General features: G+C 72.6%; 52 protein-coding genes and 1 pseudogene. 21 read left to right on the top strand and 32 right to left on the bottom strand.

The window, feature by feature from the left end; genetic code table 11:
• Positions 1-392: 392 nt before the first annotated feature.
• Complete coding sequence (locus ACIQOW_RS38225; protein ID WP_401092437.1) at positions 393-854, top strand: hypothetical protein; 462 nt, start codon at positions 393-395, stop codon at positions 852-854.
• On the opposite strand, the gene ACIQOW_RS38220 is transcribed toward ACIQOW_RS38225, so the two are convergent.
• From ACIQOW_RS38220 to ACIQOW_RS38200, 5 genes are all read right to left on the bottom strand, one after another.
• Positions 855-1,478: a hypothetical protein gene (locus ACIQOW_RS38220; RefSeq protein WP_401092436.1), complete on the bottom strand. Its 624-nt coding sequence runs from the start codon at positions 1,476-1,478 to the stop codon at positions 855-857. It lies immediately after the preceding gene.
• Positions 1,479-1,569: 91 nt separating this feature from the next.
• A complete protein-coding gene (locus ACIQOW_RS38215; protein ID WP_401092435.1) occupies positions 1,570-2,187 on the bottom strand; it encodes a hypothetical protein in 618 nt (205 codons plus the stop codon).
• A gap of 149 nt (positions 2,188-2,336) precedes the next feature.
• Complete coding sequence (locus ACIQOW_RS38210) at positions 2,337-2,816, bottom strand: hypothetical protein (RefSeq protein WP_401092434.1); 480 nt, start codon at positions 2,814-2,816, stop codon at positions 2,337-2,339.
• On the bottom strand, positions 2,786-3,307 hold the full coding sequence (locus ACIQOW_RS38205; protein ID WP_401092433.1) for a hypothetical protein: 522 nt from the start codon (positions 3,305-3,307) through the stop codon (positions 2,786-2,788). The genes ACIQOW_RS38210 and ACIQOW_RS38205 overlap by 31 nt, the downstream gene beginning before the upstream one ends.
• Positions 3,308-3,316: 9 nt before the next feature.
• The gene (locus tag ACIQOW_RS38200) at positions 3,317-3,544 is read right to left on the bottom strand and encodes a cupredoxin domain-containing protein (protein WP_401092432.1); all 228 of its coding nucleotides are present in this window, start codon (positions 3,542-3,544) and stop codon (positions 3,317-3,319) included.
• 53 nt (positions 3,545-3,597) lie between these two features.
• On the opposite strand from ACIQOW_RS38200, the gene ACIQOW_RS38195 reads away from it, so the two are divergent.
• Complete coding sequence (locus ACIQOW_RS38195; RefSeq protein WP_401092431.1) at positions 3,598-3,981, top strand: sirohydrochlorin chelatase; 384 nt, start codon at positions 3,598-3,600, stop codon at positions 3,979-3,981.
• Here ACIQOW_RS38195 and ACIQOW_RS38190 read toward each other — a convergent pair.
• Positions 3,917-4,126: a hypothetical protein gene (locus ACIQOW_RS38190; protein ID WP_401092458.1), complete on the bottom strand. Its 210-nt coding sequence runs from the start codon at positions 4,124-4,126 to the stop codon at positions 3,917-3,919. The two genes, ACIQOW_RS38195 and ACIQOW_RS38190, sit on opposite strands and share 65 nt — an antisense overlap.
• 4 nt (positions 4,127-4,130) lie before the next feature.
• Complete coding sequence (locus ACIQOW_RS38185) at positions 4,131-5,033, bottom strand: alpha/beta fold hydrolase (RefSeq protein WP_401092430.1); 903 nt, start codon at positions 5,031-5,033, stop codon at positions 4,131-4,133.
• A gap of 57 nt (positions 5,034-5,090) precedes the next feature.
• Between ACIQOW_RS38185 and ACIQOW_RS38180 the strand changes: the two genes are divergently transcribed.
• The gene (locus ACIQOW_RS38180) at positions 5,091-5,699 is read left to right on the top strand and encodes a TetR/AcrR family transcriptional regulator (RefSeq protein ID WP_401092429.1); all 609 of its coding nucleotides are present in this window, start codon (positions 5,091-5,093) and stop codon (positions 5,697-5,699) included.
• An 8-nt stretch (positions 5,700-5,707) separates the two neighbouring features.
• On the opposite strand, the gene ACIQOW_RS38175 is transcribed toward ACIQOW_RS38180, so the two are convergent.
• Entirely contained in the window at positions 5,708-5,905 is a 198-nt protein-coding gene (locus tag ACIQOW_RS38175) for a DUF397 domain-containing protein (protein ID WP_401092428.1), read from the bottom strand.
• Between the two features lie 11 nt (positions 5,906-5,916).
• Positions 5,917-6,771 (bottom strand): helix-turn-helix domain-containing protein, encoded by an 855-nt coding sequence (locus tag ACIQOW_RS38170; protein ID WP_401092427.1) that lies wholly within the window; start codon positions 6,769-6,771, stop codon positions 5,917-5,919.
• Between the two features lie 188 nt (positions 6,772-6,959).
• Here ACIQOW_RS38170 and ACIQOW_RS38165 point away from each other — a divergent pair, with 188 nt between their 5' ends.
• Entirely contained in the window at positions 6,960-7,313 is a 354-nt protein-coding gene (locus ACIQOW_RS38165; protein ID WP_401092426.1) for a hypothetical protein, read from the top strand.
• A gap of 397 nt (positions 7,314-7,710) precedes the next feature.
• Here ACIQOW_RS38165 and ACIQOW_RS38160 read toward each other — a convergent pair whose 3' ends face one another.
• Positions 7,711-8,316 (bottom strand): TetR/AcrR family transcriptional regulator, encoded by a 606-nt coding sequence (locus ACIQOW_RS38160; protein ID WP_317620215.1) that lies wholly within the window; start codon positions 8,314-8,316, stop codon positions 7,711-7,713.
• Positions 8,317-8,365: 49 nt separating this feature from the next.
• Between ACIQOW_RS38160 and ACIQOW_RS38155 the strand changes: the two genes are divergently transcribed.
• Both ACIQOW_RS38155 and ACIQOW_RS38150 read left to right on the top strand, forming a co-directional pair.
• The gene (locus tag ACIQOW_RS38155; protein ID WP_401092425.1) at positions 8,366-9,229 is read left to right on the top strand and encodes an alpha/beta fold hydrolase; all 864 of its coding nucleotides are present in this window, start codon (positions 8,366-8,368) and stop codon (positions 9,227-9,229) included.
• Positions 9,230-9,469: 240 nt separating this feature from the next.
• The gene (locus ACIQOW_RS38150) at positions 9,470-10,498 is read left to right on the top strand and encodes a DUF6879 family protein (protein ID WP_401092424.1); all 1,029 of its coding nucleotides are present in this window, start codon (positions 9,470-9,472) and stop codon (positions 10,496-10,498) included.
• A 15-nt stretch (positions 10,499-10,513) separates the two neighbouring features.
• Here the strand turns inward: ACIQOW_RS38150 and ACIQOW_RS38145 are convergent, their stop codons facing one another.
• Both ACIQOW_RS38145 and ACIQOW_RS38140 read right to left on the bottom strand, forming a co-directional pair.
• A complete protein-coding gene (locus tag ACIQOW_RS38145) occupies positions 10,514-11,188 on the bottom strand; it encodes a lysophospholipid acyltransferase family protein (protein WP_401092423.1) in 675 nt (224 codons plus the stop codon).
• Between the two features lie 139 nt (positions 11,189-11,327).
• Complete coding sequence (locus ACIQOW_RS38140; RefSeq protein WP_401092422.1) at positions 11,328-12,902, bottom strand: purple acid phosphatase family protein; 1,575 nt, start codon at positions 12,900-12,902, stop codon at positions 11,328-11,330.
• Between the two features lie 507 nt (positions 12,903-13,409).
• On the opposite strand from ACIQOW_RS38140, the gene ACIQOW_RS38135 reads away from it, so the two are divergent.
• Positions 13,410-14,030 (top strand): transglycosylase family protein, encoded by a 621-nt coding sequence (locus tag ACIQOW_RS38135; RefSeq protein WP_401092421.1) that lies wholly within the window; start codon positions 13,410-13,412, stop codon positions 14,028-14,030.
• Positions 14,031-14,150: 120 nt separating this feature from the next.
• Here the strand turns inward: ACIQOW_RS38135 and ACIQOW_RS38130 are convergent, their stop codons facing one another.
• From ACIQOW_RS38130 to ACIQOW_RS38115, 4 genes are all read right to left on the bottom strand, one after another.
• Complete coding sequence (locus ACIQOW_RS38130) at positions 14,151-15,962, bottom strand: amino acid transporter (RefSeq protein WP_401092456.1); 1,812 nt, start codon at positions 15,960-15,962, stop codon at positions 14,151-14,153.
• A gap of 508 nt (positions 15,963-16,470) precedes the next feature.
• Positions 16,471-18,132, bottom strand: a complete 1,662-nt coding sequence (locus tag ACIQOW_RS38125; protein WP_401092420.1) for a multicopper oxidase family protein — start codon at positions 18,130-18,132, stop codon at positions 16,471-16,473.
• Between the two features lie 147 nt (positions 18,133-18,279).
• The gene (locus ACIQOW_RS38120) at positions 18,280-18,726 is read right to left on the bottom strand and encodes a hypothetical protein (protein ID WP_401092419.1); all 447 of its coding nucleotides are present in this window, start codon (positions 18,724-18,726) and stop codon (positions 18,280-18,282) included.
• 140 nt (positions 18,727-18,866) lie between these two features.
• Positions 18,867-19,775, bottom strand: coding sequence for a LysR family transcriptional regulator (locus tag ACIQOW_RS38115; protein WP_401092455.1), 909 nt, complete (start codon positions 19,773-19,775; stop codon positions 18,867-18,869).
• A 126-nt stretch (positions 19,776-19,901) separates the two neighbouring features.
• On the opposite strand from ACIQOW_RS38115, the gene ACIQOW_RS38110 reads away from it, so the two are divergent.
• A complete protein-coding gene (locus tag ACIQOW_RS38110) occupies positions 19,902-20,948 on the top strand; it encodes a YncE family protein (RefSeq protein WP_401092418.1) in 1,047 nt (348 codons plus the stop codon).
• Between the two features lie 126 nt (positions 20,949-21,074).
• Here the strand turns inward: ACIQOW_RS38110 and ACIQOW_RS38105 are convergent, their stop codons facing one another.
• From ACIQOW_RS38105 to ACIQOW_RS38095, 3 genes are all read right to left on the bottom strand, one after another.
• The gene (locus tag ACIQOW_RS38105) at positions 21,075-21,482 is read right to left on the bottom strand and encodes a cupredoxin domain-containing protein (RefSeq protein ID WP_401092417.1); all 408 of its coding nucleotides are present in this window, start codon (positions 21,480-21,482) and stop codon (positions 21,075-21,077) included.
• Positions 21,483-21,577: 95 nt separating this feature from the next.
• Positions 21,578-22,387, bottom strand: a complete 810-nt coding sequence (locus ACIQOW_RS38100; RefSeq protein WP_401092416.1) for a ferritin-like domain-containing protein — start codon at positions 22,385-22,387, stop codon at positions 21,578-21,580.
• Positions 22,384-23,190, bottom strand: a complete 807-nt coding sequence (locus ACIQOW_RS38095; RefSeq protein ID WP_401092415.1) for a ferritin-like domain-containing protein — start codon at positions 23,188-23,190, stop codon at positions 22,384-22,386. The genes ACIQOW_RS38100 and ACIQOW_RS38095 overlap by 4 nt, the downstream gene beginning before the upstream one ends.
• A 515-nt stretch (positions 23,191-23,705) precedes the next feature.
• On the opposite strand from ACIQOW_RS38095, the gene ACIQOW_RS38090 reads away from it, so the two are divergent.
• The 4 genes from ACIQOW_RS38090 (at position 23,706) to ACIQOW_RS38075 (ending at position 26,796) form a co-directional block, all read left to right on the top strand.
• The gene (locus ACIQOW_RS38090) at positions 23,706-24,290 is read left to right on the top strand and encodes a sigma-70 family RNA polymerase sigma factor (protein WP_401092414.1); all 585 of its coding nucleotides are present in this window, start codon (positions 23,706-23,708) and stop codon (positions 24,288-24,290) included.
• The gene (locus tag ACIQOW_RS38085; protein ID WP_401092413.1) at positions 24,287-25,030 is read left to right on the top strand and encodes an anti-sigma factor domain-containing protein; all 744 of its coding nucleotides are present in this window, start codon (positions 24,287-24,289) and stop codon (positions 25,028-25,030) included. The genes ACIQOW_RS38090 and ACIQOW_RS38085 overlap by 4 nt, the downstream gene beginning before the upstream one ends.
• Positions 25,031-25,398: 368 nt before the next feature.
• Positions 25,399-25,689: an SDR family NAD(P)-dependent oxidoreductase gene (locus ACIQOW_RS38080; protein WP_401092457.1), complete on the top strand. Its 291-nt coding sequence runs from the start codon at positions 25,399-25,401 to the stop codon at positions 25,687-25,689.
• A gap of 807 nt (positions 25,690-26,496) precedes the next feature.
• Positions 26,497-26,796 (top strand): MerR family transcriptional regulator, encoded by a 300-nt coding sequence (locus tag ACIQOW_RS38075; RefSeq protein WP_401092412.1) that lies wholly within the window; start codon positions 26,497-26,499, stop codon positions 26,794-26,796.
• A 137-nt stretch (positions 26,797-26,933) separates the two neighbouring features.
• Here ACIQOW_RS38075 and ACIQOW_RS38070 read toward each other — a convergent pair.
• Positions 26,934-27,176, bottom strand: a pseudogene (locus tag ACIQOW_RS38070) (transposase); the annotation flags it as partial.
• A gap of 451 nt (positions 27,177-27,627) precedes the next feature.
• Here ACIQOW_RS38070 and ACIQOW_RS38065 point away from each other — a divergent pair.
• The 4 genes from ACIQOW_RS38065 to ACIQOW_RS38050 all read left to right on the top strand — a co-directional run bounded on the left by ACIQOW_RS38065 (position 27,628) and on the right by ACIQOW_RS38050 (position 32,323).
• Entirely contained in the window at positions 27,628-28,230 is a 603-nt protein-coding gene (locus tag ACIQOW_RS38065; RefSeq protein WP_401092411.1) for a PadR family transcriptional regulator, read from the top strand.
• Positions 28,227-29,990 (top strand): sulfatase, encoded by a 1,764-nt coding sequence (locus ACIQOW_RS38060; protein WP_401092410.1) that lies wholly within the window; start codon positions 28,227-28,229, stop codon positions 29,988-29,990. The genes ACIQOW_RS38065 and ACIQOW_RS38060 overlap by 4 nt, the downstream gene beginning before the upstream one ends.
• A 112-nt stretch (positions 29,991-30,102) precedes the next feature.
• Positions 30,103-31,446 (top strand): MFS transporter, encoded by a 1,344-nt coding sequence (locus ACIQOW_RS38055; RefSeq protein ID WP_401092409.1) that lies wholly within the window; start codon positions 30,103-30,105, stop codon positions 31,444-31,446.
• 82 nt (positions 31,447-31,528) lie between these two features.
• Positions 31,529-32,323: an SGNH/GDSL hydrolase family protein gene (locus ACIQOW_RS38050; RefSeq protein ID WP_401092408.1), complete on the top strand. Its 795-nt coding sequence runs from the start codon at positions 31,529-31,531 to the stop codon at positions 32,321-32,323.
• A 1,176-nt stretch (positions 32,324-33,499) separates the two neighbouring features.
• Here the strand turns inward: ACIQOW_RS38050 and ACIQOW_RS38045 are convergent.
• Positions 33,500-33,958: a DUF317 domain-containing protein gene (locus tag ACIQOW_RS38045; protein ID WP_401092407.1), complete on the bottom strand. Its 459-nt coding sequence runs from the start codon at positions 33,956-33,958 to the stop codon at positions 33,500-33,502.
• A gap of 447 nt (positions 33,959-34,405) precedes the next feature.
• Between ACIQOW_RS38045 and ACIQOW_RS38040 the strand changes: the two genes are divergently transcribed.
• A complete protein-coding gene (locus ACIQOW_RS38040; RefSeq protein ID WP_401092406.1) occupies positions 34,406-34,930 on the top strand; it encodes an AAA family ATPase in 525 nt (174 codons plus the stop codon).
• Positions 34,931-35,350: 420 nt separating this feature from the next.
• Positions 35,351-35,752, top strand: coding sequence for a YccF domain-containing protein (locus ACIQOW_RS38035; protein ID WP_401092405.1), 402 nt, complete (start codon positions 35,351-35,353; stop codon positions 35,750-35,752).
• Positions 35,753-35,818: 66 nt separating this feature from the next.
• On the opposite strand, the gene ACIQOW_RS38030 is transcribed toward ACIQOW_RS38035, so the two are convergent.
• From ACIQOW_RS38030 to ACIQOW_RS37990, 9 genes are all read right to left on the bottom strand, one after another.
• Positions 35,819-37,090 (bottom strand): APC family permease, encoded by a 1,272-nt coding sequence (locus tag ACIQOW_RS38030; RefSeq protein ID WP_401092404.1) that lies wholly within the window; start codon positions 37,088-37,090, stop codon positions 35,819-35,821.
• Between the two features lie 67 nt (positions 37,091-37,157).
• Positions 37,158-37,589 carry an SRPBCC family protein gene (locus tag ACIQOW_RS38025; RefSeq protein ID WP_401092403.1) on the bottom strand — a complete coding sequence of 144 codons (432 nt, stop codon included), beginning with the start codon at positions 37,587-37,589 and terminating at the stop codon, positions 37,158-37,160.
• Positions 37,590-37,659: 70 nt separating this feature from the next.
• Positions 37,660-39,300: an AMP-binding protein gene (locus ACIQOW_RS38020; RefSeq protein WP_401092402.1), complete on the bottom strand. Its 1,641-nt coding sequence runs from the start codon at positions 39,298-39,300 to the stop codon at positions 37,660-37,662.
• A 139-nt stretch (positions 39,301-39,439) separates the two neighbouring features.
• Positions 39,440-39,679 (bottom strand): chaplin, encoded by a 240-nt coding sequence (locus tag ACIQOW_RS38015; RefSeq protein WP_401092401.1) that lies wholly within the window; start codon positions 39,677-39,679, stop codon positions 39,440-39,442.
• 41 nt (positions 39,680-39,720) lie between these two features.
• On the bottom strand, positions 39,721-40,098 hold the full coding sequence (locus ACIQOW_RS38010; RefSeq protein WP_401092400.1) for a hypothetical protein: 378 nt from the start codon (positions 40,096-40,098) through the stop codon (positions 39,721-39,723).
• Positions 40,095-42,665 (bottom strand): Hsp70 family protein, encoded by a 2,571-nt coding sequence (locus tag ACIQOW_RS38005; protein ID WP_401092399.1) that lies wholly within the window; start codon positions 42,663-42,665, stop codon positions 40,095-40,097. Before ACIQOW_RS38005 ends, ACIQOW_RS38010 begins: the two co-directional genes overlap by 4 nt.
• 31 nt (positions 42,666-42,696) lie before the next feature.
• Positions 42,697-43,533 carry a nucleotide exchange factor GrpE gene (locus ACIQOW_RS38000; protein WP_401092398.1) on the bottom strand — a complete coding sequence of 279 codons (837 nt, stop codon included), beginning with the start codon at positions 43,531-43,533 and terminating at the stop codon, positions 42,697-42,699.
• Positions 43,530-43,952 carry a hypothetical protein gene (locus ACIQOW_RS37995; RefSeq protein ID WP_401092397.1) on the bottom strand — a complete coding sequence of 141 codons (423 nt, stop codon included), beginning with the start codon at positions 43,950-43,952 and terminating at the stop codon, positions 43,530-43,532. Before ACIQOW_RS37995 ends, ACIQOW_RS38000 begins: the two co-directional genes overlap by 4 nt.
• Before the next feature lie 147 nt (positions 43,953-44,099).
• Positions 44,100-48,245: a hypothetical protein gene (locus tag ACIQOW_RS37990; protein ID WP_401092396.1), complete on the bottom strand. Its 4,146-nt coding sequence runs from the start codon at positions 48,243-48,245 to the stop codon at positions 44,100-44,102.
• Positions 48,246-48,486: 241 nt separating this feature from the next.
• Between ACIQOW_RS37990 and ACIQOW_RS37985 the strand changes: the two genes are divergently transcribed.
• Positions 48,487-50,322, top strand: a complete 1,836-nt coding sequence (locus ACIQOW_RS37985; protein ID WP_401092395.1) for a protein kinase — start codon at positions 48,487-48,489, stop codon at positions 50,320-50,322.
• 29 nt (positions 50,323-50,351) lie between these two features.
• Here the strand turns inward: ACIQOW_RS37985 and ACIQOW_RS37980 are convergent, their stop codons facing one another.
• Positions 50,352-50,903 (bottom strand): hypothetical protein, encoded by a 552-nt coding sequence (locus ACIQOW_RS37980; RefSeq protein ID WP_401092394.1) that lies wholly within the window; start codon positions 50,901-50,903, stop codon positions 50,352-50,354.
• A gap of 169 nt (positions 50,904-51,072) precedes the next feature.
• Positions 51,073-53,319 (bottom strand): heavy metal translocating P-type ATPase, encoded by a 2,247-nt coding sequence (locus tag ACIQOW_RS37975; RefSeq protein WP_401092393.1) that lies wholly within the window; start codon positions 53,317-53,319, stop codon positions 51,073-51,075.
• 190 nt (positions 53,320-53,509) lie between these two features.
• Here ACIQOW_RS37975 and ACIQOW_RS37970 point away from each other — a divergent pair, with 190 nt between their 5' ends.
• A complete protein-coding gene (locus ACIQOW_RS37970; RefSeq protein ID WP_401092392.1) occupies positions 53,510-53,860 on the top strand; it encodes a metal-sensitive transcriptional regulator in 351 nt (116 codons plus the stop codon).
• 33 nt (positions 53,861-53,893) lie between these two features.
• Positions 53,894-54,823 carry a hypothetical protein gene (locus ACIQOW_RS37965; RefSeq protein ID WP_401092391.1) on the top strand — a complete coding sequence of 310 codons (930 nt, stop codon included), beginning with the start codon at positions 53,894-53,896 and terminating at the stop codon, positions 54,821-54,823.
• Positions 54,824-54,957 lie beyond the last annotated feature (134 nt).

Below are 54,957 nucleotides of genomic sequence, written 5' to 3'. Positions count from 1 at the left end.
ACTGAAAGCGAGTTGCAAGCGGAGCCACACACTCGAAGTAACCGGGCCGCCACCCCTTGACACGCCGCCGCGACCGGGGTCCCGCAACTTCGACAAGCCTGTCGAGGTTGGCATGCCCAGGCTATGCTGACCAGAGGCCCGCAGCTGGGCCCCACCCCCTCGACGACCGCACCGCCCAGGCGCGCCCGACCGGAAGGAGGTGTGAACCAGACCTCCGGCTGACGGCCAATCGGCCCAACACATCAGTCTCTTGACGATACGTCAACTCCGATCCGCGATTACACCGCCCGAGTCGCGAGGCGTGCCCCGGGCCGCCCGCCACCGTTGTACGGAAGGTGAATCGCCGCGCCCACCCGAAACCCCCGGTCGCCCCGCCGAGGAAGAGGTTCCGCATGACGACGTCCCGGACCCACCCGCGCCCCGCCGAGACCGCGGTGCTGCTCACCGTGCTCGGCCTGCTCGTCCTGGAGGAGATCGCCCTGGGCATGGCCGAGGAGGAGGACCGCCCCGTCATCGGCGGCATCCTGATCGGCGCCTCCGGCACCGGCCTGCTGGTGGTCGGAGCGGTGCTGCTCAGCCGCTGGATCGACCTCCGCCGCCCGCTCCCGCTGCCCCCGCCCGGCCCCAACGGCCGCGAGTACAGTGCCCGCGCGCTGGAAGGCTTCCCGATGGAGGCCGTCCGGCCGCTGCTGCTCGCCGAGAACGCGCCCCAGCTCGGCCACCTGTACTCGGCCTGGATGCTCGCCAGAACCGGCCGGCCGGCCTCCTGGATCGCCCGTCGCCTGGCCATCCCCCCGGACGCCGCCCGGCTCCTGGTCGACGCGGCCCGCTCGACGGGACTCGACCGGGCCTGATCAGCGCCGCCGACCCGGCGCCGCACCGGCCTGAGCCACCAGGTACGGCACCAGCCCGCGCTCCGCCAGCGCCGACCGCCAGGCGTCCCGCGCCAGCACCAACTCCCCCGGCCCGTCCACCGCTTCCCCGGCCTCCGGCCCCTTCGACCGGGCCGTCCCCAGCAGCCCCAGCCCGCCCACCAGCAGACTCACCGCGGCCGCCCCGGCCGACACCCAGCCGGCGTCCACCAGTGCCCCCGCCGGCACCTCAAGGTCCTCGGCCAGCCCCAGTACCGAGCCCAGCAGCAGGAAGATCACCGCCGCCGTCACCGCGATGACCGGCACGACCAGCCCCAGCACCCCCCACCACCCCGACGCCCGCTCCCGGGGCGGTGCGGCCGCCGGCAGCCGCGCCACCGCGTCGGCATCCGCCCGCAGCGTCGCGTACCGCTCGTACTCCGGCGCCGCCGCGGCCAGCACGAACTCCGCGTTCTCCCTCGCCGTCCGCCGCAACCGCTCGACGCCCCGGGCCTCCTCCCCACTGGCCCACAACGCCGCCCGCACCGACGGGGCGGAGAGCGCCCGCCCCAGCTCCGTCTCGAAGTCCGCCCGATCCTGCTGCGGCAGCCGAAGCGGCCTGTCCATGCTCGTCCCCGATCGCCGTCCGTCCAGTTCTACAGAACTGTAGAACATGGAGGCGGCTCACAGCAGCCCTGTTCACGGGCGGATTCGGCGCTCAGGACGGGTCGGCCAGGGGAACCCGGGCAAGGGCGTCGCGGATCAGCTCGGCTGCGTCGGGAACCTTGAGGCCCCAGTCCTGGTACCACTCGGTGATCTGAGCCATCGACCGCCCTGTCCTCATCGACAGGTTCAACAGACCCATCAGGTCGATACCCGTGAACGATGACCAGAGGATGGGCCAGGCATGGTCACGCCGGATGAGGGCGACCGCTTCGTCCATCGTCAGCCCGGGCGGCAGGTCATCACTGGATGGGACGATCCCGCGGCTCCTCAGATGGCTGGTCCTCTCCCTGGGGTGCCGCTGAAGCGTGCGAGCAGCCGTGATCAGCCGGGCGAACGGCACCGGCTCGTTCGCCCGCAGATCGCCCCACTGCAGCGCGCTGTCGAACGAGAGGAGTTCCTCGTCCAACCTGGTGAGCCTTTCAGGCACATCGATCGAGATCGCCACGCCGTGAGCTCGGAGGTAGTCGATCGCCTCATGCAGCGGGCGTCCGCTCGATCGCGTCGCTGAGAAGACCTGGGCATAAGTCCGCGTGGTGGGGAACATCCGCCATACCTCGGCCACCCGGCGGAGGACCCATTCATCGCCACCGGAGTTCGCCACTTCCTCCACCGAGGTCCCATCCCCATCCATGCTGGTGTGAGCGGCGTTGGCGTCCGCAACCGCAAGATCGGAGGCCGATGGGCGACCGGGAACCACACCCAGCCCAACAGCGCGGGAAAGAGCACGGTCCGGCGTGACACCGAGTTGCGAGGCAAGCTTCAGAAGCCTTTCCTCATCAAAGAGTGGCTGGAGGCGTCCAGACGGCAGGTGTTGACCCGGATCTCGTCGGCGAGCATGAAGTAACTCAACACGCCGATTCCGAAACGGCTGTTGGGATACAGCTCGACGGGCGGATCCACCTTGCGCCACTCGGCGCGTTCGAGCTTGACGTCCAGTTGCTCGGCGAAGCGGGCTCCGGCGTTGGAGAAGACTCCTCTCAGTTCCTCCTCGCCCATGCCGACTCCGTTGTCCTGGCACTCCAGGTAGGCGCGGCCGTTCTCGTCCACGCCCTGACGGAACTCGATCCGGCCGTCGTACGTGTAGCTGGCCAGCGAACTGGTCCGGTCCAGGTACTCCGTCCTGGCACGGCGGTACCGGCACGCGTCGAGGGCGTTCTGATAGAGCTCGCGGACGGCCAGGTCCCGGTCGCGGTAGAGCTCGACGCCCATCAGCAGGCTGCGCACTCGGCGTTCGTCCATGCGGAAGCGCGCCCAGCCTGTGAAGGCGCCGACGGCGGGGGCGGCTTCCTCCGAGGTGAGGCGGGTGGGGAGTGGGTGGTCGGTGAGGACGCGGCGGAGGCGGGGCGGGTTCGCGTGCGGCCCACCAGTAGGTCGCGGGATTCGACGAACTGCTCATAGGCCGATCGGTCGGCGTCAGGCTCAGGTGAGGGCACGAGGTCGGTCGGCCCGACGGTGAGCCGCGTCGCCGCCAGACGCAGCGAGCGGACACGGTAGAGGAACGGGAGCAAGGCCAACAGCGCGGCTTCGGCCGGATAGAGGCCCAGTTGGGCGTTCCCGAGCAACCAGCCGACCCGCTTGACGAAGCGCTCCACGATGCCCGGGTCCTGCCAGGGGTCGTCCGCCATGTCGGCCGAGTCCCGAAGCCGGGCCAGCTCACCGACGGCTTCCAGCACGACTCGCTGGTACCGCTCGGCGTTCGGGTCCTCCCGGACGTGCTGCCAGACGAGCATCGGAGCCCTCTACGTCAGAATGCCGCGCATGAAGTGGTGGAAGGTGCAGAGGTACGCGTACGCGCCCGGTTGGCTCGCGGCGGTCAGGGTGGTGCCGGCGACTGGGGCGATGGGGCCGGTGTCGACGCTGCCGTCCTGCGCGGTGAGGGTGTGGGCGGTGGTGCCGGTGTTGGTCACGGTCGCCACCGCACCCGGGCCGACGGTGAAGTCATCAGGTTCGAAGCGCTCGGCCCGCACGCGGCGCTGATCCGCACCGCCCCCAAGCGCGGCTACCGGCTGGCGGCGGACTGATGGCGCCGGTACTGCTCGCCGTCGCGCACGGCAGCCGGGACGAGACGGCGAGCACGTCGATTCGCGGTCTACTGAGGGTGGTTCGCTCCCTGCGTCCGCAACTGACCGTCCACTGCTGCTTCCTGGACCTCTCCCGACCCTCACTCGATCAGACGCTCGCCCGACTCGCCCACCGGCGGCCGATCCTGGTGCCGCTGCTGCTCGGCACCGGCTACCACCTGCGGGTGGACCTCCCCACCGCGCCGCCACCACCGCGGCGAGGTGGACGAGCGCCCCGCTGGGCTCTCACCCGGCCGTCGCCCGGCTGGTGCTGCGGCGCTACGACGAGGCGCGGGCCGCCACGGCGCTGCGGTCGGCGGCCTGCGCCTGATCCCCCACCTTGATGACGTGCGCGAGAAGTCGGCCCGCCCGACTTCTCGCGCAGCCGTTGCCCGTCCAGCCGTTGCCCGTCCAGCGGTCGCCGTCGCACCGCTCGGTCAGTCCGGCCCCGCCATCGAGCGCGGGGCTCTCCGGGATCTCGGGCGCCACCCCGCTACACCGCCGGCGACTCCCGCCCGACCGCGCCGACGAAGCCCAGCAGCCGCTCGTTCACCACGTCGGGCCGCTCCAGGTTCAACCCGTGCCCGGCCCGCTCGACGATCTCGGCCCGCACCCCCGGAATCAACGCGGTGACCCGCTCCACGGCCCGTCGCGGCCGCAGCAGCGCGCTGCGCCTGCCCACCAGTACCAGGACGGGAAGCGTGATCGCGGCCAGTTCCTCGTCCGTGAACAGCCTGACCGGTGGACGCGAGAGCGGCTTGTAGCTCCGCATCGCGAGCATCAGCGGCGCGACCATCTCGCGTGGTGCGCCCAGCGCCGGGTTGGCCAGCAGCCTGCCGACCGCCGGGCGCAGCGGGCGCGGGGCGAGCATCCCGAACAGGCCGCCCACCATGTGGAGGTAGAACCGCGCCGACACCTTCTCGATCCCGCCCGGGTCGAGCGGCACGACCGAGGCCAGCCGCTCGGGCGCGTGGATGGCCTGGTTGAGCGCCAGCCAGCCGCCGTACGAGGCCCCGACCAGGTGCACCCGCTCCAGCCCGAGCCCGGCCAGCACCTCCCCCAGCCAGGCCGCGTTCCCCTCCGAACCCGCCGCGACGACGCGCTGCACGCTGCGGCCGGGGTCGTCCAGGGTGTCGATCGCGTAGACGGGGTGGTGCTCGCCGAGCGCGGCGACCTGCGGGTACCAGTTGGACGGGTGTCCGGCGTGGCCGTGCAGCAGCACGATCGGCTCGCCGGCCGTCGCGCCGTACCGGTGGACGTGCACGGTCCCGTGGCCGGTCTCCACGTCGAACTCCTGGCGCGGGCTCGGCCAGAGCTCCATCGCCCGGTCGTACGCCGCAAGGAACTTCGCCCGGGCTTCGTCGCTGACGAAGTGCCCCACGCTGGTCCGGGTCATGGCCCCTCCCTCTCTTGATGGTATGGTTGTACCATAAAAATAGTCGGAAGGAACCCGATGCCGAAGCTGGTGGATCACGAGGAGCGGCGGGCCCACATCATCGACGCCCTGCTCCGCTCGGCGGCGAGCAGCGGCCTGCACTCCGTCACCATGCGCTCGGTGGCGACCGAGGCCGGCGTGTCGGTGCGGCTCGTGCAGTACTACTTCGACACCAAGGAGCAGTTGCTGCTGGCCGCGATGACCCGCCTGGCCGGCCGGATGGGAGAGCGGGTCCAGCGGCGCGTACGCGAGAGCGGCGCCGCAGGCGACCCGCGCGGCATCATCGAGGCGGTGCTGCTGGAGGCCGTCCCCGCTGAGGAGGAGGGCCGGGCCTTTCATCTGATCTACACGGAGTACGCGGTGCTCTCCGTCACCGACCCGGCGCTCGGCGGGCAGCCGTTCCTGGCGGCGCCGGATGAGATGGAGGCCTTCCTGGCGGCCCAGCTGACAGCGGCCCAGCAGGCCGGGGAGGCCGATCCGCGGCTGGACGCGCGCCAGGAGGCCGTGGTGCTGCTGGCCGTCTCCGCCGGCCTCGGCCTCAGCGTGCTGCTCGGCCAGCGGACGGCGGCCGAGGCGACCGCCGTCCTGCACTACCACCTGGGCCGGATCTTCCCCGACCGCAGGTGAGGGGCGGGCTACCGCGTCAGGTGGTCGAACTCCCCCGCCTTGACGCCGGACAGGAGGGCCCGGAGACTGTCGGGCAATGCGGTGATGACGACGCCGGGGTCATCACTCTCGCGGATCTTGATGGTGCCGTCGGATGCCGCTGCTACGTAGACACAGTTCGCGGCTTGGGTGCTGTAACTGGACTTCTGCCAACTGAGGACCGACATGGCCTTTCCTCTCAAATATCTTGTTCAATGCGGGACATGAGATCACGCGACTCCATCGGACCGAGTGCACAGGATTCCATCAGATCCAGAATGCTCCGGTACTTCACCAAGTACGTCGGAGCATCGAGAAATTCGGACCCGTGATCCGTGTCAAGCTGGACGGTATCGAGTTGGGGTACAGCCGCCGAGAAGTACACGATGGGCTGGCCAGAGCTGGGAATCGCCCCCGCACCGAAGGGGATCACGCGAAGCGTGATGTTCTCGCAGGTGCTCATCTCAATCAGGTGCTTGTACTGCGATCGGGCCACAGTCGCTCCGCCGACCCCCATCCGCAACGCGGCCTCATGGATGACGATCGACAGAGGGATTGGCGGCTCTCCGTAGAGTACCCCCTGCCGCTTGATGCGATGGGAGACACGATGCTCCGCTTCGGGCGGCGACAGAGGAGGAAAGGCGTCCCGGAAGAGCGCGCGGGCATGGTCGGAAGTCTGAAGAACCCCGGGGATGTGGATCACGGTGGCAATCCGCATCGATCGCGCATGATGTTCGAGTTCCGCCAGGTCGAGCGCTCCGGCGGGAAGGATCTCGCGGTACTCCTCCCACCAACCTCGCGTACGGCCGCCGGTCATGCGGGTCAGCGCCTCGATCAGGGCGTCGTCCGCGCAGCCGTAGAGACGTGCCAGCGCCCGCACCCGGTCCGCACTCACCGGGTATCCGCCTGACTCGATGTTGCTGATGCGGGACTGGGTGGTGCCGTGGAGCTCCCCGGCCCGTGTGACCGACAGTCCCGCCTGCTCGCGCAACCGGCGCAGCTCCGCACCGAGTCGCCGCTGCCGGATGCTCGGCGGAATCTTGCTGGGCGGCATCCGTTGCTTCCTTCCCTCGCCGGCCGTGGCCGGCACCGTTCACCCTTTGGGGTGGAGCTGAAATCAATCCCCCGAGAGCGGTGGACTACATGCTACCGACTGGCTACTTTTGATCCTGCGTCAGGGCTGATCGCTGCCCGTGGTGGTGACAGCACCGCGTCCAACTCCCCTTCACGTAGGGGACTTCCATGCCTGCCGCGCCCTCGCAAAACTCCTTCCCCAACACGCTCGCACAGGCGGCCGACCCGGCCTTCGACCGGGAACTCTGCGGGCTCGTGCTCGACACCGCACCCCGGCTGTTCGCCGTCGTCCAGGTGTGCGACGAGGGCCGCGCGGACGCCGGCGGGTGGGTCGCGGCCTGGGGGTTCGCCGACGCCGCCGGGTCGACGCACGTCATCGGCGTCGACGGGCGGACGCGCTTGACCCTTCCCTCCCCTGAGCGAGCCGCACACCACTTCTCCCGCCGGCCGGGGATCACCGCCCGGCTGGTCTGGCTCTCCCCGCCGACCGCCGCCGCGACGGACCGGGCCGAAGCCGCCTGACGCCTCACGTCTGCACAGCACTGCCATCAGCTGACACTCAGACCATCCAACTGAGGCTGACAGCAAGTCTGTTCATCCTCATCCGGCGCCAATCCCATTGCCACGGCGGCATGGTGCCGAGCCAGCTCATCCCCGACCATCCCGTAGACCATCGCCAGTGCGCAGCACCAGAAGAGGTCGAGCCCCACTACGGCGGCCAGGCCCTCGGCCACGCTCCCTGCACCGGCCCCGCCTGCACCACGCAGCGCAGCACGTCCGGATTGCGGAGGTGCTCCCCCCTTATCCATATGACTACTCAGATTGCACTTTCCTTGTCGGCCAGTGGGAATCGAATCAGCTGGAAGAGCGAGGGTGCCGTGGTAGGTGGTGGGTCCTCCGGCCCGGGCCGTACCGGCCCTCACGGCGTCCGGAAGAGTTCGTCCAGGTGGTGGGCGAGGATCGCGAGTGCGGCGTCGCCCGTGCGCTGGCCACCCAGCACGCTCGAGCCCAGTCCGTTGACCATGGCAAGCAGTCCGGCGGCGGTGATTTCGGGGTTCCTGTCGGGGCTGATCTCCCCTGACTGCTGAGCCGCACGGATCTGCTTGGCGAGAAAGCCCTCCAGCAGTTCCGGCTGCCGCGCGCCGTGCTTTTCCAGTACCTCGGGGTCGTTGAGTACCAGGGTGTAGTAGGCGGCGTAGGTCCTGGTGATCCGCCGGCTTTCCGGGTCGGTCGGCAGTATGCACGACAGGAGCGCGGTCACGGTGCCGCGCGGTCTGGGCGGGGTCCCCGCCGCACCGATCCACTTCTCCATGCGGGCCTGAAGTTGGGTGCCGAGCCTGGCCAGTGCGTCGAGCAGCAGCCCTTGCTTGGTTTCGAAGTAGTACTGCACCAGTCGCAGGGAGACGTTGGCCTCGGCCGCGACGGCCCGCATGCTGGCCGACTGCAGGCCCTGGGTGTCAGCGATCCTCAACAGCGCCTCGGCGATCTGCCGTCGGCGCTCCTCATGATCGACCCTTGTGTTCACGATCCCACCTCCCTGGTACACCCGTATCATGCCGTGATACACATGTACCATGCGAATTGGCGAGTTCAGGAACGACCAAGCCAGAGACCGGTTCCATGTCACATACGAGCGGACTCTGGCTGAACTGTGGCCGGGGCAGCGGACGGCGCTGGATCTTCCGACCACGTTCGGGACCACTCGCGTCTACCGAACCGGGCCACAGAGCGGCGAGCCGATCGTTCTGCTCCCTGGATCGGGCGGAAACGCGCTGATGTGGCACCGGTACATCGACACGCTGGCCCGGCACCGTCCGCTCATCGCCGTCGACACCATCGGTGAGCCAGGCGCGAGCGTGCAGACCACCCCGATCCGCGACGGCCGGGACAGCGCCGCCTGGCTGGACGAAGTCCTGGCATCGTTGGAGGTGACGGACGCTCAGCTCGTCGGCTGCTCCTACGGCGGCTGGCTGGCGATCAACCACCAGATCCACCGCCCCGGCCGGGCCGCGTCCCTCACCTTGGTGGACCCAGCGGGCTTCGCCGAGTTCGGGCCGCGGTTCTACGCCTGGCTGATCGCCGGCGGGCTCGCCGCAGCCGCACCCGGCCCGCTCCGCCCGCGGCTCGCCCGTCTGGTCGGCAACACCGCGATCCTGGAGAGCGAACTGATGGGCCTGATGCGCGCCTCGATGGGATTCCGTCGCGCACTCCCGGTGCCACCAGTCCTCTCGGACGGGGAACTGCGCCGCCTGCGCGTTCCTTCGTTGTTCCTGCTCGGGGCGCGCAGCGCCATGCACGACTCACGCAAGGTCGCCGATCGCATCGGCAGGCTCATGCCCTCGGCCAGGGTGGAGATCGTGCCTGGCGCCGGCCACGCGCTGCCGACCGACGAGCCGGAGCTGGTGGCCGAGCGCATCCTCCATGCCATCGAGCAATAGCGTCGCCAGGTAGACCCGGCCGCTGCTGTGACGGAGGTTGCATCGGGGGTGACGTCGGCAGCCAGGGTGGGGCGATGCTCAACCCGGTCAAGGTCCGTCAGCACCTACGACAAGGCGAGTTCAACCTGAGTACTCGCGCGCTCACTGGACTCTTTGCCATCGAACTGACTATTCGTCAAATAGAAACGCCTGACAGGCCGGTCGCGCACACGTCAGGATGAGCCCATCAGGTGTGCAACCATGCGGAACCAGAGTCCCGGGGAGCATCGTGCAGCCTCCAGAGTTCATCGGGATCGTCTCCAACAGTTCCAGCGCTATCGGGAGGGTCTTCGCTACAACCCGGACGACCGGCCGGAGTGGTTCCAGAACTGGACCGACTTCGCCGGAGAGGCGATTCGCCGTGGCGTGGTCATGCGCCGGGCTCGGATCGTCTCCGAGCCAGTCACGGAGTACATCCGCTACGAGCACCATGTGACGTTCCTGAATGTGGCCATCGGCGAACAGGTCCGCTGGCTTCCGCGCCGGCTGGCGGCGGACATCGCTCTGCCCGGAACCGACCTGTGGATGTTTGATGACTCCAAGATCATGTTCACCTTCTTCTCGGGTGACGGGGATGTGGTGGACCGTGAGTGGACCACCGAACCTGCCGTCGTTCAGCTCGTGAAGAACGCCTTCGAGACCGTGTGGCAGAGGGCGACTCCGCACGAGGGCTACGTGCTCAAGCAACCGAACGAGATGCGTACTTCTCGCTCGTCGAGCGTTCAGCAGGCCCGGTTCGGTGAAGCGCCCTGGAAGCGCAGGCTCCTGGGGACGTTCCTCGTACTCTGCGTGTCGGTCGCCGCGGGATGTGTCTGGTGGGGCGTGGCCGGGTTCCTGCGAACCCTCGATCCGCCGGAGACGGACAACGACCGCGCGGAGCGGTCGGCGGGTCTGCACCGCACCCAACACCCCGGCAAGGGAAGGTACTTCATTCCCACGGACGCCGTTCTGTCGCGGGCCACCGACGGATCGCCGGTCTCCTACCTGCACTACGAACTCGGTGACAGCGACGACGTCAACCTCGCAAACTTCCTCTCCACGTACGACCTGCGACAGCCCGGCGCCCTCGCCCCGCTGCCGGACGATCTTCGCGTCGCGCTGCCGGGCGACGAGCCGGCCGAGGGCGAGCTGATACCGGATGGGCAGGCCGGGCGCCGGATCTTCGTGGTGCGGCGGCCCTTCGGTCTCGGAGGCGGCGCCGACATCTATGTCCGGGCGGCCGGCACGTAGGAGGGCGCCGACCCCTCAGCCCGAGGCCCGGTGAGTCCGAGGGCCCCGCCGACAGCAGCGCCGCTCCGCGGTGCGCCAGGCCGCGGTGACGGCGCGCTGGGCGGCGGCCGTGGCCTCGGCGACATCGCCCGCCAGGTGGAGCGGGGCGCCGAGGTGGACGTGCAGGGCAGGGCGCCGCAGCGGGGCGGTGGCGAAGCCGGCGAGTTGTTTGGCGGTGCTGCCCGAGCTGAGGCGGCGGGCGCCGCACTGGCCGAGCGGCACCACCGGGGCGCCGCTCGCCGCCGCGAGCCTGGCCAGGCCGGTGCGGAACGCGCCCGGCTCGACGTCGCGGGAGTCCCGGCGGTCCGGCAGGCCGCCCTCCCCGTAGATCAGCACGACCCGGCCGGCCGCGAGCGCCGCCACGGCCGGGTCGAGGGCGGCGGCGGCCCTGGCCGTGCCGCGGTGGACGGGGATGTGTCCGCCGGACCGCAGCACCCCGCCGAGCACCGGCACCCGCCACAGCCCGGCGGCCGCCATCACCACCGGCTCGGTGCCCAGCCGGCGCAGTGCGGCGAGCACCACGCCGGGGTCGGCGAGCGAGCTGTGGTTGGCCGCGACGATGCTGCCGGGGGCGACCGGGCCCGGCGTCTCCGAGCTGACGGACAGGCGTCCGAGGGCGGGCACCAGGGTGCCGGCGATCCGGCTGAGCATGGCTGGTCCTCCGTGGGGTCCGGCGGGCTGACGCCTCCATGCTCGCCGGACGCCGCCGCCGGCCGCCTGAGTAGGCGTACTCAACCCGGGCGTACTCAACCCGGGCGTACTCGACCCGGGCCGGGTACGCGGGCGCGGCTCAGCCGCGCTGCACGGTGACCCGGTCCACCGCCGTCCCGTCCTCGGTGAGCGAGCGCACCTCCATGCGGGCGGGTTTGCCCGCGGCGCCCGGCGTCACGTCGACCGCGACCAGGCAGTAGCCGGTGTAGCGGACCCTGGACCAGGTGACCTTGACGGTCTGGTTGTGGCCGTCCCGCTCGGAGACCACCATCGGCACCGGCTTGTCGTTGCCGGTCTCGTGCCCGAGGTAGGTGTCGGAGACCGGGAAGGAGTAGAGCCCGCCGCCTCCGCCGCCCGCGACGACGTAGGTGGTGCCGTCCTTCACCGGGTTGACGGTGTCACCGGAGGCGACCTTGCGGGTGGCCTTGCCGGCCCGGATCGGGTCGGTGCGCTCGTAGACGTGGTTGTGGCCGCTGAGCACCAGGTCCACCTGGTACTTGTCGAACAGCGGGGCCCAGTCCTGCTGCGCGCCGAGCTCCGCTCCGTTGTCGTGGCAGGTGGAGTAGGTGCACTGGTGGAGGTAGACGACGATGAAGTCGATGCCGCTGTCGGCGCGGAGCGCGGCGAGCCGGCTCTCCAGCCACTTCTTCTGCTTGCCCTTGGTGTAGTCGAGGTTGGCCGGGGTGTTGTAGCAGACGTCGTTGCCGTCGAGGCTGATCAGGCCGACGTTCTGGTAGCGCCAGGAGTAGATGCCGGTGGACTGGCTCCAGGCGTTGTCGGGCGTGGTGAACCGGGCGCGCATGCCCCCGTAGCCGTCGGACCCGTACCACGGCTCCATCTCGTGGTTGCCGATCGCCGGCATCCACGGAGTCCTGGAGGCGACGGGGTCGTTCTGCACGAAGAAGGAGTCCCACAGCCGGGCGTCGTACGCGTCGCTGGTCTTGCCGCTGCCGCCGGCGTTGGCGTACGAGAGGTCGCCCATGTGGAGGTGGAAGGCGGGGTCGAGGCCGGCGATCAGGTGGCCGGTGGCGGCCGCGTTGTAGCCGATGCCCTGGTCGCCGAAGGCCGTGAAGGTGAATCCGGCGCCACGTCCGGGGGCGGGCGCGGTGCGGAAGCTCGCCATGTCGCCGAGCCTGGTGTGCTGCCCCGCGGGGTCGTAGCCCTGGTGGCCCACGACGTAGTAGTAGGTGGTGTCCGGGATCAGCTGGTCCAGCTGGGCGTGCAGGTAGTACTGGGTGACGGTGGTGGGCTTGACCGGGGGCTGGTCCTCGACCGGCTTCTGCCAGGAGAGCTTGCTGACCAGGGTGCGGACCTCGGCGGCGACCGGGGCGCCGAGGTCCCCGGGCTGGACGCCGATCCTGACGAAGGGGGAGGTCACCGCGTCCGGCACCTGCCAGGAGACGACGACCTGCTGGGACGGGTCGGCGCCGAAGGCGAGGTGCCGGCCGAAGGGGCGCAGCGCGGACCCCGCGGTCCGCTCGCTCCGGGGCGCGGGGACGGTCGGGAGGTCGAGGGCGACGGGGCTCGGAGTGGTGAGGCGCGGGGCGGCCTGGGCGGTGCCGGGCAGCAGGAGGCCGCCGGCGGCGAGGGCGGCTCCGCCCATCGCGCCGACGCGCAGGAGGTCACGCCGGGAGTGCCGTGGTGTCTCGGACATGACATCAAGTTAGGAAACTTCACTAACCTTTGACAAGAGGGCGGATGCCATCGAATTCGCGTACGGGAAAGGGCAGTTGAACGCCGGGTTGCCGGGGCCCCTCAGTGCACCGCCCGGTCCCTGATCTGCCGTCCGGCGGGCCGGCCCGCCGGACGAGCCCCCCGGACGAGCCCCCCGCGGACACCGAGGTCGTCGTCTACTGCCGCGGCGAGTACTGCGTGCGGCCTGGCTCCCGGACGCCGGGCCCCCGCTTCGGCATTCCGCCCGTCGGCCGACGAGTGGCCTCGACGGGCGGCGGCGCCGCGCGGCGACGCCGGGCAACCGGCGGTGACGACGAGCGACGAGGGTGACGGCCGATCGGCCGCGGGCCGCCGGGGTGGTCCACGGCCGCCGCCCGGGTGACCTGCCGGACGTGTCGGCGACGGAACGCCCCGTCCAGCGTGCATGGGTGGGAGAGCGCCGTCCGCGGACGGCGCCCCGCCCTGTCCCCCAGCATGAGAGCCGCCGATGCCTCCCACCGCCCGTCTCCGCCGCATCGTTCCGACCGCGCTCTGCGCCCTGTCCGTGGCCCTCGCCGCACCGGCGGCCCACGCCGCGCCACCAGGCCGCGACGGCGGGTCCGACCCCGGGAGGGCTGACGGCGGCTCGTACGACTGGGACCGCGTGGCGGCCTGCGAGAGCAGCGGCAACTGGCGCATCAACACCGGCAACGGCTACTACGGCGGTCTCCAGTTCGACCAGCCCACCTGGCGCGAGAACGGCGGCCTCGGGTACGCCCCGCGCGCCGACCTCGCCACCCGCGAGCAGCAGATCGCCGTCGCCCAGCACCTCGCCGACCGCCGTGGCCTGTCCCCCTGGCCGGTCTGCGGCGCGCGCGCCACCCGCGACCACCCCCGCGAGACCGTCCAGCCGCCCCCGGCCACCGCGTCGAAGCCGACCGCGTCGGCCACACATTCCACGCCGCAGGACGGCACCTGGACCGTCCGTGAGAACGACACCCTCGCCGAGCTCGCCGAGTCCCTCGACGTGCCCGGCGGGTGGACCGCCCTCTACGAGCTCAACCGCGACACCATCGGCGAGGACCCGGACCTCATCCAGCCCGGCCAGGTCCTCGAACTGCCGTCCTGACCCCGACGGCCCCACCGGTCCCACCGGGAAGGCCCCGCAGGGAAGACACCGCGAGGAAAGCACCGACGGCCCGTCCGCTCACCAGGAGCGGACGGGCCGTCGGCGTGCGGGCGCGGGTGCTCAGCCGACGTGGACCCGCGGGCGGCGCGAGCGGTCCGGCTCGGCCTCGCGCAGCACCTCGCGGGTGACCGGCGCGACCTCGCCCTGTCCGAACAGGAAGAACCGCAGGAACTGGGCGAAGGGGCTGCCCTCGGTCCACTCGAAGTACAGGTGCGGCCGCTGGCCGGTGCGGTCCCGGACGGTGAGCGCCAGCGCGGCGAGCGCGTTGGGGATGCTGGAGCTCTCCAGGGTCAGCACCCGGTAGCGCCCGTGCAGCACCTCACCGCGGACGGTCAGCTCGGCCTCGAAGTCGGAGGCGTCGCGGACGGTCACCTCGACGAAGACCAGGTCGTCCTCGTCGGGGATGTCGTTGTCGGCGCGGATCTGGCGGATCTTGTCGCGGTACTCGGCGTGGTCGCGGTGGCTGGGCTCGTTGGCGATCAGCCGCAGCGGACGGTGCGCGTAGTCCCTGATGAAACGTTCAGCCACATCGTCCAGCTCCACGCTCGTGACCCGCAGCTCGAAGGCGCGGCGCAGCCGGGAGAGCAGCGAGACCAGGATGATGCCGGCGATGAAGCAGGCGCCGATCTTCAGACCGTCAGGACGCTCCAGGCAGTTCAGCACGGTGGTGTAGAGGAAGATCGCCGCGATGACCGCGAAGGCGACGGTCCAGCCGCGCTCGCGCTTCTTGTGCGCGGCGATGGTCACCGCGATCGCGGCCGAGCTGATCAGCACCAGCACACCGGTCGCGTACGCGCCGCCCTGGGCGTCCACGTTCGCGTCGAAGATCCAGGTGACCAGGAAGCCGATCAGGGTCAGCACGATCACCATCGGCCGCACCGCGCGCGCCCAGTGCGGGGCCATGCCGTAGCGCGGCAGGTAGCGGGGCAGCAGGTTGAGCATGCCCGCCATCGCGGAGGCGCCGGCGAACCAGAGGATCGCGATGGTGGAGAGGTCGTAGACGCTGCCGAAGGCACCGCCCAGGTACTCGTGCGCCAGGTACGCCAGGGCGCGGCCGTTGGCTTCGCCGCCCGCCTTGAACTGGTCGGCCGGGATGAGCAGCGTGGTGATGAAGCTGGTGGCGATCAGGAAGCAGCTCATGATCACGGCGGCGGTGGTCAGCAGCTTGCGGGTGCCGCGGATCCGGCCGGCCGGGTTCGCCTCGGTGTCGTCGGGGTCGCCCTTGATGTGCGGCATCACCGCGACGCCGGTCTCGAAGCCGGACAGGCCGAGCGCCAGCTTCGGGAAGGTCACCAGGGCCACGCCGACCATGATGACCGGGTTGCCGTGCTGGGCGGTCAGCGCCTCCGTCCAGTCGGTGACCACGTGCGGCGCCTCGATGATCTTCCAGAGGCCGACGGCCACCACGACCACGTTCAGCAGCAGGTACGAGCCGACCAGGAACACCGCCAGGCCGATCGCCTCGCTGAAGCCCTTGAGGAAGACCGCGCCGAGCATGGCCACCAGGACCATCGTGATCAGCACCTGCTTGCCGCCGAGCATGCCGGTCAGGTGCGGGTTCTCCACCAGGTGCGCGCTGGCGTCGGCGGCGGACAGGGTGATGGTGATCAGGAAGTCCGTCGCCGCGAAGCCGAGCAGCGCGAGGACGAACAGCTTGCCCTTCCAGAACGACAGCAGCCGTTCCAGCATCGCGATCGAGCCCTCACCGCGCGGGCTCTCCTTGGCCACCCGCCGGTAGACCGGCAGCGCGCCCAGCAGGGTGACCACCACCAGCACGATGGTGGCGATCGGCGACAGCACGCCCGCGGCGAGGGCGGCGATGCCCGGCTGGTAGCCGAGCGTCGAGAAGTAGTCCAGGCCGGTCAGGCACATCACCCGCCACCAGCGCTGGCCGGCGGGCGCACCGGACGCGGCGGAGCCCCCCGCCGCCGCGCCCCCGGGCGGCGCCTCCGGGGCGTCCTGCCCCTCGGACTCCTGCGCGGGCTTCGTCGCCGGCTTCTCCCCGGTCACGTCCTCCAGCAGCCAGCTGCGGAGCCGTATTCGCGCCGACGGCGCGCCCGTCTCCGCCGTCCCCGTCGAACCCGACGAAACCACCTTGCACCTCTTGTTTAAAGACCCCGTAAAAACGCCGTCGGGCGACGGCAGGGCGACACGCTATGCGACCAGCGTTAAGAAACCGCCATCGGGCCGCGTTAAGAAAACGTCATGGCCGCGCAGGTCGGGGCGGGTGGCACGGCGCGATGGTTCGGGTGCCGCGAACGGCGGGACCCCGGGCCGGCGGTGCGGCCCGGGGTCCCTCCCTCGGTGAAGCCCGAAATCCCTTCCCTCGCGGGAGGCTCGGAATGACTCGGAAGGAATCGCGGGGGGGGGGAGCCCGGTGTCAGGCCCGGTAACCGAGGACGGTCATCATTCCCGTCTCCGCGTGGTAGACGTTGTGGCAGTGCACCATCCACAGGCCCGGGTTGTCGGCGTCGAAGTCGACGGCCAGCGTCGTACCCGGCAGCACGATCGCGGTGTCCTTGCGCGGGCCGTCGCCGGGCAGCGCGAAACTGTGTCCGTGCAGGTGGACGGGGTGCCACATGGCGGTGCTGTTGCGGAACTCCAGCCGCACCCGCTCCCCCGCCACCACCGGGTGGCGCTGCGCCGGGTCGTACCTGCGGCCGTTGAACGCCCAGTCGGCCTTCGCCATCCCGCCGGTGAGCTCCAGCCTCACCGTGCGGTCCGGTGTCCTGGCGGGCAGCCGGACGTCCGGGGCGGCCCTGAGCTGCCCGGCGGTGACCAGCCGGCCGTCCAGCTCGGCCGGGCGGACGGCCGCGTCGGGCGCGGCGCCGCCGCCGGTGCGCAGCACGGCCAGGGCGGTGGCGTTCTTGCCCTCGGCCAGCGCGGTCAGCGGGAAGACGCCGTCCCCGGCGGTGACCAGCACGTCGTAGCGCTCGCCCATGCCGAGCAGCAGCGCCTGGGTGGTGGCCGGTTCGACCGGGAAGCCGTCGGTGTGGGTGACGGTCAGCTCGTGGCCGCCGAGGGCGACCCGGTAGGCGGTGTCACCGCCCGCGTTGACCAGCCGGATCCGGATCCGGTCACCGGGCTTGGCGGTGAAGGCCTCGGGTGCGGTGGCGAGCCTTCCGTTGACCAGGTGGAACGGGTACGCGACGTCGCCGGCGTCGCCGCCCAGCAGCGGGCTCCGGGCGCCCATCAGCATCCGGGAGGGGGCCGCGCCGCTCGGAGCGCTTCCCGTCCCGGACACCCCCGGCATGTCGTGCCCTTCGTGGCCACCGTTCCCGGAGCCGCCGGAGTGGTCCATCCCTCCCATGCCCTGGGCGAGTTCGGCGAGGACGGCGTCCGGGGTGCTGCCGTCGACGCCGTCCACCCAGTCGTCCAGGACGACGACCCACTCCCTGTCGTAGGCCAGCGGCTCCCTGGGGTCCTCGACGATCAGCGGTGCGTACAGGCCACGGTCCTGCTGGACTCCGGAGTGCGGGTGGAACCAGTACGTGCCCGGGTGGCTCAGCGCGAACCGGTACTCGAAGGAGGCGCCGGGCCTGACGTCGGCCTGGGTCAGGCCCGGGACGCCGTCCATGTCGTTGCGCAGCGCGAGGCCGTGCCAGTGCAGCGAGGTGGGCTGGGGCAGGTGGTTGGCGAGGGTGACGGCGAGGGTGTCGCCGAGGGTGGCGCGCACCTCCTGGCCGGGCAGGCGGTCGCCGTACGCCCAGCTGCGGACGGTGCGGCCGCCGAGGTCGAGGGTGGTCTCGGTGGCGGTGAGCGCGACCTTCCGCTCCGGGCCGGGCTTGCGTGCCGCCTCGGCGGCGGCGACCTCGGGACCGTTCGGGGCGAGGTAGCCGGGTGTTCCGGTCGTCCCGGGTGCTCCGGCCGTCCCGGGTGTTCCGGCCGATCCGCTCGTGGGGCCGTGGTTCATGCCCGCGTGGTCCATGCCCTTCATGGAGTCGGAGGAGCCGGGGGAACCGGAGGAACAGGCGGTCAGCAGGCCGGTCCCGGCGGCGGCGAGCGCGGCGCCGAGGAGGGTACGACGGGTGGGTGTGCGCATGGCGGAGTGCACCTCGTGTGGTGTGTGGGTGTGCAGGACGTCGCGTCGGCCGTTCCGTGCGCGGGCGCTTCGGGGCGCGATCGGGCGCGTGGGCGTGCGCGCGGGCGCTCCTGAGCGGGGCGCGGGCGCGGAACGGCGGGCGCGCGCCTACTGGCGCAGCACCGAAAGCCGGGTGAGGAGTATCCGCCCGCCCCCGGGCGGGGGCAGCGCGCGGACGGCCGTCAGCAGCCTGGCCCGCACCTCGGCGGCGGCGTCACCGCTGCGCCTCGGCAGGGGGCCGACGACGAGGAGCACCAGGGTCCAGCCGGCCAGGACGGCGAGGCAGACCGCCATCGGGTCCAGGCCGCCGGGGGCGCCGGGGTCGACGGCGGGACCGACGGCGAAGGCGGCAGGGTGGGCGGCGGCGTGGACGGAGGGTGGCCCGGCGGCCGGTCCGTGGTGCGCGGCACCCGCCGGAGGCATCGCTGAGACACCCGTCCCGGGGCCCTCGTGCCCGCCGTGCCCGCCGCCCGGATGGCCGAGCGTGTGCATGGTCACGATGCCCAGCAGCAGTGCGGCGAGCAGCAGCAGGCGCAGCACCCAAGGCACCGGCACGGGCACCGGCACCGGCGGACCGAACTGCCGCGACCGCGCCATTCCCGCCTCCGCCCTCAGCGCCACCCCCACGTACCCCGGCACGGTATCCCGACCCTATGCCACGGACCGAGCCGGGGCGCCGCGTTCATCCTCCCCCCTCATGCCGGGTCGCGCGGGTCCGCGCTCAGCACCGCGGCCGCCACGTGCTCCCGGAACCAGCGGTGCCCCGGATCCGCCGAGTTGCGCGGATGCCAGGCCATCCCCAACTCCAGCGGGGCGAGTTCGAGCGGGATCGGAAAGGTGCGCAGGCCCAGCGCGGCGACGGTGTCCGGCAGCCAGTCCTCGGGGACCAGCGTGATCAGGTCGCTGTCCCTGGCCAGCAGCATGGCGCCGGTGTGGCTGGGCACGATGACCGCCACCCGGCGCCGGAGCCCGAGTCCGGCGAGCCCGGCGTCGATCGGGCCGAGCCGTTTGCCGCGCCGGGAGACGCCGATGTGGTCGACGGCGGCGAACCGGCGGGCGGTGATCCGGCGGCCGTCGAACAGCGGATGGCCGGCTCTGGCGAGGCCGACCAGCGGAACGCGGAGGAGCTGCCGGGTGCGGACCTCCGGGTCCAGGCCGCCGAGCACGCCCAGTTCGACATCCACCAGCCCCTGCCGCAGCGCCGGCCCGTCCTCCAGCGCCTCCGGCAGGAAGACCACGTCCACCTGCGGGGCCTGCGCCCGGACCCGCTCGGCGAGCGCGGCAGCCGTCCGCACCAGCATCAGCTCCCCGGCCTGCACCGTGAAGGTGCGGTCGAGGCGCACCGGGTCGAACCCGGCGCCGGGGCGCAGCACGCTGTCGCAGCCGCGCAGCAACGCGCTGACCTCCTCCCGCAGTTCGAGCGCCCGCGGGGTCGGGACGAGGCCCTGCCCGGCGCGCACCAGCAGCGGGTCCTCGACGGCGCGGCGCAGCCGGGCGAGCATCCGGCTGACCGCCGCGGGCGAGGTGCCGAGCCGCTCGGCCGCGCGGGTCACACTGCTCTCCTGGAGCAGGGCGTCCAGTGCCCGCAGCAGGTTGAGGTCCAGCATCCGCACGCCCCCGGTCTCGGTCTTTGCGTTCAGCGCAACTATCCGATGCCGATCCTTGCATTGTTCCCGCCCCCACCGCCGACGAAGGTGGAGACGAACACGCAACCTCCCTGAGGAGTCCTCATGTCACAGCTCTCCCGCACCGCCCGCGCCGGCGACGTGCTCGCCGTCGTCAGCCAGAGCGGCCCGACCGTCTCGTTCTTCGACGCCGCCACCGACCGGCACCTGGACACCCTCCAAGTCCTCGCCGAGCCGCACGAGTTGTGCTTCGACCCGACCCAGCGGCTGCTCTGGTGCAGCAGCGCCTACCACTCGGGCTACTACCACGCCAACAGTGGCCGCCGCACCGAGCTGACCGTCATCGACGCCGACACCCGCCGGATCGTCGAGGTGATCGACCTCGCCCCCGAACACGGCCCGCACGGGCTGGCGTTGGACACCGCCCGGGGCCGGCTGTACGTCAGCGTGGAGGGCGGCGAGGACCGCCCCGGCGGCGTCGTGGTCATCGACACCGCGACCCGCCGCCCGCTCGGCCGGATCGACACCGACGCCCCCGGCCCGCACTGGTTCGCCGTCTCCCCGGACGGCCGGACCGGCTTCGCCACCAACAAGGAGGCGCCCTTCGTCTCGGTCGTGGACCTCGAACGGGGGACGCTGACCGCCAAGGTGGAGGTCCCCGGCAGCGAGGGCCTGGCCGTCTCCTCCGACGGCACCCGGGTCTACGCCGCCGGCCCGTACCTCTCCACCTCCACCGCCCCCGCCGCGGCCCCGGGCATCCGCGTCATCGACGTCCCGACCGCGACCGTCACGGCCGTCCTCCCGACGGACTCCCCGGCCCTGCCGGTCCACCTCACCTCGACCGGCCGGCTCCTGGCCGGCGAAGTCCGGTCGACCCCCGCCTCCGGCTCCGCCCTGGGCCGTCAACTCCCGGGCCGTCTCACCGTGTTCGCCGCCGACGACCACCGCCGCCTCGGCTCCGTCGAGGTGGGCCTCTTCCCGCTCACCATCACCTCCTCCCCGGACGGCGGCCTCGCCTACGTCGCCGGCGTGATCTCCTCCACCGTCGACGTCATCGACCTGGCCACCCTCACCCCGGTCTCCCGCCTCACCATCCCCAAGCTCGCCGACCCGGGCGCCCACGGCCTCGCCTACCTCCCCCGCCCGGCCTGACGACCGCCCGTCAGCCCTGCCGGGCGACGCCCACCGGGGACGGCGCCGAGCAGGGCCCGGGGGCGGCTCGGGCCGCCTGGGGCGGACACGCTGGTCTCCGTACGCGGGTGGGCGCTTCGTTGCCGGTCAGCTGACGGTGAGGGTGGCGTGCATGTACTGGTGGATGGCACAGATGTACGGGTAGCCGCCGGCCTTCGCCGGGGCGGCGAAGACGGCCGATGCTCCGCCGCTGACGGCCTTGGTGTCGAAGGACCCATCGTCGGCGGTGACGGTGTGGGCGGTGGAGTCCTCGTTCACCACGGTGATGCTCTGCCCCGGGGGAACGGTGAGCGTGGCCGGCTGGAACCGGAAGTCCTTGATGGTGATCCGGGCCCCGGAGGGGGCCGGGCCGGAGGAGCCGGCCGGGGCGTGGGATCCGGCCGGGGCGTGGGATCCGGCCGGGGCGTGGGATCCGGCGGGGCTCGACGAGCAGGCGCCGAGCGCAAGGGCCAGCAGGGCCGCGCTCAGGGCGGCGCGCAGGCGTACGGCGGTCACGGGTGCACTTCCATTCCGGGGTGGGGGGGAAGGTGCGTGCCCGGGCGCGGGGGTGTCGACGTCTCGCGCCCGGGCGCGCACCGCTCTGGATCTGCTCAGACGGTGAGCAGGGTGGGACTGGCCGCCTTGTCGACGGGCAGGAAGTCGTCGGGGACGGGGTACTGGCCGAGGACGTAGTTGAGGATGGCGGCGTGCATGGCCTCGACGGGGGCGATGGTGGCGGCGGTGGCGATGCCGGCGGGGCTGGTGACGTTGTAGGTCGCGAAGAGGTAGGTCTGGGCCGCCTGGTCCTCCAGCTGGAGGGCGAGCTTGGCGACGTCGCCCACGCTGGCGGCCTTGCCCAGGGCCTCGGTGGTGGCGGCCTGGTTGGTCAGCGGCACGTTGGTGATCGCGGGCTTGCCCGCCCCGGTGAGGACCGCGTTCCAGGCCTTGGCGTGGTCGGCGTGCTGAGCCATGGCGGTGGTGACGAAGGTGGCGACCGCCGGGGGGACGGTGCCGAGCTTGCCGGCCTTGGCGGCGTCGAGGGCTGCCTGGTAGGCGCCGACGGCCTGGTTCTCCAGCGCGACGGCCAGGGCCACCACCTTCAGGTCCCCGGTGTACTGGCCCGACACCGAACCGGACGGCGGCGCCGAGGAACTGCCGGAAGTGGGCGGCGCACCCGTGGGCTTGCTGCTGGAGCAGGCCGCCAGGGTGAGCGCGAGCGCGGCGCCGCCGGCCCCGAGCAGGAAGCGGCGCCGCCCGGCGTCGCGCGGCTCGTCGCCCCGGCGGGCGCGGATCTCCTCGCCCAGGTCCAGCGCGCCGGTGCGCATGGCGGGCAGCGTCGCCCGGTGGGCCTCGTCCATCTCCGCCGTGAGACGGGCGAGTTGGCCTTCGCTGATCTGGAGCTCCCAGTCGTGCGCGGTCACTTGACGGCTCCTTCGGTGATCGGCGAGGCACTGTCGGTCTTGTAGAAGGCGTCGGGGAAGCCGACGCTGCCGGCCGCCGCCGGGAGCTTGGCCGGGTCGACCGGGATGGTGACCAGGTCGGCGGCGTTGCCGGCGAGCAGCGCCTGCACGGCCAGCAGGGTGGCGCGGTGCTGGGCCTCGACCGGGGCGACGGACGCGAAGAGCTTGCGCAGGTCCGCGCTGCTCACCTGGCTCACGTTCCTGGCGTAGGTCTGCGCCGCCACGTCCTCCAGGGTGATGGCGAGCTTCACCACGTCGGCCGGGCCCTTGATGCTCGGCAGCGCCTGGTCGACGACGGCCTTGTACGTCGGGTCCGGGTCGTTCTGGGCCTTGCCGCCGGCGGCGGTCGCGGCGGCGTTGAACGCCTTGGCGTGCGCCTGGTGCTGGGCGGTGGTCTTGGCGATGAACGCGGCCACCGTCTTGTTGCCGTCCTTGATGAACGGCAGTCCGACAGCGGTCCGGTAGACGGCCACGGCGAGGTTCTCGATCGACGCGGCGGTCTGCAGCGCCATGATGTCGTCGGCCATCGAGCCGGACGGCGAGGGGCTGTCGGCGAGGGCGCGGGTGCCGCCGAGGAGCGCGGCCGTCCCGACGGCTCCGGCGACCAGCCCGCCACGCTGCCACCAGCGGCGCCGGACGGGTCCGACCGCCTGCCCGAAGTCGGTCAGCGCGCCGTGCGTGATCCGCAGCGCGTCGCTGTTCAGGTCCTGCGACTGCTCGGTGAGTTCTTCGAGCAGCCGGGTGTCGATGTGCTCTGAAGGCATCATGCTCCCGTCTCAGGCCGGAGCCCGCCGGTTCACGGGCTCGTACGTCATCCCTTCGGCGCTGCCCGCTGGCCGGCTTGCCCGGAGGGCCGGGAAACCCGGTGATTCACCTGCCCGAGTGGTGGCGGCGCATCGAATTGACTCGAAGTCACCGCCCGCTGCCCCCGGGCGACGGGGCGACTGCCGGCCGGAGCCCGCTGCCGCCCGTACGCGCGGTCCGCGCCGGTCGGGCCGGGAGCCGGGGGCCGGGGCGGGCACGGCGGCCCGGCACCGGCCGCGGGCCGGGAGACGGCGACGCGGAGGGCTCCGCCTGCCGCCGCGTGCGACGGCGGCGGCGGCGAAACTGGTGACAGCCCGGGCCAATCCGGTGGCATGCCGGTCCCGAAGGACCACATGAGTAGTCCTGTTCACCGGCCGGTGCCTTCTTTCCCCGGCCGCGTCGTGGGGAGGCCCGTGATGCCCGCCATCCGTCCGTGGGGCTCGCCGCCCGCCCGTCGTCCCCGAGGAGTGGTCGGATGAGCACCGTCGTCCACCTGTCCGGTCCCGGACGACCGGGCCCGGACCTCAAGGAGCTCCTCGCCAGGGTCGCCCGCGGCGACCAGGACGCCTTCTCCCGGCTGTACGACTGCGTGGCCGCCCCGGTACTGGGCCTGGTACGCCGGGTGCTGCGGGACCCGGCGCAGTCCGAGGAGGTCGCCCAGGAGGTGCTGCTGGAGGTCTGGCGCACCGCCGCCCGCTACCGCGCCGAGCGCGGCGAGGTGATGCCGTGGGTGCTCACCATCGCCCACCGGCGCGCGGTGGACCGGGTCCGCTCGGCGCAGGCCGCCGCCGACCGCGACCAGCGCGCCGCGGCCGCCTCCCGCACCCCCGAGTTCGACGAGGTCGCCGAGCAGGTCGAAGCCAGACTCGAACGCGACCAGGTGCGGCGCTGCATGAGGACGCTCACCGACCTCCAGCGCGAGGCGTTGACGCTGGCGTACTACCGCGGCTACACCTACCCCCAGGTCGCCGAAGTCCTCGGCGCCCCGCTGGGCACCGTCAAGACCCGCATGCGCGACGGACTGATCCGCCTGCGCGACTGCCTGGGGGTAGCCGCATGAGCACCGCCGACCCGCACACCCTGACCGGCGCCTACGCCGCCCACGCCCTCGACCCCGACGAGAGCGCCGACTTCGAACTCCACCTGACCCACTGCCCGGCCTGCTCCCAGGAAGTCGCCGAGTTCGCCGCCACCCTCGCCCGGCTCGGCGCCGCCCAGGCCGTCCTCCCCCCGCCGGCCCTCAAGACCCGTGTCCTGGCCGCGCTGCCGACGCTGCGCCAGGAGGCCCCGCGCGTCGTTCCCGCTCCGGGACGCCGGCGCGGCCGCCTCGCCGGGGGCTGGCCGAAGCTCGCCCTCGCCGCCTGCCTGGCACTCGCCGTGGGCACCGGGGCCGTGGCCGTGCGACAGCACCAGCAAGCCGGGCAGGCCCGCGCCCGAGCCGCCGCTCTCCAGCACCAGCAGGACCGCTTCGCCGCCCTGCTCACCGCGCCCGACGCCCGGACCGCCACCGGTCGTGCCGCCGGCGGGAGCGGCGTGGGCACGGCGGTGTGGTCGAACAGCCGCGGCCAGGCCGGCTTCCTGGCCTCCGGCATGCCCGCCCCGGCCGAGGGCAGCACGTACCAGCTGTGGTTCGACGACTCGGGGACGATGCGCCCGGCCGGGCTGCTGCCCACGGGTGACGGCGTCCTCCTGCTGACCGGGCCGCTGGACGGGGCACGGGGCATCGGCGTCACCGTCGAACCGGCGGGCGGCTCCGCGCACCCCACCACGCCGCCGGTCATGCTCCTGCCCTTCACCTGACCGGGCGAGCCGGATGTGACCTGGTGCCGGCGGGACGGTGGCGTGCGCGTCGCTGGGCGTGGGATCCGGGGCGGCACATGCGGTGGTCATCTTTCATGACTTGGAAAAAATCTGACGGACAATCGGTGCCTTCGATTCGCATAGGCGGAAGCAGGTCGGGGCTAGGTATCGGCACCCGTTCGACCTGGGCGAGCGCAAGGTCCAGCTCGACCCAGATGCCTTGCTCCACCCACTCGTTAAAGTACTTCGAGGCGGCTCATCGAGCCGTACTCCTCACGAAGTTTCGGCCAGGAGACGCCGGTGCGGGCCTTGGCGAAGATCCTCTTCCGCCCCTGACCCGCGCCGCCCGCACCATGGAGGCCACCACCATGGCACACCCCGCCCGCAACCGCCCCGACAGGGACCGGCCCAGGCCCGGCAAACCCGCGTCCCGCACGATCGCCCGGACCGCACTGGTCACCGGCGCCTCCCGCGGACTCGGCCTGCTCATCGCCGGAGAACTCGCGCGCCACGGCTGCCGGGTGACGCTCTGCGCCCCGCGAGGAGGACCTCCGCCAAGCCATGGAGACCATGCTGTTCGCTGGAGCAACCGCTGGATGGCCGCCCTCAACGCCTTCGACATCACCTTCGACGGGCGCCTGTCAGCCGGACGGGCGTAGGCCAACCGGCCCACGCCCGACAGCAAGATCAACACCTAGTCCAACCGGGTGTCGTACACCTAGATCGTGATAGTCCGGTGCCGGCGGGCCCGCCGGCACCGACAGGCCGCCGCCTCCGAAATAACCGTCGACTGCCGAACGGGGAAACCTGTAGTGGCGAGAGTAGACATTCCTCAGCAAGGCATGTAGTGTTCCTGGTGTTGGAAGAAGAGGACAGCAGGACGGGCAGACACGAACTGCCCGGTTGGTAGCGCAGTTGGCAGTACCAGCAGTAACGCAGGAGGCGTGCAGGCCGTCAGTACGCGGGATCCGGTCAAGGCAGAAGGATTCCCGACGGAAGACGGGTGACCTGTCAGGCGTTACGGGCCCGGTTACGCGTGGGGCCCGGGGCGGTGGCGGTCGCACACGCGTTAGACGCAGTACCGGCAGCACCCCAGCAGTTCGCAGTGCCGCAGTACGCACGATGCACATCAGAGGAGAAGGGAAGGGTTCACCCCGTCGGATCGCCCGCCACGGCATGCACTCCCGCCGGGCGGTCACCGCAGTACCCATCGTCATGGAACGTCATGGAAGAGGTGGTCCTCGGTCACGCATACGCGATCCCCGCATCCTGCCCATCCCCCGGGCAGCGCGGACACCACAGGCCGGCGAAACAGCCGGCAGCAGTAGTGCAGTAGATGGTGCAGTGAATCCACATATCCCTGGGCCCCGGCGCACAACAGCGCCGGGGCCCTCGACCCGTTTCCCGAGAAAGAAGGTGCTGGTGGAACAGGCCACCCTCACCCCGGACCCAACACGGCGGACCACATGAGCGCAGAGACCAAATTCGACGACGACGACTACCCCGCCTACACCATGGGCCGAGCCGCGGAAATCCTGGGCACCACACCGAGCTTCCTCCGCAGCCTCGACGAGGCCAAACTCATCACCCCCCAGCGCTCAGCCGGCGGCCACCGCCGCTACTCCCGCTACCAACTGCGCATCGCCGCCCGCGCCCGCGAAATCGTCGACCAGGGAACCCCCCTCGACGCCGCCTGCCGCATCATCATCCTCGAAGACCAACTCGAAGAAGCCCTGCGCATCAACTCCGAACTCCGCCGCGACTGAGCGAGCAGTCCCCAGCCCCTCACCGCTGGACCGGGCCCCGAGCACCGAGGGGCAGCGACCCACGTAGACAGCGTGGCCGGCAGCGACCAGTCGGCGGCGGTCTCGAAGCCGTCGCCCTGGTCGCGAGTTGCGGCGGACAGGTGGACGATGCAGGTCTGGACGACGGTCCGGGGCCAGACCTGCGCGACGGCGTCGGGCAGGCCGGTCAGGCCGGTCAGGCCGGTCAGGCCGTCGCAGATGAGGATGAGGCAGTCCTTGACCCCGCGGTTCCTGATCTCGGTGAGGACGGACTGCCAGTACTTGGCGCCCTCGCTGCCGCCGCTGGTCCACAGGCCCAGGATGTCGCGGTAACCGTCGGTAGCGACGCCCAGGACCACGTGGACGGGCGGTGGTGTGGATCTGCTCGGCGAAGCCGGGCTGTCGCACTTCGGAAGGGAAGGCATTCGGTGGCCAGGAGCGTCTTGAGCTGGGCGCCGGCCGTGGCGACGTGGGCGATCCGGTAGTCGCCGATGGTGATGGAGCGGTCGGCGACCGGCCAGCCGGTGTAGTGGCCTCCGAAGCGGTGTCCTGACCGCGAACCGGCGAAGGGGTGGGTCCGCGGAGCCCGCGGTGCTCATCCACGGTATGGCGACACCCCCGTTCCGTACGCCGGCAGCACCCGGTTCGCCGGCGGCCGGCCGGTCAAGGTCCACTCGTGCGTGGGGAACCAACCCGGATGTGCCTGTGTGAACTGCGGTGAACGCCCTGATAAGTCACCGCCGGATGCGTTGACGCTCCCGGGCGCCAGAAGGAAACTCTGCACATAAGTGAGTCCGCACATAGGGGGCCGGGGTGCAGTTCGAGTATGTCCTGCTGGCTTTGCTCGCCGGCCGCCCGCTCAGCGGGTACGACCTGCGCAAGTGGGTTGAGACGGAGGGCCAGTTCCTTCGGTCGCGGGCCCATCACAGCCAGATCTACCGCCTGTTGGGGCGGATGGTCCGGGACGGCTGGGTGGTGTACGAGGTCGACCCTCGGGAGGGCCGGCCCGACGCGAAGGTGTACCGGCTGACGCCGGTGGGCCGCGAGGCGCTGCTGGAGTGGGTGCACTCGCCGTACGAGCCGCCCAGCCGGTTCCAGGACGCCGACTTCTACGCACGGTTCGTCTTCGCCGCCGGTCTGGACCGGGCGGCGGCCATCCGGTTGCTCCGTACCGAACTGGACTACCGGCGCGAGCAGATCGCGCGTAGCCGGCCTCGGGACCGCACCATGCGTTTCGAGGACCCGCTGCCGGAGCTGGACCAGGAGTTGGTGCGCGAGGTCGCCGAGGAGCTGCACCAGTACGGGGCGCGGGCGGTGGACTCATGGATCGTCTGGCTGGAGCGCATGCTCCGGCGCCTTGAACGCTGGCAGCCGGGGCCGCAGGCCACGCCGGCTGGAGAGGAGAACGCCCGATGAAGGCCATCATGGTGATGTTCGACAGCCTCAACCGGCACATGCTGCCGCCGTACGGAGGCGACTGGACCCATGCCCCCAACTTCGCCCGCCTGGCCGAGCGGTCGGTGACGTTCGACAACGCCTACGCGGGCTCGATGCCCTGCATGCCGGCCCGTCGCGAGATCCACACCGGCCGGTACAACTTCCTGCACCGCAGCTGGGGCCCGCTGGAGCCGTTCGACGACTCCATGCCCGAACTGCTCAAGCAGAACGGCGTGTACACCCACCTGGTCAGCGACCACCCGCACTACTGGGAGGACGGCGGCGCCACCTACCACGGCCGCTACAACACCTGGGAGTTCTTCCGCGGCCAGGAGGGCGACCCCTGGAAGGGCCACGTAGCCGACCCCGAGATCCCCGAGGACCTGAAGCGGCTGCGCGGCGATGCCTACCGGCAGGACTGGGTGAACCGGCGCTACCTGGCGACGGAGGACGTGCACCCGCAGACGCTGACCTTCGACGCCGGCTTGGAGTTCGTACGGACGAACCAGGACTCGGACAACTGGTTCGTCCAGATCGAGACCTTCGACCCGCACGAGCCGTTCTTCAGCCACCAGCGTTACAAGGACCTCTACCCGCACGACTACGACGGCCCGCACTTCGACTGGCCCGACTACAAGCGCGTGGCCGAGACCTCCGGCCAGGTCGAGCACGCCCGGATGGAGTACGCGGCGCTGCTGTCGATGTGCGACCACTCCCTCGGGCGAGTCCTTGACCTGATGGACGAACAGAACCTCTGGGACGACACGCTGTTGATCGTCAACACCGACCACGGCCTCTTGCTGGGCGAGAAGGGCTGGTGGGGCAAGGTCGTCCAGCCCTGGTACAACGAGCTGGTCCACCTGCCGCTGTTCGTCTGGGACCCCCGGGCGGGTACGGCCGGCGAGCGGCGGGCGGCGCTGGTGCAGACGACCGACCTCGCGCCGACACTGCTGGAGTACTTCGGCATCGACCTCCCGGCCGACATGCAGGGCAGGCCGCTGCCCGTCGCCGACGACACCCCCGTGCGTGCGGCGGCCCTGTTCGGCATGCACGGCGGGCACGTCAACGTCACAGACGGCCGCCACGTCTACATGCGCGCCCCCGCCACGCCCACCAACGCCCCGCTCCAGGAGCACACCCTGATGCCCACACACATGCGGGGCCGGTTCACCCCGGCCGAGCTGGCGGACCTGGAACTCGCCGAACCGTTCACCTTCACCAAGGGCGTGCGCACACTGCGCATCAACGGGCGCACCTTCATCAACCCCTACCAGCACGGGACGCTGCTCTTCGACCTGGACGCCGACCCTCAGCAGCGCACCCCGATCCTCGACGAGGAGGCCGAACTGCGCATGGCCACCCACCTGGTGGACCTGATGCGGGCGAACGAAGCCCCGCCGAGCCAATTCGAGCGGCTCGGCCTGCCGGCCGAAGGCCCGGTCACCGAGCACCACCTCCTGGCCCGTGCCCAGCATCAGCAGGCCCACACGGCCGCGCAGCCGCTGCCCCTGCCGCAGGACTTCCCCGACAGCCGGCTCTCCCTGCGGACCCCGCTGATGACCCTGCTCGCGGACCCCGTCGCCGTCGAGGTGCTGCGCACCCACCTGCCCGGCATCGTCGACTCGGAGTTCCTGCAGTTCCTCGGCCCCACACCGCTGATCGATGTCGCCGCGCTCGCCGGCGCACTGCTGGACATCTCCGCGCTGCACGTCGTCGCGCACGAACTCTCAACGCTCTGACCGACGCGGTACGACAGAAACCGGTGACGGGGCTGCCACCCCGTCACCGGTGAGCACTCACCCCAGCCCCGCACAGTCCTCGCGAAGAACGATGCACAGAACGGGATGGCGCATGCCCAACCTTATCGACGACACCCCTCGTGGCGCCCAGCAAGCCGAACCGCCCCCGGTCCGCGGCCGCTGGAGACAGCTGTCCATCCTCGGCGGCGCCATGCTGGTCGACGGCACCGAGGCCGGTCTGGTCACCGGACTGTTCCCGGTGATCAGACAGTCACTGGGCCTGTCCCTGGGCGCCCTCGGCATCCTGGGCGCGGCGGGCAAGCTCATCGGCGTGGCCGCCGCACCGCTGTGGGTGTGGGCGGCCCGGCGCTGGTCCCGCAAGGCGGTCCTGGTCCTGACCACCGGCCTGTGGGGGGTCTGGGGAGTGGCCGCCGGGTTCTCCCAGGACTTCACCCAGCTGCTGGTGTTCCTCACCGTCCTGGCCGCCGGCTACGCCTCCGCCCCGCCTCTCGTCTCCGAGATCATCGGTGACCTGTTCGCCGCCCAGTCGCGCGGCCGCGCCGTGGGAATCCTCTACGGGGCGCTCGCCCTGGCGAGTTCGGTGCTCGGTCCGCTGATCGGCCAGCTGGCCGGGATTCCGGATGGCTGGCGCTGGGGCTTGTGGGGCGTCGGTCTCGTCAACATCCTCTTCGGCCTGGTACTGCTGGCGGGCTTCCGCGACCCCGGTCACGGTGCTTCCGAACACCAGCTCGCCGACCTCGACCGGACTGCTCGCGAGACACCGACCACGGTCGGCCTCGCCGGGGTCCGAGCGCTGCTGCGCATCCCCAGCTTCGTGATCCTGCTCGTCTCCCGGCTGCTCTCGGGCCACCTCCTCCTCGGCTCGTTCGCCGTCGTCTACCTGGTGGATGTGTTCGGCTTCACCACCCAGCGGGCCTCCGTCGTGCTGATGCCGCTCGGCATCGGCTACCTGCTCGGCACCCTGCTGGGCGGCTTCCTCGCCGACTGGGCGGGCCGCCGCAGCCCGGGCCACGGACTGCCCGCCGTCCTCCAGGCCGCCCAGATCGCCTTCGCCGCGTTCGCCTTCCTCGGCACCCAGGTCCACTACGGCGGCCTCGGCGTCTACGCCCTGCTCTTCGGGCTCATGGGCATGGCCCAGGGCGTCAACCCCGGGGTCAACCGGCCGATGGTCATGGCCGTCACCCCACCGGAACTACGGGCCACCGCCTTCACGATCTACCTGTCCATCTTCGAGGCCGTCGCCTGGGCCATCTTCAGCCTGGGAGCCGGCTTCCTCGGCCAGCACCTCGGGCTGCGCCCGGTGTTCCTGACGGTCCTCGTCTTCCTGATGCTCGCCAACGCCGCTTTCCTGACGCTCCTCCACCTGCCCTACGCGAAGGACGTGGAGCGGGTACAGCGGCAACTCGACCGTCGGCGCGAAGCAGCCCTGACCTGACCGACCACGATCCCGGCGCCGCCGTCGGCAGGCCGCCGACCGTCCGCCCCGCAGGACGCCACCGAAGCGAAGGAAGCCCAGCATGCGCCGAGCCAGGACCGCCGTTCTCTCGACCGCACTCCTCGCCCTCACGACAACCGCACTCGCCACCGACACCGCGCACGCCACCGCCACCGCCACCGACTACGTCGCTCTCGGCGACTCGTACTCCGCGGGCGGCGGGTCAGCCACCAGCTACCTCAACGGCTGCAACCAGAGCACCAACGCCTACCCGTACCTCTACGCCCAGGCCACCTCGCCGACCGCGTTCAGCTTCCAGGCTTGCGGCGGCGCCACCACCACCGACGTCCTCGACGACCAGCTCACCCCGCTCAGTACCAGTACCACCCTGGTCAGCATGACCATCGGCGGCAACGACGTCGGCCTGGCCGGTGTGTTCGGCTCCTGCCTGCTCGGCAGCGACTCCGCCTGCCTGGACGCCATCTCGTCCGCCGGGACCACCGCGAACACCCAGCTGCCCGCCAAACTCGACACCGTCTACAGCGCCATCCGTTCGCGGGCCGCGAACGCCCGCGTCGTCATCCTCGGCTACCCGCGGTTCTACGATCTCGCCGCCTCGTTCTGCCCCGGGATGAGTGCCACCAAGCGGGCCGCGCTCAACAAGGGTGCCGACGTGCTGAACAGCGTCATCCGGACCGAAGCCGCCAAGTACCCGGGCTTCGTCTTCGAGGATGTCGCGGACCGCTTCACGGGCCACCAACTGTGCGACTCCACTGCCTGGATGCACGCACTCAACTGGCCGATCGGACAGTCCTTCCACCCCACCGCCGCCGGCCAGGCCGGCGCCTACCTCCCGGCTCTGCAAGCCGGCGCCTGACACGGCACCACCGTCTGCCGGCTCCGTCCCGGACGTGCGGAGCCGGCATTCCGACCTCGCGGGAGAGCGGCCGGCGTGGCAGCTGCGCCGACCCTCACGGCCACCTCGTGACCGTCCCGTGGCCTGCCGGGTACCGACGACACGGCTGCCCGCCACAGGACGGCCGACGGCGGACGCGGCGAGGGGTTTCTCGCAGGGGACTTCTTCGCGGCGACCGTCGCAGGACTGATGCCTCCCGGGGAGTATCAGAAGGACCTGATAGTCCCGCCTCCCGGACCGCCCCGCACGGGTTCGTGCGGGGCGGTGCACCTCCGCCCCTTCCGAGCGTGCTCGACGCCCCACGCGGGACGCGTGTGCCACCCAGACCTGGAGCCCTTCTCGATCCTGGGCACTTGATCGAATACCGAGGGAGCGATCGCATTTCCCAGATGATTCCCGTCCGTGACGTCGACCGGCATTTCAAGCGCTGAACTCCCGTTCAGTCACATCGCCCTGACGGGCGGAATCTGGCCGTCCCGCCGGCATCCGATGCCATCCTGGCAGCGGAATCGAAATCGCGCGGAGAACTTCCCTCTCGGCATTCGCGTATCCCTGCCACGACGCTCGGCGGGAACCCGAGCGCGAGGCCGGGCCATTGACCCGCTCCGAAGTGGTGCCCGTGCAAGGGCTTCATCGGTGGGCATGCATGATGGGACGCGGCGCGGGGCACCGGTGGTGCGCTTTGCCGGGAGCCCCGACGCAGCGGAAATCGTGGTCGTGCTCGCCCTGATTAGCGGGACATGGGCGCAGGTCCTCCGTGGTGCGCCCCCGCGCCACCACCCGTGATCCCCTGTGGAACGCACCCGCTCTGCGGATCGCTGCGGCATCTCACGTCCCGGGCAGGCCGCCCACACTCACCGAGTCGTTGCCACGGAGCCGACGGCCCCGCACACCGAACTGTCCCTTCGCGGCTCTGGGATCTCGCCGACCAAGGCCCGCGCGGTTTCCCCGAGTTCGGCCAGCAGGACGTCGAAGCGGTCCATCGACGGATCATGCAAGCAATCTCCGGCGACCGTCAGCCGGTGACCCGGGCTCCGGTCCGCGAGAGCGATCACTTGAGCGACCGCGTCATCCGGCATCGTCCCGCTACCACGAAGGCAAAACTCCAGGAGATCTCTCCTCTCGGCATCCAGCGGATCAGCCCGGTGGTGGCGTCGGGCGAGCGGAATCGCATTTCCGAGGGGTGCTGACGTCCAGCCAGTCGGACTCGCGCATCTGGGTCACCAGGGTCGCGCAGGTGCTGTCCCTGCCCCAGAGCGCTTCGTCCTTCGCGGCGAAGCTGCTGTAGGACAGGGCGTGGGAGAAGGCGGCGGCGAAGGCGAGGGCGATCTCGTGCGGGGTCTCCAGGTCGAAGGCCGCGTGCCAGGCGCGCTCGCCCACTGCGGACTCGTATCCGGCCACCATCCAGCGGGAGTTGCGGTCCCCCGGCTCGCGGTCGAGCCGGATCCGGCCGGTGAGGCAGTCGCTGACGGCGACGCTGGTGTCGCCGTCGTCGCAGGAGTACCGGGACCAGCCCTGGTGCTCGGTGAGGAAGGCCTCGAACGCCGCGTTGGCGGTGTCCGGGTGGCCAGGCCCGGCGAGGTAGCCGGGGCTCACCACGACGTGCTAAAGCGAGAAGAGCGTGTCGAGATCCTCACCGGGGCCGGCGAGGTAACCCGGGAAGACCGCCATCGGCATGTCGTGGGACGGGTTGGTGTGCGTCATCGGGTGGTGGCTCCATCGGGTGCTGGGGCGGCCCCGGGGTGGTCCGGGGCCGCCGGGCCGGGGTTCGGCCGGGGGTGGTCGAGGCCCTAAGGGTCCTCGGGTGGCTACGCCGGTGCCGGGTCGGTTGCCTCGGCGGTGCGCTTGGCCTCCGCGAGGCGTTCCTCAACTGGTGCAGTGGGGTTTCGAGTATGGGGAGAGTTCCTTCGGCCAGGTTCTGTCCGGCGGACCGCGTGACGCGTCACGTCGGGCCGTTGTTCGGGACGTGGGCGGGGCGATCTGACCAGGATCGCGCGGATAAAGCAGTGGTCGCCTGCCCGGCCTCCCTGCCACCATCTCGGTGTGACCACGTTGTTCCTGACCGTCGGCCTGCCAGGGGCCGGGAAGACCACGAAGGCTCGGCAACTCGCCGAGGAGCACGGCGCGCTGCGCCTGACCCCCGACGACTGGATGATTCCCCTGTTCGGCGAGTCGGAGGCGGGCGGCAAGCGCGACGTATTGGAGGGGCGCATGCTCTGGCTCGCCCTGGAGGCGGTCAGGCTGGGCACCAACGTCGTGCTGGACTACGGCTGTTGGTCACGGGACGAGCGGTCCGCGATCCGCTGGCTCGTGGAGGCGGAGGGCGCGTGCTGCCACATGGTCTACCTGCCGGTGGACGATGAGATCCAACGCGCCCGGATCGCCCATCGCTGGGCGACCACCCCAGAGCAGACGTTCCCGATGACCGAGGCCGACATCCTGGACGGGAGGGCGCACTTCGAGGAGCCCGACGTGGCAGAGCTGGCAGGTCGCGGAGTCGCCAGCCCGCCCCCCGGCTGGGCGGGCTGGCGGGAGTGGGCCGCCGACCGGTGGCCGTCGTTCGCGTGACCGTTTCGGCCGATATCGGTGCGAAGTAGGGGATCGACGGCCCTGGGCCCCCTATTTTCGTCACAGACCGTAGCTACTGTCCACGTCTGCCATTACTTTCAGTGCACTTCGGGCCATCGCGCGGCGCCCCGCCCGCGGCCCACCGGGCAAGAACGCCATCTACGGCGTGCATCGCCGCCCGCGCCGAGAGCCGCCCGCGCCGAGAACTACCCCTCCTCCCGACCTAACCTGCACGGATTCCCCGGGCAGCAAGCCCTCGTCAGCGGTCCCGGACGTCAGGCCGCCTTCCACCTGGACCTCTTGTTCGCCGACTCATCCCGACCGATCCCTGAGGATCGCCCCCTAAGGGGAATAGACGCGTTCGCCGACGGGCATGGCAGATCATAGTGCAACGCCATCCGTCGTGAGAAGGTACCGATCATGAGTTTCCTGAAGTTCGCCCTCAATGTTATCTGGCTGCTTTTCTGCGGAATTTGGATGGCTCTCGCCTATGTGCTCGCCGGAATCATCTGCTGCCTACTCGTGATTACCATCCCATTTGGCATTGCTTCATTTCGGATCGCTGGCTTCATCCTGTGGCCGTTCGGGCGCACCACGGTGGAGCGGCCCGACGCCGGGGCGGCGTCCTGCGTGGGCAACGTCATCTGGCTGGTGTTCGCGGGCTGGTGGCTGGCGCTCGGGCACCTGATCACCAGCATCCCGCTGTTCCTGTCGATCATCGGGATCCCCTTCGGCTGGGCGAACCTCAAGATGATCCCGGTCTCGCTGATGCCGCTCGGCCGCGAGATCGTCCCCACGGACGCGGAGTGGGGCGCGCGGTAGCCGCCACCCACCCGTCGACGGCCGGCGCAGGGCAGCAGCCCGCGCCGGCCGCCGGCGTTCCCGGGGTCAGGCGCGGCGGGTGAGGGCCCTGCGCACGGCGTAGGCGGCGGCGCCGAGGGCGAGGACGGTGGCGCCCTGGAGGACGGAGGCCGCGGGCAGGGCGAAGGCCAGGGCGAGGCAGCCGGCCGCGCCGAGGACGGGGACGGCGCGCGGGGGCCGGCCCTCGGCGGGGGTGAGGGTCCAGGCGGCGGCGTTGGCGACGGCGTAGTAGACGAGGACGCCGAAGGAGGAGAAGCCGATCGCGCCCCGGAGGTCGCCGAGGGCGGCGGCGAGGGCGACCACGGCGCCGACGGCGAGTTCGGCGCGGTGCGGGACGCCGAACCGGGGGTGGACGGCGGCCAGGGCGTGCGGGAGATGGCGGTCGCGGGCCATCGCGAGGGTGGTGCGGGAGACCCCGAGGATCAGCGCGAGCAGTGAGCCGAGTGCCGCGACCGCCGCTCCGGCCCGCACCACGGGGGCGAGGGCCGGCGCCCCGGCGGCACGGACGGCGTCGGCCAGCGGCGCGGCGCTGTGGGCGAGCCGCTCGGGGCCGAGGACGGCCAGGACGGCGAGGGCGACGGCGGCGTAGACGACGAGGGTGATGCCGAGGGCGAGCGGGATCGCCCGGGGGATGGTGCGCCGCGGGTCGCGGACCTCCTCGCCGAGGGTGGCGATCCGGGCGTACCCGGCGAAGGCGAAGAACAGCAGGCCGGCGGCCTGGAGCACGCCGTGGAACCCGGCGTCCGCGCCGACGGCCCAGTGGCCGGGGTCGGCCTCGCCGCCGGCCAGGCAGGCGGTGACGACGGCCGCGAGCACCGCCAGGACGACGGCGACGATCACCCTGGTCAGCCAGGCTGCCTTCTGCACGCCGACGTAGTCGACGGCGGTCAGCGCCACCACGGCCGCGACGGCGACGGCGTGGGCCTGGGCGGGCCAGACGTAGGAGCCGACGGTGAGCGCCATGGCCGCGCAGGAGGCGGTCTTGCCGACGACGAAGCCCCAGCCGGCCAGGTACCCCCAGAAGTCGCCGAGCCGCTCCCGGCCGTAGACGTAGGTGCCGCCGGACCGGGGGTAGCGGGCGGCCAGCCGGGCGGAGGAGGTCGCGTTGCAGTACGCCACCAGACCGGCCAGCGCCAGCCCGGCGAGCAGCCCTGACCCGGCGGCCCCGGCGGCGGGCGCGAGCGCGGCGAAGACACCCGCGCCGATCATCGAGCCCAGCCCGACCACCACGGCGTCGGACACCCCGAGGTGCCGCCGCAGCTCCCCCGGCCCGGACGGCGGTGCCGACGACGTACTCATGAACCCGCACCACTCCCGGTCGCCCTCGGATGTCGCGCGCACGATACCGGAGCGGGGGAAACGGCGGTCAACGGCCGAGCCGGTCCTCCAGGGCGCGGAGGTCCGCGGTGAGCGCGCCGCGCACCTGGCGGGACATCAGCGGGCCGGTCAGCCGGAAGCCGCCGCGGACCCGGATGCGGGCGAAGGTGCCGGCCTGGGTGGGCTCGAAGGTGTAGGTGACGCGCATCGGCATCGGCCCGGCGACGGAGACCAGGTCGAGCACCGTCGGCGGGTCGTACCGTGCCACGCGCAGCACGTATCCGAAGGACGCGCCCAGGAAGCGCGCCGTCCTGGTGACCTCGGCCCCGGTGCCGAAGCCGCCGCCGTCGGCCTCCCGGGTGAGGGTGGCGGTGCGGATGCCCCGGGTCCACTCGGTGTCGTGGCGCCAGTCCATCGCGTAGGCGGCGACCGTGGCGGGCGGCAGGGGGATCAGGCGTTCCACTGTGACGTCGAGGGGCATGATCACACTCTCCCGCCGGGCGGGCGGCCGCGCTCCCCGGACTCACCCGGGCGGAGGGACCGCCTCCCGGTCAGAGCCCCAGGATCCGCCGGGCCTCCTCCCGCATCTCGACCTTGCGGATCTTCCCGGTGACCGTCATCGGGAACTCCTCGACCACGTGCACGTAACGCGGGATCTTGACGTGGGCGAGCCGGCCGGCGCAGTACGCGCGGAGGGCCTCGGCGGTGACCGGCTCGGCGCCCTCCCGCATCCGGATCCAGGCCATCAGTTCCTCGCCGTACTTGGCGTCGGGCACGCCGATCACCTGGACGTCGAGGATGTCCGGGTGGGTGTGGAGGAACTCCTCGATCTCGCGCGGGTAGAGGTTCTCGCCGCCGCGGATCACCATGTCCTTGATCCGCCCGGTGATGGCGAGGTAGCCGTCCTCTCCCATCACCGCGAGGTCCCCGGTGTGCATCCAGCGGGCGGCGTCGACGGCCTCGGCGGTGCGCTCGGGCTCGCCCCAGTAGCCGAGCATCACGGAGTAGCCGCGGGTGCACAGCTCGCCGGGTTCGCCGCGCGGGACGGTACGGCCGGTGGCGGGGTCGATCACCTTGACCTCCAGGTGGGGGCCGACCCGGCCCACCGTGGCGACCCTCCGCTCGACCGGGTCGTCGACCCGGGTCTGGGTGGAGACCGGCGAGGTCTCGGTCATGCCGTAGCAGATGGAGACCTGGGTCATGCCCATCCGCCCGATGACCTCCTTCATCACCTCGCTGGGGCAGGGCGAGCCGGCCATGATGCCGGTGCGCAGGCTGCCGAGGTCGTAGCGGTCGAAGTCCGGGTCGGCCAGTTCGGCGATGAACATGGTCGGCACGCCGTACAGCGAGGTGCAGCGCTCGGCGGCGACGGCGGCCAGGGTGGCGCCCGGTTCGAAGGAGGGGGCCGGGATGACCGTGCAGGCGCCGTGCGAGATGGCCGCCAGGTTGCCCATCACCATGCCGAAGCAGTGGTAGAAGGGGACGGGGACGCAGATCCGGTCCTGCTCGGTGTAGTCGAGCAACTCGCCCACGAAGTAGCCGTTGTTGAGGATGTTGTGGTGCGAGAGGGTCGCGCCCTTGGGGAATCCGGTGGTCCCCGAGGTGTACTGGATGTTGATCGGGTCGTCGGGGGACAACTCGCGCTGGCGCTCGGCGAATTCCTCGGCCAGAGCGGGCCCGGCCTGCCTGCCGGCGGCGGTCACGGTGTCCCAGGCGGGGCCGCCGATCAGCAGGACGCGCTCCAACTCGGGGCAGCGGGGCCGGACTTCCTCGATCATCCCGGCGTAGTCGGAGGTCTTGAAGCGCTCGGCGGCGACCAGCACGCGCAGGCCGGCCTGGTTCAGCACGTACTCCAGCTCGTGGGCGCGGTAGGCCGGGTTGACCGTGACCAGGATCGCGCCGAGCTTGGCGGTGGCGTACTGGGTGAGCGTCCACTCGGCGCAGTTGGGCGCCCAGATGCCGACCCGGTCCCCCTTGGCGATCCCGAGCTCCAGCAGGCCGAGCGCGAGGGCGTCGACGTCGGCGGCGAGTTCGGCGTAGGTCCAGCGGCGGGCGGTGGCCCGGTCGACCAGGGCGTCGCGGTCGGGGAAGGCGCGCACCGCACGGTCGAGGTTCTCCCCGATGGTGTCGCCGAGCAGCGGGACGTCCGAGGTGCCGGAGGCGTAGCTGCGCGGGATCGGCGTGGTCGGCACGGGCTGGCTCCTGGAGACGGCGGTGCGGGACGGGGACCATGGTCCCGGCCCCGACAGCCGTCCGCCACCCCCGAACGGGGGTACGGACACGGCGCCGGGGCCGCCCGTCGGGTTCGACGGACGGCCCCGGCGCGCGGGGTCACTCGTTGACGCAGATGTTGCCGAAGGCCGGGTTCAGGAGCCCGATGATGTTGATCGAGTTCCCGCAGACGTTGGCCTCCAGGTTGACCGGGACCTGGATCAGGTTGCCGGAGAGGATACCGGGCGAGCCGATGGCGGCACCGTTGGCGGTGGCGCTTCCGGCGGCGGCGGTCCCGGCACCGGCGAGGACCGCGGCCGCGGCGAGGGCGGTGGCGGCGAAGGTGGTACGCATACGCATTGCGTCACTCCTTGTGAGCACGGCGAGTCGATGTGTGACGATCACACTCGCTCACGATCACAAGCGATCCGCTCCTCCGCACGCCGGATTGACCCGTCCTGGGGCGTGTCGCCCTCCCGGCCCACCGACGCCGCCGCCGAGGGAGCGGCGACGCTCAGTGATTCCAGCAGCTCCCGGGCCGGGGACAGCCCCGGTTCGGCCGCCACCGCCCGGTGCAGCAGCCCGAGGGCGAGGGCCCCGTCCCCGGCCGCCAGGGCGTCCAGCGCCCGGTTGTAGTCGATCCGTCCGGCGTAACGCAGCCGGAACAGCACGGACAGGTCCTCCCGGCAGGACGGGCAGCGCAGGCTCTCCGGGGCGGCCGGGACCCTGCACAGCGGGCAGGACACCTCCGGCGCGCTCAGGGCCTCCACGGCGCTCATCGCGGCCCCGCCTCCTCCGGACGGACCGGGCCGAGCGACTCCTGGGCCGGCTCGCTGCCCAGCTCCCGCTGCGCCTGCGCGTACAGGGCCAGCAGGTTCGACATGTGGGTGTTGACCTCCGCCATGTTGGGCGCCTCCACGGCCGCGTCCAGTCCGCGCAGCTCGGCCATGATCAGCTGGCCCAGGGCGGGCGAGACCATGTTCTGGGTCACGTAGACGTTGCACATGGTGAGCATCCGCATGGTGTGGCCGAGCGCGTCGCACAGCTCGTCCGCCTTCTGGGCCGCGCGCATCGCGCCCTCCCAGTCGGCGGCCTCGCGGCGCAGCCGCAGCTCGGCGGCCACCGACCGCAGCCGGTCCAGGTCGCTCGGATCGAGGTGCTTCTCGCAGTAGTGGATGAACAGGCTCAGGTAGGCCTCGGAGCTGCGCACCCAGCGCTGGGCCTTCAGCTGCTGCTGCGCCAGCTCCAGCGCCGCGTCCACCGACCGGCCGCGGGTCTGCCCGGCCGCCAGGTCGTCCAGGGAGTCCATCATGCGCTGGGCCTCGCGCATCTCGGCCTCCGTCAGCTCGCCGCCCCAGCGGTCGGTGAAGGTCTCGATCTGCCGCTGCTGCTCCTCGACCTGCACCTTCAGCTCGGGGTCGAGCGTCACCCGCTCCAGCTTGACGGTCTTCTCGGCTCCGCCCTGGATCCGCACCGACAGGGTGATGGTGCGGTCGCGGTCGAGGCCGAAGGCGACCTCCACCGGGGTCCGGCCGCCCAGGCCCTCGGGCAGCCGCAGGGTGAGGTGGCCGATCAGCTCGTTCTGCTGGGCGATCTCGTGCTCGCCCTCGTAGACCGCGACCTCCAGCCGCTGCCGGCCGCTGCCGGACACCACGAACTCCCGGCTGACCGGTGAACTCGTCGGGTAGCTGGTGTTCTTGGGGATGATGACGGCGAGGCGGCCGTCGTTGAGCTCGATGCCGAGGTTCTTCGGGGTGATGTCGAACGGGTTGGTGACCTGCGCCAGTTCGCCGCAGCCGGGGCAGACCTCGCAGCCGGGCGGGTTGACCAGGCCGCAGGAGCCGCAGCGCAGGCCGACGTCCTCGGCGGCGGTGGTGGCGGCCCTGGTCTGGCCGGGGGCGCCCGAGCCGAGTGGTTCGCCGCACAGTTCGCAGGCGGTGACGCCGGCGGCGGCCGGGGTGCCGCAGCGCGGGCAGTTGTCGCCGTGCAGCACGGTGGTGGTCCGGCCCTGCTGCGGGACGGAGACCCCGCTGCCGCCCGAACCGCCCAGCTGCTGCTCGCACTTGGGGCAGGCGGCGGCGTCGGCGTCGACCGGGACGTGACAGGCGGGGCAGGAGACCCTGGCACCGCCGAGCAGGGTGGTGGCGCAGTTGGCGCAGTTGGAGGCGGACAGGTCGCCGGGGGCCCGGCACTCGGCGCACTCCACCTCGCCGACCAGCGCGGACTGCACGGCCGCGCCGAGCGCCACGCACTGCATCGGGTTGACGCCGCGCCGGATCCGGCGCGGGCCGAACACCTCGCCGAGCCGCCGGGCGACCAGCGGGATCGCGGTCGAGCCGCCGACCAGCACCACCTCGTCGATGTCCCCGACGGTCAGGTTGGCCTGCATGATGGCCTTGTGGGTCAGCTCGATGGTCCGCTCGATCCGGGCCTCGATCAGCTCCTCGAAGCGGGCCCGCTCGAACTCCGTCTCCAGCACCAGCTGTCCGGCGCCCAGACCGGGCAGGATGACCTCGGAGGACTCCTGGTTGGAGAGCTCGATCTTGATCGTCTCGGCGGTGCCGGCGATCTTCGGACGGTCGCGCAGGTCGGGCTGGTAGTCCGAGCCGTACTCCTCGCGGATGTCCTCCAGCAGCGCGGTGGTGATCGCGCGGTCGAAGTCGTCGCCGCCGAGCAGGTTGTCGCCCTCGATGCCGAGCACCGAGACCGAACCCGGCACCAGCAGCAGGATGGAGATGTCGAAGGTGCCGCCGCCGAGGTCGTAGACCAGGACGGTCCTGCCCTCGTCGCCGGCCTCGGAGGTGATCCCGTACGCCAGGGCGGCGGCGGTCGGCTCGTTGATGATCCGCAGCACGTGCAGGCCGGCCATCCGGCCCGCCTCCTGGGTCGCCGCGACCTGCCGCTCCCCGAAGTAGGCGGGGACGGTGATGACGGCCCGGTGGAAGGGCTCGCCGAAACGCTGCTCGGCGTCCTCCTTGAGGCGGTGCAGGATGATCGCGGAGATCTCGATCGGGGTGTACGAGCGGTCGTTGAACCAGACGTTGACGTCGCCGTCGGTGCCGGCGGTGACCTTGTAGTCGACCTCCTTCAGGGCCGCCTGGACCTGCGGGTCCTTGAACTTGCGGCCCATGAAGCGCTTGACCGAGCGGATCACGTTGGCGCCGTCGATGGCGGTGCGGCTGCGCGCGGTGGAACCCACCAGCAGCTCGCCCTTCCGGCCGCTGCCGACCACGGAGGGCGTGGCCTCCTGGTTCTGCCGGTTGAAGATGATCTCCGGCTCGCCCCGGCGCAGGTGGGCCACCACCGAGTTGGTGGTGCCCAGGTCGATGCCGAGTGTGCGGTACATGTCGTTCCCCTCTTGCCCCTCGTGGTCCTGGCTACTTCTTGCGCTTGGCCTGCTTGGCCTGCCTGGCCTGCTTGGCCACGGTCTTGCCCTGGCGGCGGGCCCGGGGCGGGGTCGTCCTGGGCTGGACGCGGGTGACCGGCGCGGCGACGGTGGTGGGCTCGACGGCCTCGGGCGCCTCGGACGTCTCGGGTTCGACGGCCTGGGGCTCGACCGGCACCGCGGTCACCGCGGGCTCCGGGAGCGGCGAGTCCGCCTCGGCCGCGACCGCCGCCTGCCCCGCCTCCGGCTCAGGCTCCGGCCCTGTCTCCGGCTCAGGCTCAGGCTCAGGCTCAGGATGCGACTCCGGTGCGGCGACCACCACTTGGGCCCGGCGCAGCACCTCGTCTCCCCAGAAGAACCCGGTCACCACCGTCCGTACCACCGTCTCCGGCGCCACCCCGGCCCTGGCCTCGGTGCCCACGATCTCGGTCAGGCCGGGGTCCGCCGTCATGCCCTCCAGGCGCATCGGCCGCACCCTGGCCCTGGCGAGCTGTCCGAGCAGCCGCCGCCGGGTGGCCTCGATGCCGACGCCGCGTCCGAGCGCCACCAGCTCGCGGTCCAGGCCGAGGGCGCCGAGCGCGTCGTCCACCTCGACCAGGATGCCCAGCAGTTCGCGCTGCTCGGCCCGGGCGCTCTGCTTCTGCTCCGTCAGCTTGCTCTCCAGCAGGGACGCCCGGAAGAGCAGCCGGCCGAAGGTCTGCTCCAGGTCGACGTCCTCGACGCCGGGTGGGACCTCCAGCCGCCGGTGGCCGTCGAGCGGGGATGCGGTGGCTACCTCCGAGGTGGCTGCCTCTGAGGCGGGCGCGGCGGAGGTGGGTGCGTCGGTCATTCCGGAACCTCGATCTGCGGCAGCACGGACAGGTCCGCCGCGTAGCGGGCGGGGACGGGCGGTTCGGGGTCGGCGCCGCCCGGAGCGGGTTCGGCGAAGTCGGCGGCCAGTTCGGCGCGGTGGAGGGCGGACAGATCGGCGGGCGGCAGCGGCGGGCGCTCGATGACCAGCAGTGGTTCGGCGAGCGCGGGGGCGAGCAACTCGGCGGCCTGGTCGACCGGCTCCGGCGGCAGCGGCTGCTGGAGGTCCGCCTCCAGACGCCGGTCCGGGTTGCGCAGCAGCGCGGCGGCCTCCTGGATCTGCTGGCGGCTGTACCGGCCGGCCCGCATCGCCGGTCCGACGGCGAGGTTGATCTCGCGTACCCCGGCCGTGAGCGGGATGCCCAGGACCTCGTACGGCGACGGTTCGTGCAGTGGCATGGCGGGCGGTCTCTCTCCTCACGGTGACGGGGACGGTTCGGGCGACGGGGACGGCTCACGAGGCTGGGACGGCTCGGGTGACGGGGAGGGCTGCGGCGTGGTCGCGGCGTACGGTCTACGACGCCTCCAACTGCCGTGCGGTTGCCGTCAGTAGAGCGAGTTGATCCGGCTCTGCATGGCTCGCAGGTCCGCGTCGCGCGGGCTGTGGTTGACGGCCTTGCGAGCCAGCTCGCGGGCCTGGGGCAGCTTGCGGGCGTTGGCCTGCTGGACGGCGTACGAGCCGTAGACGATGCCGAGTTCGCGATGCAGCTTTCCGGTGTCCTCCGGCGTCCGTGACAGGTGGAGCGCCTCCTCCAGCAGGTCGATCGCCATCGGGTAGCGGCGGGCCTCGTACTGGCTGATCGCCTCGCCGCGCCAGACGCTGACCATCAGCCGGCGGATCTCCACCGAGTCGTCGTAGGACCTGGCCTTCTTGAGCATCGCGCACTGGGCGGTGAACGTCTCCTCCTGCATGGCGTCCACCACGTAGTTGGCGAGCATCACCGAGACCCGCCGGGGGGCCTCGTGCTCGACCTCGCCCTCCCACTCCGGGTCGGCGTCCAGGGCCTCGGCCATCCGCTCGACGGCGCGCACCCGGTCGTCGGCGAAGGCGGCGGAGCGGGCGAGGTGGCGCAGCACGAAGGCGAGGCCGATCCGGTGGTCCGGGTCGGGGTTGAGTGCGATCAGCGACCGCCAGGCCTCGGCGGCCTCCTCCAGCTCCGCGTCGGTGGCGTCGGGGCTGCTGAGTTCGCCGGCCCGGTTGCCGAGGGCGGCCTCCAGGAAGTGCCGGGCGGTCGGGTCGTCCGGGGCCAGCTCCGTGCTCTTCTCCAGCAGGGCGAGGGCCCGGCGGTAGTCCTTGTCCTCGTTGTTGATCTTGCGTGCCCACTGCGCGTAGGTGGCGCCGAGGTCGCCGCGCACCTCGGGGTCGTCGGGGGCCAGCGCCAGGGCCTTCTCCAGGAGTTCCGCGGCGCCGGCCTGGTCGTCCATGCTGCTCTTCAGCAGGGCGCGGGCGGCCCGGACGCCGGATTCGGCGGCTATCGCGACGGTGTCGGCGGGCAGCCTGGCGCCGGGGACGGAGCGGGCGCGGGTGAGGCTGTCCAGGGCCTCGCGCCAGTCCTGGTTGCGGTGGTGCTCGCGGGCCTGGCTGACCAGGGACTCGCCGATCAGCTCCTGCCACTCCTCGCCACGCCGCTGCTCGGGCACCGCGTCCAGGGCGGTGACGGCGGCGGCCTGCCGCCCCTGGAACCGCAGGTAGCGCTGCGGGCCGAGGTCGCCGAACAGGCCGAGGGCGAGGGTGAGCGCGGGCGCCTCGGGGCCGTCCGGGTCGGCGGGGCGCCGCCAGGCCCGTACGGCCTGCTCGAAGGCCTCGGCCCAGCCGGCCGGTCCGGGCTCGGTGCGCAGCAGCCGGTCGAGCGTGGGGCCGAGCGCGAGCCGGCGGGCCGGGCGGCCCGGCAGGGTGATCCGGACGGGCTCCTGGGCGAAGGCGTCCGCGCTGTGCGCCTCCATGCCGAGGCGCAGGGTCCAGGCGTCGACCTCGTCGCCGCTGCGCCCGGCGGCCCGGTCCAGGACGCGCAGGTCGTCGCGGAGGCGGTCGAGCAGTCCGGTCCTGGCGGCGGCCAGCCGTTGCGGTTCCGGGGTGCGGCCGGTGATCCGGGCGGACTCGGCCCACAGGTCGGGCTGGTGCAGGGCGGCGACCAGGCAGCCGAGCGTCCAGGACCAGATGCTCTCCTCGGACACTGTCGGGGCATCGGATCCGGTGGCGTCGTCGGAGCGGCCGGAACCGCCGGAGCCGGCCGCGAGCCGGTAGCCGGCCAGGCCGAGCGCGTGCAGCAGCCGGGGGTGGGCCGGGTCCTCGCACAGCAGGTCGCGGTAGGCCTCCCAGGCCTCCCGGTGGCGGCCGTCGACGGCGGCCTGGTGCGCCTCGTGCTCGGCGAGCAGGGCCAGCGCACCGCCCGCCGCCTGGTGGGCGGTGCCGGGGGCGAGGTCGAGGGACTGTCGCAGGTCCACGGCGGCCCGGCCGGGCTGTCCGGCGGCGAGGGCGGCGCCGGCCCGGCGGACCAGCACGGCGGCCCGGGCCGCCCGGGCGTCCGCGGGCAGACCGTCCAACGCCTCGTCCAGGCGGCCGAGTTCGGCGCGCAGCAGGGCGAGGTCGAGCCGGACGGGCTCGGCGGCGGCCTCACCGAGCGCCTCGGCCCAGTCGGCGAGCACGGGTTCGGCCTGCTCGGGAGTGCCGGCCCGGCGGGCGCAGTCGAGGACGGCGCGCAGGGCGGGGGCGGCACAGCGCTCGCAGCGCGGCGAGGCGGCGCCCGCGGGGGCGTGCAGGTGGTCGGCGCAGGCCTCGCGGCCGCAGCCGCCGCAGCTGCCGGTGGCGGGGCGCTCACAGCGTGCGCAGTCGCCGATCGGCTCCCGTGCGGGGGCCGTGCCGGAGCACAGGAAGTGCCGGTACCAGTCCAGTGCGGCGGCCCAGTTGCCGGCCCGTTCGGCGAGCAGGGCGCGCAGCCGGGCGATCGCCGGGTCGCCGGCCGGGTCGGGCGGGCCGAGCAGGGCGATCGTCTGCGCCGGACGGCCCGCCAGCAGGGCGACGGCGGCCAGGTGGTAGCGGTCGCGCAGGCCGCCGCCCGCGTCGAGCAGGCCGGTGACCGGCTGCGGGGTGCCCTCGGCCAGGGCGAGGGCGGCGCGCAACCTGGACTGCCTACGGGTGAGGGCGCCGGGCAGGGTGTCGGCGAGGGTGAGCGCGGCGGCGGCCAGGCGGCGTGGTTCGGCGTGGTCGCGGCCGGTGACCAGCAGGTGGGCCGCCTCGCGCAGGGCGGCCTCGCGCAGCGCGGCGCGGTAGCCGGGGGCGGCCGGGTCTTCGGCGGCGGCCTGCTGCCAGAGTGCGCGGGCGGCCGTCGGGTCGGTGGCCAGTCGGGTGCGGGCGAGCCGGTCGCGGGCGAGGCCCTGGCGGGGGTGCAGGTCCTGGTCGTCCAGCGGTTCCCAGCGGGCGAGGGCGCCGGCCGGGTCGTCGGTGCGGGCGAGGGCGAGGCCGTGGTGGAAGGCGGCGATCGTGGTCCAGCGACTGCCCGGTTCGGTGTCGGCTTCGGCGCGCAGGACGGGCTCGGCCTCCTCGGCCTGCCCGGCGGCGAGCAGGGCGGCGCCGAGCCTGACCCGGGCGGGGCGCCACTCGGGGGCCCGGCCGAGGCCGGCCCGGTAGTCGGCGGCCGCCTCGGCGGGGCGCTGGGCCCGTTCGTGCACCAGGGCGAGCCCGAACCGGGCCGGGGCGAAGGAGGGTAGGACGGTCAGGGCGGCGGTGAACTGCTCCCCGGCCTGTTCGTCGGCGCCGAGCAGCAGGGCCAGCCGACCGAGGGCGTAGCGGGGGCGGGGGTCGGCCGGGCTCTCGTCGGCGGCGGCCGCGAGGTCGCCCCAGGCCTCCCCGGTGGCGCCGAGGCGCTGGCGGGCCAGGCCGCGGAAGAGCAGGGTGTCGGTGCGCAGGGCCTGGCCGCGCCCCCACGGGGAGGGGGCGCCGGCCCCGCGGCGCAGGGCCTCGTCGAAGGCGGTGACGGCGGGTTCGTCACGGTGCAGGGTGTAGAGCTGGGCGCCCCAGCGGAACCAGAGTTCGCCGCTGCCGGAGGGGGCCGCGGCGGCGAGCAGGGCCTCGGCCTCGGCGGCCCGGTCGGTGGCGTTCAGCAGGGCGGCCCGGGCGAGCACCGGCCAGTCCGGTCCCGGAAGGGCGGCGAGCGCCTGGGCGGTGGCGTGGTCGCGCTGCCCGGTGTCGCCGTCCCGGCAGCGCTGTTGCAGCCAGTCGACGGTACGGGCGACGGCCTCGGCCTCCTCGCCGGGCTCGGCGCCCGCGGCGGTGGCCCGGAGGAAGGCGAGCACCGGGCCGAGGTCGCCGTCGGGGGCCCGCATCCGCTCATCGGCGAGGCGGCGCAGGCTCCACCGGGGTATCTGTCCGGCCGGGTCGGCGAGCAGCGGGAAGGCTTCGCGGTGCAGGGCGAGGGTGGCCTGCTGGTCGCCGGTGGGGATGGTGGCCTCGGCCTGGCCGAGCAGGGCGAGGCCGCGCTGGACGCGCAGTTCCCCGGTCCCGTCGGCGAGCCGGCGGGCCAGCCGGGCGTAGCGGCGGCGGGCCTGGGCGGCCTTTCCCGCGGCCAGCCGTTCGGCGGCCGCGGCCAGTGCCCTGGCCGCCGCGGCGGCGTCCAGGGTCCGTCGGCGGGCCAGGACGACGACGGCCGCACCCGCCAGTGCCGCCACGACCAGCAGCACCGCTATCAGCGCCATGCGCCGTCCCCCTGTGTTCGCTTGCCGCCCGCTTCGTGGTCAACGAGGTTCGGGCGATCATGAGTTGACGTCGTGTCGTGATGTTGCTCGGGCGCCATCAGAATAGGCCCTCGATCGGACGGACGAACAGGAAAGAGCACTATCCTGGGCATCACGACGGCACGTTCGGCAGCATCTCCAGCGGCGTGCCGGCAGCGCGTCGGCAAGCACGTCAACAGCGGTCGGAAGCCTCGGGGGTCGTGTGTCGCAGTCGCGTTGGGTGCCCGGCCTCCGGTTCGGGCCGGAGTTCGACCCGGAGCAGTTCGAACTCCTGGAATTCCACCACCGGGGCGGTGAGGCCGAGGTGTGGCGGGCGGTCCGTACCGGGCACAACGGGCGCAAGGAGCTGGTCGCCGCGAAGATCATGCTGGAGCGCGACCCGGCCGAGGTGCGGCGCTGGCTGGGCCGCTGGGACGACGTCTCGCACAACGCGCACCGGCTGGACGTCACCGACCTGGTGGTGCCCAGCTTCCTGCTCGGCCCCTCCCCGCACCGCCCCGGGGGCGCGCCCGGCGGCGCGCTGCTCGGCTACCAGATCTCGCCCTGGGTGGAGGGCGTGCCGCTGCACACCTGGGCGCGCGGCCAGCGCGGCGGCCCCCCGGCGGTGGCCGAGGTGCTGAGCCGGCTCTGCCGGATCGTCGACGAGCTGCACCGCAAGCGCTGGGTGCACCGCGACATCTCCCCCGCCAACGTCCTGGTGGACGAGCAGGGGCAGGTCAAGCTGATCGACCTGACCTTCCTCGCCCCGCTCGACCACGCCCTGACCGTCGCGGTGTTCACTCCCGGGCACGTCCCACCGGAGGCCGAGCAGGTGGGCGGCTTCCCGACCACCGCCAAGGACCTGTTCGCGGTCGGCACCCTCGCCCGCACCCTGCTGCTGCCCGACCACGGCCGCCTCGACCACCGGCTGGCCGCCGAGCAGGCCCGTGCCGAACTGCTGGCGGCGGGCTACGGCGAGCAGCTGGCGCGCTGGGCCTGCGAGCCACTGGCCCGCGAGCCGGACCGCCGGCCCTCCCCGCTCGGCCCGTGGGTCGCCCGGGGCCGTGAACTGCTGCGCGCCCACCGGCCGGTGGCCCGCACCGCGGGCCTGGCCGTGCTGCCGGACCCGGCCGGGCGGCCGCTGCTGGTCACCGGCGGCGCGGACGGCACCGCGCTGGCCGGCCCCGGGCGGCGGGGCCGGCGGCTTCCCGGCGGCCAGGGGCCGGGCCCCGTACGGGAGTTGGCGGCGGGCTGGGCAGGTGGCCAGGGCGAGCTGGTGGTCTGCGCCGAGGACCGCGGCGGCACCCTGTGGGTCGGCACGGCGGCGGGTTGGTGGGAGGCCGCGCGCGGGGTCAACGGCCTTGCGGGCGGGGTCGGTTCGGGTGGCGGGCTGACGGCCTGGACGGCGGTCGGCGGGGCTCTGCGCAGCTACCGCTGGGAGCCCGGCCGCACCCTCACCGGCCAGGAGCACCCCGGCTGCCCGGCCGACCGGGTGCTCGCCGCCGAGGAGGAGCGGCCCGGCTCCTGGCTGCTGCTGGTCGAGCACCGCGAGCGGGCGCTGAGCTGGCGGCCCGGCACCGCCGAACCGCCCCTGCCGGTGGGCCCGGCGGGACCGCTGCGGGCCGGGGCGCTGGCCCGTACCTCCGCCGGTCCGCGGGCGGCCACGCTGCGGCCGGACGGCTCGGTCCAGCTGCACGCCCTCGGCGGCGCCGGGGCGGGCGCGGCACTGGCGGGCACAGCCGGGGCGGGCGCGGCCGGGGCGGGCACCGAGATCGGCGACGGGGAGCCCTCGCTCGGCATCGCCATGGTGGGCCACCGCGGCGGCCCGACCGTCGCCCTGGCCGGAGCGGGCGGCGTACGCCTGCGGCTTCCGGCCGGCGGCGCCTCCCGCCGGCCGCGCTGGTGGCGGCCCACGCTGCGCCCGGCCACCAGGGTCGCGCTCGCCATGGGCGACGACTGGCGGCTCTGCCTGGCGGCCGTGGTGGAGGGCGAGTTGCAGGTGTGGCAGGAGGACGCGGCGTACCGCTGGCAGGCGGTGGAGCTGCCGGAAGGGGCTTAGCGCGGGGCCGGTCCGGGGTCGGTCCGGGGTCAGCCCTGGGCCGGCCCATGGCCCTGGCAGCCGTGGAGCAGTTCGGCGAAGGCCGCCCCGGCGGCGTCCTGCGGGAGGATCCGCTGCGCCCGGTCGCCGTCCGGGGTGCTGATCACGTAGTGCTCGGCGCGGTACGAGTAGTCGTCCCAGGGCTCCCAGCGGTGGGCGCGCAGCAGGGTCCGGCCGCAGCGGGTGCAGCCGATCCACGGCACCAGCACCAGGCCGGCCAGCTCCGGCTCGCTCCAGCCCGTCACCACCTCGGCCTCGTCGCGCTCGCCGTCCAGCAGCCGTACCGGGGCGGGCGCGCCGTCGCCCGGGCAGCGCAGGAGGCCGGGGGTGAGCCGCTCGCGCTCTCCCCACTCCTCGGCGAGCACGGAGATCTGCGCGCGGTCCGCGCCGCCGATCGGGATCTGGCGGGCCAGCAGGCCCTCGACCAACAGACCGAGCCCGCTCTCCTGCTCCCCGATCGCCCAGCAGTCCCTGACGCGCTGGGCGGCGTCGTCCGGCAGGAGGCCGGCGATCCGGTGCCGGAGTGCGGTGTCTTCGTCCATGGGTCGGACTCTAACTCCCCGGCTCCCCGCCGATCCGCGCAGGTCGGCCAGGGGGCAGACGGCGGTGGGTGATCGCGTGGGCCTCTCCGCCCTGCGGAGCCGGGACACGCCGAGGCCCGGAACCCTGACGGCGGGGTCCCGGGGCCTCGGCCCTGTGGTGGGGCGGTGTTCAGCGGAAGCGGCGCAGCCGGAGGCTGTTGCCGACCACGAAGACCGAGGAGAAGGCCATCGCGGCCCCGGCGATCATCGGGTTGAGCAGCCCGGCCGCGGCCAGCGGCAGGGCGGCGACGTTGTAACCGAAGGCCCAGAAGAGGTTGCTCTTGATGGTGCCGAGGGTGCGGCGGGAGAGCCGGATGGCGTCCGCCGCGGCCAGCAGGTCGCCGCGGACCAGGGTGAGGTCGCCGGCCTCGATCGCGGCGTCGGTGCCGGTGCCCATCGCCAGACCCAGGTCGGCCTGGGCGAGGGCGGCCGCGTCGTTGACACCGTCGCCGACCATCGCCACGACCTTGCCCTCGGCCTGGAGCCGCTTGACGGTCTCGACCTTGTCCTGCGGCATGACCTCGGCGATCACGTGCTCCGGCGCGATGCCGACCTCGGCCGCGACGGCCTCGGCGACCAGCTTGTTGTCGCCGGTCAGCAGCACCGGGGTGAGACCCAGGGCGCGCAGCTTGCCGATCGCTTCGGCGCTGGTCGGCTTGACCGCGTCGGCGACCTCCAGCACGGCCCGCGCCTCGCCGTCCCAGCCGACCGCGATCGCGGTGCGGCCGGCCGCCTCGGCGGTGCGCTTGGCCTCGGCCAGCGCCTCGGGCAGGTGCTGCGACCACTCGTTCAGCAGGGCCTCCCGGCCGGCGACCACGGCGTGGCCGTCCACCACGCCCTGGACGCCCAGGCCGGGGACGTTCTCGAAGCCCTCGACGGCGGGCAGTTCGCCGGCCTTCGCGGCGGCGGTGGCGATCGCCCGGGCGATCGGGTGCTCGGAGGCGTGCTCCAGGGCTCCGGCCAGGCGCAGCACCTCGGCCTCGGTGGCGGTGCCGGCGGTGTGGACGGCGAGCAGGGTCATCTGGCCGGTGGTGACGGTGCCGGTCTTGTCCAGGACGACGGTGTCGACCTTGCGGGTGGACTCCAGCACCTCGGGGCCCTTGATCAGGATGCCGAGCTGGGCGCCGCGGCCGGTGCCGACCAGCAGGGCGGTCGGGGTGGCCAGGCCCAGGGCGCAGGGGCAGGCGATGATCAGCACGGCCACCGCGGCCGTGAAGGCGGCGGTCCAGCCCTCGCCGGTGCCCAGCCAGTAGCCGAGGGTGGCCACCGCGAGGGTGATCACGATCGGCACGAAGACCGCGGAGATCCGGTCCGCGAGGCGTTGCGCGGCGGCCTTGCCGTTCTGCGCGTCCTCCACCAGCCGGGCCATCCTTGACAGTTGGGTGTCCGCGCCGACCCTGGTCGCCTCGACCACCAGCCGGCCGCCCGCGTTGACGGTGGCGCCGGTGACGCCGTCACCGATCCCGACCTCGACCGGGACGGACTCGCCGGTCAGCATCGAGGCGTCCACCGCCGAGGCGCCCTCGACCACCACTCCGTCGGTGGCGATCTTCTCGCCGGGCCTGACCACGAAGCGGTCGCCCACCGCGAGGTCCGCGATCGGGATGCGCACCTCTCCCCCGCCACGCAGCACCGTCACGTCCTTGGCGCCCAGTTCCAGCAGCGCCTTGAGAGCGGCCCCCGCGGTGCGCTTGGAGCGGGCCTCGAAGTAGCGGCCGGCCAGGATGAACGCGGTGACGCCGGCCGCCGCCTCCAGGTAGATGTTGGACGAGCCGTCGCTGCGGGCGATGGTGAACTCGAAGCCGTGCCGCATGCCCGGCATCCCGGCGTCGCCGAGGAACAGCGCCCACAGCGACCAGAGGAACGCGGCGGTGGTGCCGAGCGAAACCAGGGTGTCCATGGTCGCGGCGCCGTGCCGGGCGTTGGTGAACGCGGCCCGGTGGAACGGCCAGGCGGCGTAGGTGACGACCGGGGCGGCCAGGGTCAGCGACAGCCACTGCCAGTTGTCGAACTGGAGGGCCGGCACCATCGCCATCGCGATCACCGGCACGGCGAGGGCCACCGCGGTGAACAACCGCTGGCGCAGCGGGGCCAGTTCGTCGGCCGGCTCGGCCTGCACGGCGCCCGCGCCCCCTTCCCCGGCCGGGGGCTTGGGCAGCGCGGCGGTGTAGCCGGTGGCCTCGACGGTGGCGATCAGGTCGGTGACCTCGACGCCGTCCTCGAAGGAGACCTTCGCCTTCTCGGTCGCGTAGTTGACGCTGGCCGTGACCCCGTCCATCCGGTTGAGCTTCTTCTCGATGCGGGCCGCGCACGAGGCGCACGTCATTCCGCCGATCGAGAGTTCCACCTCCGCTGAGGCGGGTGCCTGCGTAGTCATCGTCGCTCCTCGTGACGTCGTCCTGCGGTTTCGGTGGCCGGGCCTTCATACCTTGGTGGGGTATCGGGCGGTGCCGGGTTCATTTATACCCCTGAGGGGTATCAACGGCAAGCCCTGCCGGATACCCCCTGCCGGTATTTTTCAGGGACGGCGATCCGCTTGACTTGATACCCCCATAGGGTATTCACTCGTGGGCATCGAGCCGCAGGGCGCACCCGCCCCCCACAGGCCGCTCACCGGAACCCCGAGGAGGCCCCGCATGGCCGGCTACCACGCCGACAAGGACCAGCTCCTGCGCCGACTGCGCCGCGTCGAGGGCCAGATCCGCGGCCTCCAGCGCATGGTCGACACCGACACCTACTGCATCGACACGCTGACCCAGGTCTCGGCCGCCACCAAGGCCCTCCAGTCCGTCGCACTGCAACTGCTCGACAGCCACCTCGCCCACTGCGTCCACGACGCCATCGCGGCCGGCGGCGCCGAGGCGGACGCCAAGGTCGCCGAGGCCTCGCAGGCCATCGCCCGGCTCATGCGGGCCTGACCCCCTCCCCTTCGAACATCCCAGGAGACCGCCATGAACACCCCGCTGCGCATCACCGCCTTCGCCGCCGGACTCGCCGCCGCCTTCGGCCTCGCCCTCGGCGTCGGCCACGCCACCGGCAGCGGCCCCGCGGCCAAGCCCGCCTCACACACCGGGCACCCAGGAAGCGGCACGGGAGGCGGCGCGGCCGCCGAACACCTGCCCGGCGGGCTCCAGGTCTCCGAGCGCGGCTACACCCTCAGCGTCGAGAACCCCTTCGTGACCGCCGGCTCCCCCACCGACCTGCGCTTCCGCATCCTCGGCACGGACGGCAAGCCGGTCACCGCCTACCAGCAGCAGCACGAGAAGGACCTGCACCTGATCGTCGCCCCGCGCGACCTGTCGACCTTCCAGCACCTGCACCCGACCCTGGCCGCCGACGGCACCTGGAGCGCCCCGACCGCCGTCCCCGCCGCCGGCGAGTACCGGGTCTTCGCGGACTTCACCCCGGCCGGGGCGAGTGAGGGACTCACCCTCGGCGCCGACCTGCACGCCGCGGGCGACCTGCGGCCCGCCCCGCTGCCGGAGACCGGCCGCACCGTCACCGTCGACGGCTACACCGTCACCCTGGGCGGCGACCTCACCCCCGGCCGCAGCGGCCCGCTCACCCTGAGCGTCAGCAAGGACGGCAAGCCGGTCACCGACCTCCAGCCCTACCTCGGCGCGTACGGCCACCTCGTCGCGCTGCGCGCCGGCGACCTGGCGTACCTCCACGTCCACCCGGACACCAGCGCCCCGGGCCCGGAGATCGGCTTCACCACCACCGCCCCGAGCACCGGCAGCTACCGGCTCTTCCTGGACTTCAAGCACCAGGACACCGTCCGCACGGCGGCGTTCACCGTCACCACGAACGGCGCCGCGGCCCCGGCCGCCCCCGCACCCACCGCCGAACACACCGGGGAGGCCGGCGGCCACCAGCACTGAAACCCGGCAGTGGGGGGGGGGGGCGCCCGCCCCGGGGCCCCCCCCCCCCCCCGCGGCGCCGCGACCGAGGGAGAAAACCACGAAAACAACAACACCAACACACACAACAGACCACACAAAACCCCAGAAATAGC

The sequence above is a fragment of the Kitasatospora sp. NPDC091335 genome, assembly GCF_044757205.1.
In the GTDB taxonomy this organism is placed as follows: Bacteria; Actinomycetota; Actinomycetes; order Streptomycetales; family Streptomycetaceae; genus Kitasatospora.
This window is presented reverse-complemented; position numbering and strand designations above follow the sequence as displayed.

What these genes read in the sequence shown, in the direction of transcription:
- ACIQOW_RS38030 (WP_401092404.1), bottom strand. Translation starts at nt 37,090, where the DNA reads ATGAGTACGTCGTCGGCACCGCCGTCCGGGCCGGGGGAGCTGCGGCGG.
- ACIQOW_RS38220 (WP_401092436.1), bottom strand. Translation starts at nt 1,478, where the DNA reads ATGGACAGGCCGCTTCGGCTGCCGCAGCAGGATCGGGCGGACTTCGAG.
- ACIQOW_RS38205 (WP_401092433.1), bottom strand. Translation starts at nt 3,307, where the DNA reads ATGCTCGTCTGGCAGCACGTCCGGGAGGACCCGAACGCCGAGCGGTAC.
- ACIQOW_RS38195 (WP_401092431.1), top strand. Translation starts at nt 3,598, where the DNA reads ATGGCGCCGGTACTGCTCGCCGTCGCGCACGGCAGCCGGGACGAGACG.
- ACIQOW_RS38165 (WP_401092426.1), top strand. Translation starts at nt 6,960, where the DNA reads ATGCCTGCCGCGCCCTCGCAAAACTCCTTCCCCAACACGCTCGCACAG.
- ACIQOW_RS38140 (WP_401092422.1), bottom strand. Translation starts at nt 12,902, where the DNA reads ATGTCCGAGACACCACGGCACTCCCGGCGTGACCTCCTGCGCGTCGGC.
- ACIQOW_RS38125 (WP_401092420.1), bottom strand. Translation starts at nt 18,132, where the DNA reads ATGCGCACACCCACCCGTCGTACCCTCCTCGGCGCCGCGCTCGCCGCC.
- ACIQOW_RS38055 (WP_401092409.1), top strand. Translation starts at nt 30,103, where the DNA reads ATGCCCAACCTTATCGACGACACCCCTCGTGGCGCCCAGCAAGCCGAA.
- ACIQOW_RS38145 (WP_401092423.1), bottom strand. Translation starts at nt 11,188, where the DNA reads ATGCTCAGCCGGATCGCCGGCACCCTGGTGCCCGCCCTCGGACGCCTG.
- ACIQOW_RS38150 (WP_401092424.1), top strand. Translation starts at nt 9,470, where the DNA reads ATGCGGAACCAGAGTCCCGGGGAGCATCGTGCAGCCTCCAGAGTTCAT.
- ACIQOW_RS37995 (WP_401092397.1), bottom strand. Translation starts at nt 43,952, where the DNA reads ATGCCACTGCACGAACCGTCGCCGTACGAGGTCCTGGGCATCCCGCTC.
- ACIQOW_RS38170 (WP_401092427.1), bottom strand. Translation starts at nt 6,771, where the DNA reads ATGCCGCCCAGCAAGATTCCGCCGAGCATCCGGCAGCGGCGACTCGGT.
- ACIQOW_RS38185 (WP_401092430.1), bottom strand. Translation starts at nt 5,033, where the DNA reads ATGACCCGGACCAGCGTGGGGCACTTCGTCAGCGACGAAGCCCGGGCG.
- ACIQOW_RS37980 (WP_401092394.1), bottom strand. Translation starts at nt 50,903, where the DNA reads ATGGACGAAGACACCGCACTCCGGCACCGGATCGCCGGCCTCCTGCCG.
- ACIQOW_RS38095 (WP_401092415.1), bottom strand. Translation starts at nt 23,190, where the DNA reads ATGCCTTCAGAGCACATCGACACCCGGCTGCTCGAAGAACTCACCGAG.
- ACIQOW_RS38180 (WP_401092429.1), top strand. Translation starts at nt 5,091, where the DNA reads ATGCCGAAGCTGGTGGATCACGAGGAGCGGCGGGCCCACATCATCGAC.
- ACIQOW_RS38085 (WP_401092413.1), top strand. Translation starts at nt 24,287, where the DNA reads ATGAGCACCGCCGACCCGCACACCCTGACCGGCGCCTACGCCGCCCAC.
- ACIQOW_RS38025 (WP_401092403.1), bottom strand. Translation starts at nt 37,589, where the DNA reads ATGCCCCTCGACGTCACAGTGGAACGCCTGATCCCCCTGCCGCCCGCC.
- ACIQOW_RS38225 (WP_401092437.1), top strand. Translation starts at nt 393, where the DNA reads ATGACGACGTCCCGGACCCACCCGCGCCCCGCCGAGACCGCGGTGCTG.
- ACIQOW_RS38075 (WP_401092412.1), top strand. Translation starts at nt 26,497, where the DNA reads ATGAGCGCAGAGACCAAATTCGACGACGACGACTACCCCGCCTACACC.
- ACIQOW_RS38080 (WP_401092457.1), top strand. Translation starts at nt 25,399, where the DNA reads ATGGCACACCCCGCCCGCAACCGCCCCGACAGGGACCGGCCCAGGCCC.
- ACIQOW_RS38135 (WP_401092421.1), top strand. Translation starts at nt 13,410, where the DNA reads ATGCCTCCCACCGCCCGTCTCCGCCGCATCGTTCCGACCGCGCTCTGC.
- ACIQOW_RS38175 (WP_401092428.1), bottom strand. Translation starts at nt 5,905, where the DNA reads ATGTCGGTCCTCAGTTGGCAGAAGTCCAGTTACAGCACCCAAGCCGCG.
- ACIQOW_RS38000 (WP_401092398.1), bottom strand. Translation starts at nt 43,533, where the DNA reads ATGACCGACGCACCCACCTCCGCCGCGCCCGCCTCAGAGGCAGCCACC.
- ACIQOW_RS38010 (WP_401092400.1), bottom strand. Translation starts at nt 40,098, where the DNA reads ATGAGCGCCGTGGAGGCCCTGAGCGCGCCGGAGGTGTCCTGCCCGCTG.
- ACIQOW_RS38090 (WP_401092414.1), top strand. Translation starts at nt 23,706, where the DNA reads ATGAGCACCGTCGTCCACCTGTCCGGTCCCGGACGACCGGGCCCGGAC.
- ACIQOW_RS37965 (WP_401092391.1), top strand. Translation starts at nt 53,894, where the DNA reads ATGAACACCCCGCTGCGCATCACCGCCTTCGCCGCCGGACTCGCCGCC.
- ACIQOW_RS38155 (WP_401092425.1), top strand. Translation starts at nt 8,366, where the DNA reads ATGCGAATTGGCGAGTTCAGGAACGACCAAGCCAGAGACCGGTTCCAT.
- ACIQOW_RS38130 (WP_401092456.1), bottom strand. Translation starts at nt 15,962, where the DNA reads ATGTGCCTGACCGGCCTGGACTACTTCTCGACGCTCGGCTACCAGCCG.
- ACIQOW_RS38210 (WP_401092434.1), bottom strand. Translation starts at nt 2,816, where the DNA reads ATGGACGAACGCCGAGTGCGCAGCCTGCTGATGGGCGTCGAGCTCTAC.
- ACIQOW_RS38035 (WP_401092405.1), top strand. Translation starts at nt 35,351, where the DNA reads ATGAGTTTCCTGAAGTTCGCCCTCAATGTTATCTGGCTGCTTTTCTGC.
- ACIQOW_RS38050 (WP_401092408.1), top strand. Translation starts at nt 31,529, where the DNA reads ATGCGCCGAGCCAGGACCGCCGTTCTCTCGACCGCACTCCTCGCCCTC.
- ACIQOW_RS38015 (WP_401092401.1), bottom strand. Translation starts at nt 39,679, where the DNA reads ATGCGTATGCGTACCACCTTCGCCGCCACCGCCCTCGCCGCGGCCGCG.
- ACIQOW_RS38005 (WP_401092399.1), bottom strand. Translation starts at nt 42,665, where the DNA reads ATGTACCGCACACTCGGCATCGACCTGGGCACCACCAACTCGGTGGTG.
- ACIQOW_RS38110 (WP_401092418.1), top strand. Translation starts at nt 19,902, where the DNA reads ATGTCACAGCTCTCCCGCACCGCCCGCGCCGGCGACGTGCTCGCCGTC.
- ACIQOW_RS38060 (WP_401092410.1), top strand. Translation starts at nt 28,227, where the DNA reads ATGAAGGCCATCATGGTGATGTTCGACAGCCTCAACCGGCACATGCTG.
- ACIQOW_RS37990 (WP_401092396.1), bottom strand. Translation starts at nt 48,245, where the DNA reads ATGGCGCTGATAGCGGTGCTGCTGGTCGTGGCGGCACTGGCGGGTGCG.
- ACIQOW_RS37975 (WP_401092393.1), bottom strand. Translation starts at nt 53,319, where the DNA reads ATGACTACGCAGGCACCCGCCTCAGCGGAGGTGGAACTCTCGATCGGC.